This is a genomic window from Streptomyces sp. 1-11 (assembly GCF_007176755.1).
Classification (GTDB): Bacteria; Actinomycetota; Actinomycetes; order Streptomycetales; family Streptomycetaceae; genus Streptomyces.
Map to the genome: position 1 here is coordinate 1 of NZ_BJTV01000021.1, position 56,328 is coordinate 56,328.

Genomic DNA, 56,328 nt, shown 5'->3' on the forward strand with positions numbered 1-56,328 from the left:
ACCACAGTCCCAGCGCCCACGCCGTCGTGGCGCACGGCTCGCTGACCGATCCGGTCACGGCAGAGGTGACCGTCTCGCGCATTCTGGCCCGGCTCGACGACGCCCCCGGGCGGACCGCCAGCGGGGCCGACGGTCGCTGACCGTCGGCCCCCCTCGGAACATCGCCGGTCACCGTGACACAGCGCGAACGCGACCGCCGTCGCGGGCCTGGCCCGCGACGGCGGTCGCGCTGGGGTTCAGCTCAGCCGGGTGGTGGCGTAGACCTCGATGGCATCGCGCTGGTACGCGGCCAGACCCGGCGCGATCGCTTCGTACGCGGCGCGCCAGGCGTCGTTGTCCACGCAGGAGCGGCCCATGGCCCGGTACTCGTCGACGGTCACGGCGCGCAGCGCGGTCAGGGTGCGGTACTGGGCGTCGATCTCGGACTGCACCGGCTCGGCGTCGGCAGGGTGCCCGGCGGCCATGAGCTCGGCCAGCCGGACCATCTGCGCCGTGCGCTCGCGCTGTCCGGCCTCGATGTCCTGCGGGCTCATCCCGGCGACCCGGCGGGCCACCGCCTGGGCGTGCTCGGGGAAGTCGCGCAGGGTCTCCGGGTACTGGGCGGGCGTCACGCCCTCGAACAGGTTCTCCGGTCGGTTGATGGTCACGGGTCTGCCGTCCTTCCTGGACTGTTCCAGTTCGGCGATCGTGCGCGAGACGGTGCCGGCCAGGGCGTCGAGGCGGTCGCGTTCGGCGAGCAGCCGCCGGTGGTGGCCGCGCAGCGCTTCCACCTCGTCGACCTGCTCGGCCAGCACCCGGCCGATCTCGGGCAGCCCCAGGCCCAGGGCCCGCAGGACGAGGATCTGCTGCAGCCGCAGCATCTGGAACTCCTCGTAGTAGCGGTGGCCGTTGGTCCCGATCCGGGCAGGCGGGAGTAGGCCGATCTCGTCGTAGTGCCGCAGGGTTCGGGCGGTCACGCCGGACATCCGCGCGACCTCCGCGATCGGCCAGTCCATCATCGTCTCCCTCGCACACGCGCCGCCGGGCCGGTCTCTCCGGCCCTGTCCAGGACGGTAGAAGCTGCCGCAACGGCAACTTCAACCCCGAGACCGCCCTCCCTCGCAGCCGAACACGTACGGCCCCTTCGGGGGTAGCCGCACGGGTATGACGGAGGGGCGGGGTTCAGGGGGCGTGGGCGGTTGGCTGCGGGAGCGTCCCCGCTGGGTGCGGTTGTCGGTGGCGCTGGCCGGCACGGTGCTCATCTGGGGGTCGGGTGCCGTGGCCTGGCACCTGTTGCTCGGCCACTCCTGGGGGGACTCCGTGTCCTTCGCGGTGGTCATGGGGATGACCCTTACGGGTGGCCAGTGGCTGGCCATGGCGATCAGGCGAAAGCAGACGGACCGCCCGGGCTCCTGAGGGGGATCCCGACGGCATGAACGGGTGCGCCGTCGGCCGGGCGGGCCGGGCTCCGTGTGATCGGTGCCCCGGGGGGCCGGGGTGGGGAAAACCGGTGTCCGGGGGGCGGAGTGCGGTGATAGACAGCCGCTGTGGAAGACGATCTGGAGTTCTCCGGTCTGCTGCGGCTGATCGACGAGCGGTCGGGGGCCTTTCGGGAGGCCGTCGCCGCCGCGCCCGGTCTGGACGCGCGGGTGCCGGGCTGTCCCGGGTGGACGCTGTTCGACCTGGCCGAGCACCTGGGCGGGGGAGACCGCTTCTGGGCCGGGGTCGTCGGCGCGGGCCCCGCCGACGTTCCGCCGGCCGAGGCCGTCGTCGCGCGGGCCGCCGTGGCCGCGCCGCGTGGGGCCGAGGCGCTGACGGCCTGGCTGGCCGAGTCGACGGAGCTGCTGCTGGGCGCGCTGCGCGAGGCGGGCCCCGGGCGCGGCTGCTGGACGTGGTGGGACCGGTCGCAGTCGCCGCGGACCTCCGGCGGCGTCGCCCGGCACCGGGTCCAGGAGAGCGCGGTGCACGCCTACGACGCCCAGCTCGCCCGGGACGCCCCGCGGCCGCTGCCGCGGGAGGTGGCGCTCGACGGTGTCGACGAGTTCCTGTCCACCTGCTGCGCGACCACCGGCGCCTGGCCGCACGAGCCCACCGCCTTCGACTTCCACGCCGCCGAGGGCCGCTCCTGGCGCCTCACCGTAGACGGCGACGGCGCCCGGGCAGCCCGGCTGCCCGCCGACGGCGCCGGTGGGGGTCCGGGCGCGGCCGGTGTCTCCGTCCGGGGCACGGCCGGTGAGCTGGTCCTCTTCCTCTACGACCGCATCCCGGCGGACTCCGTGGCGATCGACGGGGACGCGGGGCTCCTCGACCTGCTCCGCGCCTGGGAACCGGAGGAGTGACCGCAGGGCCGGTGACTGTCGTACGGGGTCAGCAGTTGACGGGCGGGTTGCCGGAGGCGACCCGGCAGAAGTCCGCGCCGGGACCGCCGTCGACGGTGCCGGCGTTCGGGCCGACGAAGAGCGAGTCGCCGCCGTCGCCGCCGAGGATCCTGCCGCTCGCCGTGGTGCCGGCGCCGGCCGTGACGGAGTCCCCGCCGGCGCCGCCGTCGACCGTGCCCGCGACGAGGCCGTTGATCACGATGTAGTCGCTGCCGCCCAGGCCGTTGACGGTGTCGCCCGGGGCGAGGGCGCCGCAGCTTATGTAGTCGGAGCCGGTGGTGCCGTTGACGGTGGTGCCGGACACGGCGCGGCCGTTGACCGTGCACGACGTCACGGCCTGGGCGGGCGTCGCGGTCAGGACGAGGGGAGCGGCCAGGAGGGCGGCGGCGCAGAGCGTGCGCATTGCGTGACTGATCATGTGATGAAGTGGTTCATGCGGATCTGGTGATCGCAATCCGGCGCCCACGGTGGCGCCGCCGTCCGGGTGACCCACGGGACGGGCCGCCGGTGACCGGCGGCCCGTCCCGTGGGTCACCTGGCCCGGGCTCCGGCTCCCTGGGCGGCGCGCTGCCGGTGGCGGGAGATGCGCCGGCGCGGGGGCCGGGTCAGGGTGACCTGCCGGACCAGTTGCTGGAAGCAGGTCAGCGCGGCGAGGGCCGGCAGGACGGCGGCGGCCACCCCGGTGAAGGACCTCTCGGACTCGGCCACGCAGAGGACCATCGCGACGGAGGAGAACAGCAGCACCACGCACCAGGAGTGCAGGGCGCGCCGCCGGTGCAGCGCGGTCCGCAGGATGGAGAGCGAGGCCACCATCCAGGGGCCGTAGACGAGCAGCGGCCACCAGTGCAGCGGACCGCTCTGGGTCCTGGCCGCGATGTGCTGGAGCGGGGCGTAGGCCGCCAGGCCGCCGAAGACGCTCACCATCGCCACGATGACGGCGGCGAGCGCGGCGATCAGGCAACTGACCGTCTCCAGCCAGGTGATGCGCCACTTCCGCGTCCGCACCTTGCGGTGCGCGACGGGATGGCGCCGGATGGGCGGCAGCTCGCTGGTGAGCCGCGCCAGGTTCTCCAGCGGGTCGCCGGGCGCGTGCTCCTCGGCTCCGTACGCCGGTTCCGGACCGTAGGACTTCTCGGCGCCGTACGGCGGTTCGGCCCGGCGCGGGGATTCGGTCGGGTGCGGGGATTCGGCCCGGTACGCGGACTCGGCGCCGTAGGACTCCTCGGTCGCGTACCCCGGCTCGGCCCGGTACGGCGGCTCCGTCCCGTACAACGGCCCGTCCGCGTAAGCCGGTTCGGCTGCGTACAGCGGCCCGGTGCCGTACAACGGCCCGGTGCCGTACAGCGGTCCGGTGCCGTACAGCGCCCCCGTGCCGTACAGCGGCTCGGCCCCGTACGGCGGCTCGCCGCGCGGTGGCGGCACGGCGGCCGCCTGCTGTGCCGCCTGGGCGCTCGCGGCGTCCTGCAGCAGATAGGTGAGTTCCTCGACCGGGTCCCAGCCCTCCTCCAGGGGAGCCGTCGGATAGTAATCCGCGTATTCGTTGTTCACGGAAAAGATTCGCCCCCGTCAGCCGGCCGCGTGGCAGCCGAAGCGTCCCTGGTCGTTCCGGCGCCGGCCGAGGTCCCCCTGGGCCGCTTCGAGCACCCTCAAGCGCCTTGCTTTGGTCATATTCCGCTAACGCGGCCGGAGTCCTCCGGATGCGCGGCATTCGAGTGAGTCCGGTCCGGATACAACATTGACGACTTCATTTGTGATGAAGAGTCGAATACTCCGTTAAAAAGTCGTTCAACGGGGATACGCGGGGGAGACGCCCGCCGTCAGCAGGCGCCGGGCGGCGCCGGTCCCGTCCGCCGGGACCGAGTACAGGTCGGCCCCGTAGTCCCCGGCCAGCGCATACACCACCGTGCGGTCGTCGCGCCACACCGCCTGGTCGTCCACGCTCCGGGTCTCCGCCAGCGGCGTCTCGCGCATCGTGCGCAGGTCCAGCACGTACAGGCGCCAAGGGGCGTCCGCGGGCAGGCCTTTGACCCGTTTCTTGTAGGCGACGCGGGTGCCGTCGGGGGAGAGGGACGGGCACTCGACGTTCCGGTGCACGGTGGTCACCGTGCGGGTGCGCAGATCACCGCGCACCAGGTAGGTGCTGCCCCCGGTCGCCAGCGTCGCGTAGAACGTGCGGTCGTCCCGGGCGAAGGTCACGCCCCAGAAGTTGACGTCGGTCGCCCGGTAGGGGCGCCCGTCCCTGACGATCCGGAAGGACTCCAGGGTCGGGATCAGCCTGCCCGTACGGGTGTCGACGATCGCCGCCCGGGTGGAGAAGTCGGTGCCCGCGTAGGAGTCGCCGCCCACGAACGCCGTCCAGGCGGCGAAGTGCCCGGTGGGGGAGACCCGGGCGCGGGAGGGGATGCCGGGGACGTCGTAGCGCGCCCGTTCCTTCAGGCGGGCGTCCAGGACGAGGGCGCGGTAGGTGTCCGAGACGGGGCCGTGCACCGCCTGCAGGCACACGCCGGTGCCGGCGGCGGCGTAGAAGCGCAGGCACTTGACGCCGGAGGCGGTGCGCGGTCCGGACGGGTCGGCGGCCGGGACCGTGGTCAGCTCGTCACGGTGCGGGCCCCACGCCATGTTGCGGAAGATCATGCGGCCGGGCCCGGTCAGCGTCACCGGGCCCGGAGTGACCCTGGGCCCGCCGGCCTGGGCGCGGTCACGACGGTCGGCGCGCGCCGACGCGTGCAGCACGGACGCCAGGGCGACCGCCGCCAGCACCGCGACGGCGGTGACCAGGACGAGGATGCGGGTGCGTGCGGTCATGCGGTGGCGGTGCCTTCCGGTGTGCGGGGGGCGCGGGGCGGGCGCCCGGGGCGCAGGGTCAGGGAGAACGCCGCGCACCCGGCCAGCGCGACCGTCGCCCCGGCCAGCGCCGCGCGGTCGCCCCACACCGTCCAGGCCGCGCCGAACAGCAGCGAGCAGGCGAACCGGGCCAGCGCCTGCCCGGTCTGCACCACGGCCAGGCCCGAGGAGCGCAGCGCCTCCGGCACGCCGTCCGAGGCCGCCGCCATCAGCACCCCGTCGGTGGCCGCGTAGAAGGCGCCGTGCAGGGCCAGTACGAGGAACGGCAGGGCGGTGCCGTGCCAGGAGGTGAGCAGCAGGACGTAGCCGGCGAGCAGGGCGGCGTGGCCGGCCAGGAACACCGGCCAGCGCCCCGCCCGGTCCGCGAGCCGGCCCAGCGGCATCGCCAGCAGCAGGAACGCGGCGGCCGTGCCGAGCGGCAGCAGCGCGAACCAGCGGTCGGGCACCCCGAGCCGGCGCTGCAGCAGCAGGTAGACGAAGGAGTCGCTGACCGTGGCCAGGCCCAGCAGCAGCGCGCAGACGGCGACGCGGCGCAGACCGCGGCGGCGCAGCAGGCCCAGCGCCGCACGCACCGTGGGCCGTTCGGCGGAGGCGGAGGCGGAGACAGCGCCAGAGGCAGGCGCAGAGACAGCGGCGGGGGCGGGCGCAGGCGCCTCTGCCCCGGACGGGACTCCCGCACGGGACGTGGCCGGCCGCGCGGCCCCGCCGCCCGGCACGAACAGCACCAGCACCAGCACACCGGCCACCGCCACGCAGAAGCTGACGGTGAACACCGCGTCGTAGCCGTCCACCGTGGCCCGCAGGATCAGGAAGGCGGCCAGCGGGCCGAGCAGGGCGCCCGCGGTGTCCATCGCGCGGTGCACCCCGAACGCCCGGCCGCGCGTCTCCGGCGTGCTGGACAGCGAGATCAGCGCGTCCCGGGGAGCCGTGCGCAGCCCCTTGCCGGTCCGGTCGGCGGCCAGGACCAGCCCGATCGGCGTGAGCGAGTGCGCCATCAGCAGCAGGGGCTTGCACAGCGCGGAGACGCCGTAGCCCAGCCCCGCCACCCACTTGTGCCGGCCGCCGCCCCGGTCGGCGAGGTGTCCGCCGACCAGGCGCACCAGGGCCGAGAAGCCGTTGTAGACGCCGTCGAGCACGCCGAAACCGAGCGGGGACAGGCCGAGCCCGGCCACCAGGTACAGCGGCAGCACCGCCGTGACCATCTCGGACGACACGTCGGTGACCAGGCTGACCGTGCCGAGGGCGAGCACCGTCGGGGCGAGCGCGGGACGGCGCCGCCCGGCCGACGGCCGGGCGGCGCCCTCCGCGGACGCCGGCGTGGCGGCGCGGCTGTCCGCTACGTACACGTCAGGACGCCCAGACGCCGGTGATGTCCTTGGCGGAGGCGGCGTTGCCCGCGTGCGTGCTCAGACCCTGGGAGTCCTCCAGGGTGCGCAGCAGGTCGTAGTGGTTGTAGGTGGTGGCGGACGACGAGCCCGGCGTGACCGGCTGGCCGTACAGGACCGTCGGGATGCGGTTGCCGCTGAGCCGGTTGTCCTCGTCGAAGGTGACGACGAGCAGGCTGTTGTGGGTCTTGGCCCACGTCGCGTAGGCGCCCAGGTTGTTCTGCAGCCAGGTGTCACCGGTGGACACCGAGCAGTCGTGCATGTCGCTGCACAGGTTCGGGATCACGAAGGAGAGCTGGGGGAGCGTCGAGTAGTCCGACGGGAACTGGGCGAGGGTCTTCGCGCTCGACGTCGGCACGTTGGAGAAGCCGAACCACGGGTTGTGCTTGCGCGCGTACTTGCCGCTGCTGCAGGTGGTCGAACCCTGGCTGGGCAGCGTCTCGTTGTAGCTGGCCCAGCTGCGGCCGGCCGCGATCATCTCGGAGGCCAGGTTCGGCGCCGAGGAGAACCCCGGCGTGTAGCAGCTGTCGTCCGTGACGCCCTGCGTCGAACCGGAGAACAGCGCGAAGTAGTTGGGCTGGCTCGGGTGGGTCTCGGCGTACGCCTGGCTGAGGTTGGCGCCGCCGGACTTGAGCGAGTTGATGTACGGGGCGCTGGAGGAGCCGATGACCTGGCTGTAGGCGTGGTTCTCGAAGACCACGACGACCACGTGGTCCGGGCTCGGCACGGCGCCCGCGGCGTGCGCGGACTCACCGCCGAGCCCGGTCCACAGACCGACCGCGGCCGCGGCGAGAGCGGTGACCGAGGCCATGAGCGTACGGGCACGGCGGGACACGGGACTGCCGGACACATCAACCTCCGGGAGGGGGTACGGGGCTGGCGGTGCGGACAGAGCATGCACACGCCAATATGCCCGTGGTCCACGGGCCCGAACCCCGCGGATGAAGAGCGGGTGAACTGCTGGGTGCCGGTCCCGCCGGCCCGGGTACCCACGCGCCCATGACGCGGATTCTCGTGGGCACTTGCGGCTGGACCGACCGGGCACTGGTGACGAGCGGCTGGTACCCGCCCGGCCACCGGGACGCCGAGGGCCGGCTGCGCCACTACGCCGGCCGCTTCCCCGTGGTCGAGGCCGACTCGCCGTACTACGCGCTCCCGGCCCCCGCCACCACCCGGCGGTGGGCGGAGCGCACCCCGGCCGGGTTCCGCTTCGACGTCAAGGCGCACTCGCTCCTCACCGGCCACCCCACCCGGCCGGCGGCGCTCCCCGCCGACCTGCGGGGCCGCGCCCGCGACGAGGGACTGCTGGACGAGGTGTGGGCCCGCTACGCCGAGGCGGTCGAGCCGCTGCGCGAGTCCGGCCGCCTGGGCACCCTGCTCTTCCAGTACCCGCCCTCGCTCGCCCCGGGCCCGCGTGCCGAGGCCTTCGTCAGCGGCTGCCGCGAACGGGCCCGCGACTGGCCCTTCGCGGTGGAGTTCCGGCACCCGGACTGGTGGCGGCCGGAGCGGGAACGCGCCACGGCCGCGCTGCTCGCCGGCCTGGACGCCACCGCCGTCGCCGTCGACACGGTGCAGGGCCTGCCCGCCTCCATGCCCCCGGCCGCCCCGGTGACCACCGCGCGCCTGGCGGTCGTCCGCTTCCATGGCCGCAGCCCGCACTGGGGCACCGGCAGCAAGGAGGACCGCTTCCGCCACGACTACACGGAACGCGAACTGGCCGGCTGGCTGCCCCGCGTCCGCGCGCTCGCGGCCCGCACCGACGAGGTGCACCTGCTGTTCAACAACTGCTGCGCGGACGCGGCGGCCAGGGCGGCGGACACCATGCGGCGCCTGCTGGACACCTCGGTGCCCCACCAGACGGACCACCACGCCCCCAGCCCGTCCGGGCGGGCGGTCCGCTGACCCACCCCGGCCGGACCCGCGCCGGGCAGGCTCCCGGCTCCGGGGCCCGCCATGGTCCCGCCCGGTGACCGCGCCGCAGGTGCCGGGCGGGGCCGGGCCCACTGCGGTTAGGCTCGGCGCAGGACGAGGTGGACGGATGGCAGGGGAGGCCGGGCATGACGCCGGGGCGCAGGAGCAGTACCTTCACGCGGCTGCTGCGGCACGGCTTCACCGATCCGTCCGACGCCGAGCGCCTCCTGGACAGCGTCGAGCTGGCGCCGGTGCGGGACGACCCGGTGCTGCTGGAGGCCCTCGGGGCCACCGCCGACCCCGACCTCGCCCTGCACGGACTGGTCCGGCTCCTGGAGGCGCAGCCCGACCCGACCGCGCGCCGTGAGCTGCTGGACACCCTGACCGCCGCGAAACCGCTGCGCGACCGGCTGCTCGGCGTGCTCGGCGCCTCCGCCGCCCTCGGCGACCACCTCGCCCGGCACGCCGGCGACTGGCAGGCCCTGGTCACCTACGAGCCCCGTGACCTGCACCGCGGAGTGGAGGAGTTCGAACGGGGCCTCGCGGAGGCCACCGACCCCGTCTCCCTGCGCGTCGCCTACCGCCGCTGCCTGCTCTCCATCGCCGCCCGGGACGTCTGCGGCACCATCGACGTCGCCGAGACCGCCGCGGAGCTGGCCGACCTCGCCACCGCCACCCTGCGCGCCGCCCTGGCGCTGGCCCGTCAGGCCGCCCCCGAGGACGCCGCCCTCTGCCGCCTGGCGGTGATCGCGATGGGCAAGTGCGGCGGCCATGAGCTGAACTACGTCTCCGACGTGGACGTGATCTTCGTGGCCGAGGCGGCCGACGGCGCGGACGAGGACAAGGCGCTCAGGTCCGCCACCCAACTCGCCTCGCACATGATGCGGATCTGCTCGGAGACCACCGTCGAGGGCTCCATCTGGCCCGTAGACGCCAACCTCCGCCCCGAAGGCCGCAACGGCCCCCTGGTGCGCACCCTCAGCAGCCACCTGGCCTACTACCAGCGCTGGGCCAAGACCTGGGAGTTCCAGGCCCTGCTCAAGGCCCGCCCGGTCGCCGGCGACGCCGAGCTGGGGCAGGCCTACGCCGACGCCCTCGGGCCGCTGGTCTGGCAGGCCGCCGAGCGGGAGAACTTCGTCGCCGACGTGCAGCGGATGCGCCGCCGCGTCATCGAGAACATCCCCGCCGCCGAGGTCGACCGCCAGCTCAAGCTCGGCCCGGGCGGGCTGCGCGACGTCGAGTTCGCCGTACAGCTCCTGCAACTGGTGCACGGCCGCACCGACGCCACCCTGCGCAGCGGCACCACCCTGGACGCGCTGCGGGCCCTCGCGGCCGGCGGCTACGTGGGCCGCGAGGACGCCGCCCGCCTCGACGAGGCCTACCGCTTCCTGCGCTCCATGGAGCACCGCATCCAGCTCTACCGGCTGCGCCGCACCCACCTCGTCCCCGAGGCGGAGACCGACCTGCGCCGCCTCGGCCGCTCCCTGGGCCTGCGCACCGACCCGGTGACCGGCCTGCAGCGCGAGTGGCGACGGCACGCCGGCGTCGTACGGCGGCTGCACGAGAAGCTCTTCTACCGCCCGCTGCTCGACGCGGTCGCCCAGCTCGCGCCCGGCGAGACCCGGCTCAGGGCGGAGGCGGCCCGCGAGCGCCTGGTCGCCCTCGGCTACGCCGACCCGGCCGCCGCCCTGCGCCACCTGGAGGCCCTCGCCTCCGGAGTGACCCGCAAGGCCGCCATCCAGCGCACCCTGCTGCCCGTCCTGCTCGGCTGGTTCGCCGACTCCGCCGACCCGGACGCGGGCCTGCTCAACTTCCGCAAGGTCTCCGACGCCCTCGGCAAGACCCCCTGGTACCTGCGGCTGCTGCGGGACGAGGGCGCGGCCGCCGAGAACCTGGCCCGGGTGCTGTCCGCGGGCCGCCTCGCCCCCGACCTGCTGATGCGCGCCCCCGAGGCGGTGGCGCTGCTCGGCGACGGCGACGCCGGCGGCCTGGAGCCGCGCGAGCGCGGCCAGCTGGAGCAGGAGGTGCTCGCCGCCGTGCGCCGCGCGGAGAACGCCGCCCAGGGCGTCACCGCCGCCCGCGGCGTCCGCCGCCGCGAGCTGTTCCGCACCGCCGCCGCGGACATCATCGGCTCCTACGGCACCGAGGCCAGCGCCGCCGAGGCCGACCAGGGCGCCCTGGTCGACCGGGTCGGCGCCGCCGTCTCCGACCTCACCGCCGCCACCCTCGCCGGCACCCTGCGCGCGGTGGTCCGCGAGGGCTGGGGCGACACCCTGCCGACCCGTTTCGCGATCATCGCCATGGGCCGCTTCGGCGGCAACGAACTGGGCTACGGCTCCGACGCCGACGTGCTGTTCGTGCACGAACCGCAGGACGGCGTCGCCGAGCACGAGGCCGCGGCGGCCGCCAACAAGGTCGTCGCCGAGATGCGCCGGCTGCTGCAGCTCCCCAGCGCCGACCCGCCGCTGCTCATCGACGCCGGCCTGCGCCCCGAGGGCAAGTCGGGGCCGATGGTGCGCACCCTGAAGTCGTACGAGGCCTACTACCGCCGCTGGTCCCTGGTCTGGGAGTCGCAGGCCCTGCTGCGGGCCGAGCCGGTCGCCGGGGACGCCGGCCTCGGCCGCCGCTTCACCGAGCTGATCGACCCGCTGCGCTACCCGCACGCGGGGCTCGGCGAGGACGCGGTCCGCGAGATCCGCCGGCTCAAGGCCCGTATGGAGTCCGAGCGGCTGCCGCGCGGTGCCGACCCCAAACTGCACACCAAGCTGGGCCCGGGCGGCCTCTCCGACGTCGAGTGGACCGTGCAACTGCTCCAGCTGCGGCACGGCGCGCGCGAACCCGGCCTGCGCACCACCCGCACCCGCGCGGCCCTGGCCGCCGCCCGCGCGGCCGGGCTGCTCTCCGCCGAGGACACCGACGTGCTGGACGAGGCGTGGGTGCTGGCCACCCGGGTGCGCAACGCGGTCATGCTGGTGCGCGGCCGGGCCGGCGACACCTTCCCCACCGAGCCGCGCGAGCTGGCCGCCGTCGGCCGCTACCTCGGCTACGGCTCCGGGCACGTCGGCGACATGCTGGACGCGTACCGCCGCACCACCCGCAGGGCGCGCGCGGTGGTGGAGCAGCAGTTCTACGCGGACGGCGCCTGAGCCCGGGCCGCGGCCCGCGCCGGCACCCGCCTCGGCAGCTCGTGCGGCAGGCTGCCGTACCAGAGCCTGGCCGCCGTGACGCCGACGGCCAGGCAGGCGGTGCCGCCCACCGCGTCCAGCCAGAAGTGGTTGGCGGTGGCGACGATCACCAGCAGGGTCGCCACCGGGTACACCAGCCCCAGCACCCGCGCCCAGGGCACCGACGCCAGCGCGAAGACCGTCAGACCGCACCACAGCGACCAGCCGATGTGCATCGACGGCATCGCCGCGTACTGGTTCGACATGTGCTTCAGGTCGCCCGAGGCCATCGAACCCCAGGTGTGGTGCACCATCACCGTGTCGGTGAAACGCCCGCCGTTCATCAGCCGCGGCGGGGCCAGCGGGAACAGGTAGTAGCCGGCCAGGGCCACGCCCGTGGTCGCGAACAGCGCCAGCCGGGCGGCCGAGTAGCGTCCCGGATGCCACCGGTAGAGCCACACCAGCACCCCGATGGTGATCACGAAGTGCAGCGTGGCGTAGTAGTAGTTCATCCCGACGATCAGCCAAGTCACCGAGTCGGCGGCGTGGTTGACGTACTGCTCGACGGCGATGCCCGCCCGGTGCTCGGTCCGCCAGACCCAGTCGGCGTTGCGCAGCGCCTTGGCCCGCTGCTCCGGCACCGCGTTGCGGATCAGGGAGTACGTCCAGTAACTCACCGCGATCAGCAGGATCTCGAACCACAGCCGCGGCCGGCGCGGACCGCGCACGCGGTCCCACGGGCCCTGCCTGCCCTCGCCCGTGACGGCCCGCGGAGCGGCCACCTCCTCGCGACCTTCCGAATCTGTCACGGTCGAGTCACTCATGGTCACAGAGTCTGCCAGAAAAGACTTCTCCGACAGATCATCCCAAGCCCGGTTCCGGGCCGCACCTCCTGCGGCGCGTCCGGGACCCCGGCGGCGGCCCGGACCCGGCCGCCGCGCGTGCCCGTGCCGGCTCAGCCGCGGACGCGGTCCCCCGGCGCGGAGGCGGTCGAGCCGCGCACCACCAGCTCGGGCATGAAAACGAACTCGCTGTGCGGCGCGGGCGTCCCGCCGATGTCCTCCAGCAGCGTGCGCACCGCCGCCTGCCCCATCGCCGGGACCGGCTTGCGGACCGTGGTCAGCGGCGGGTCGGTGAACGCGATCAGCGGGGAATCGTCGAAGCCGACCACCGAGACGTCCCTCGGCACCTCCAGACCGAGCTGCCGGGCGGCCCGTATCGCGCCGAGCGCCATCATGTCGCTCGCGCAGACCACCGCCGTGCAGTCCCGCCCGATCAGCGCGGTCGCGGCCGCCTGACCGCCCTCCAGGGTGTACAGCGAGTGCTGGATCAGCTCGGTCTCCACCGTCTGCGCGGCGAGCCCTAGCTGCTCCTGCACCGCCCGCACGAAGCCCTCGATCTTGCGCTGCACCGGCACGAACCGCTTCGGGCCGAGCGCCAGCCCGATCCGGGTGTGGCCCAGCGACGCCAGGTGCGTCACCGCCAGCGACATCGCGGCCCGGTCGTCCGGCGAGATGAACGGCGCCTGCACCTTCGGCGAGAACCCGTCCACCAGTACGAACGGCACGGCCTGCGCCCGCAGCCGCTCGTAGCGCTGCATGTCGGCGGTGGTGTCCGCGTGCAGCCCCGAGACGTAGATGATCCCCGCCACCCCGCGGTCCACCAGCATCTCGGTCAGCTCGTCCTCCGTCGACCCGCCCGGGGTCTGGGTGGCGAGCACCGGGGTGTAGCCCTGCCGGGTCAGCGCCTGGCCGATGACCTGGGCCAGGGCCGGGAATATCGGGTTCTCCAGCTCGGGGGTGATCAGCCCCACGAGCCCTTCGCTGCGCTGCCGCAGCCGCACCGGACGCTCGTAGCCGAGCACGTCCAGCGCGGCCAGCACGGACTGGCGGGTGGTGGCCGCGACGCCGGGCTTGCCGTTGAGAACGCGGCTGACGGTCGCTTCGCTCACCCCCGCCTGCGCAGCGATGTCCGCAAGCCGTGTGGTCACGGCACCGGACTGTACCGGCCGGACTCCCCCTTGCCCACCGACGGGACGCCGTGCGCGGGCGGCTGAACGGCCTGCCGTGGAATGCTGCGTCATCGCGCTCCTCGTCCTTCGCGGTCCCTTGTGAGGTCCTTGTCGAGCCGGTGTCCGCTCGCAAGGGGATGATCCCGGCGGCGAAGGCGGATGGCAAGGCCTTGCAGAGTCTTGCACAAGTGTCCGTCAACCCGTGTACCCGCGACATCTCTGGGTTTCGACGGGGTCTACCGCAGGTCACGGCGAGGTAACCCCCGTGTTCTCTTGCACTTTTTTGCTGCAAGGTCTTTCGCACGGCTTACATCGCTGTTACGTTCCTGGTCGCCCGGCCGCGGCAACGGCGCAGTCGGCAAGACAGCAGGGCCGGCGGACGGGACCGCCCCTGCATCACACGGGCTTTAACCCTCAAGGAGAACTCATGCGGCGTGGCATAGCGGCCTCCGCGCTGGTGGCGTCCTTCGCCCTGGCGGCGACGGCGTGCGGCGGTGGCGACAGCGACAGCAAGTCGGACGGCCCGGTCACCATCACCTGGTGGGACACCTCCAACGCCACCAACGAGGCGCCGACGTACAAGGCCTTGGTGCAGCAGTTCGAGGCTGCCAACAAGGACGTCAAGGTCAAGTACGTCAACGTGCCCTTCGACCAGGCGCAGAACAAGTTCGACACCGCCGCCGGCTCCAAGGGCGCCCCGGACGTGCTGCGCTCCGAGGTCGGCTGGACCCCGGCCTTCGCCAAGAAGGGCTACTTCCTGGCGCTGGACGGCACCGACGCCCTCGCCGACCAGGCGAAGTTCGAGCCGAACCTGATCAAGCAGGCCCAGTACGAGGGCAAGACCTACGGCGCGCCGCTGGTCACCGACACCCTCGCCCTGGTCTACAACAAGGCCCTGTTCAAGAAGGCCGGCATCACCGAGGCCCCCAAGACCTGGGACGAGCTGAAGTCCGACGCCGCCAAGGTCCAGGCCAAGGCCGGCGTGCCCGGCTACTGGGGCTCCACCCAGGCCTACTACGCCCAGTCCTTCCTGTACGGCGAGGGCACCGACACCGTCGACGCCGCCGCCAAGAAGGTCACCGTGAACTCGGCGGCCGCCAAGAAGGCCTACGGCACCTGGCTGAGCCTGTTCTCCGGCAAGGGCCTGCACAAGGCCGACACCACCGCCGACGCCTACGCCCACATCCAGGACGCGTTCGTCAACGGCAAGGTCGCCGCGATCATCCAGGGTCCCTGGGAGATCACGAACTTCTACAAGGGCAGCGCCTTCAAGGACAAGAACAACCTCGGCATCGCCACCGTCCCGGCCGGCTCGGCCGGCAAGGCGGGCGCCCCGACCGGCGGTCACAACCTCTCGGTCTACGCCGGCTCCGACAAGGCCCACCAGGCCGCGGCGCTGAAGTTCGTGAAGTTCATGACCTCGGCGAAGTCGCAGGAGACCATCGCCCTGAAGAACTCCACCCTGCCGACCCGCGGCGACGCCTACACCGACGCGGTCAAGGCCGACCCCGGCATCGCCGGCTACCAGGGCGTCCTCTCCGCCGCCCAGCCGCGCCCGGCGCTGCCCGAGTACAGCTCCCTGTGGGGTCCGCTGGACACCGAGCTGCCCAAGATCGCGGGTGGCAAGGAGCCGCTGGACAAGGGCCTGAGCAACGCCGAGCTGGCCATCGCCAAGCTGGTGCCCGACTTCAGCAAGTGAGCCCGTGTGGCCGCCGGATCCTCTCCTTGAAGGGGGGGAAGGATCCGGCGGCCACCGCCCTGTGCCCGGCCCACCCCTTGATCTTCCAGAAGGTGTCGAACCATGACAGTCGCCATCGACCGCGCGACCGGCAAGCGCCGCGGTGAACGCGCGCCTCGGCCCGGGCTGGGCCGGCGCTTCAAGAACGGCTACCAGCGTCACTGGTACGCCTACGCGATGATCGCCCCGGTGGTCGTCGTGCTCGGCGTACTGGTGCTCTACCCCCTGGTGTACGGCCTGTACCTGACGCTCACCGACGCCAACAGCCTGAACACCGCCCGCACCATCGGCGTCAACCACATCGACGCCACCTACAAGTTCATCGGGCTCGACAACTACAAGGACATCCTGTTCGGCCCGACGTCGTACGACCGCTTCTGGTCGCACTTCGTCTGGACGATCGTCTGGACCGCCCTGTGCGTCGCGCTCCACTACTGCATCGGCCTCGGCCTCGCCCTGCTGCTCAACCAGAAGCTGCGCGGCCGCACCTTCTACCGGCTGATGCTGGTCCTGCCGTGGGCCGTGCCCACCTTCGTCACCGTCTTCGGCTGGCGCTTCATGCTCGCCGACGGAGGCGTCATCAACACGGCGCTCGACGCGCTGCACCTGCCGGCCCCGCTGTGGCTCGAGGACACCTTCTGGCAGCGGTTCGCCGCCGTCATGGTGAACACGTGGTGCGGTGTGCCCTTCATGATGGTCTCCCTGCTCGGCGGCCTGCAGTCCATCGACTCCTCGCTCTACGAGGCGGCCGAGATGGACGGCGCGAACGCCTGGCAGCGCTTCCGCTACGTCACCCTGCCGGGGCTGAGGTCCGTCAGCTCCACCGTGGTCCTGCTCGGCATCATCTGGACGTTCAACCAGTTCGCGGTGATCTTCCTGCTGTTCGGCAACACCGCCCCCGACGCGCAGATCCTCGTCACCTGGGCCTACTACCTGGGCTTCGGACAGCAGCCGCGTGACTTCGCGCAGTCGGCCGCCTACGGCATCCTGCTGCTGGCCATCCTGATCGTCTTCACCTCGTTCTACCGCCGCTGGCTGAACCGCAACGAGCAGCAGCTCGCGATCTGAGGCAGGAGTCCCCATGAGCACCACGACACCTCCCGAGGCCACCGCGCAGAAGCCGGTGACCCCCCAGGTCCTCGAGGCCCTGAACCGCGGCCCGGCGCCCCGCCGGGGCAGGCGCGGCCTCCTCGCCTCCCTCGCCTCCCACGGCATCCTCATCGTCGCGAGCCTGATCGCGCTCTTCCCGATCGCCTGGCTGGTCTTCCTGTCGCTGGGCCCGGACAAGGACGACTACCTGCACCCGGGCGGCATCTGGCACAAGATGACGTTCAGCAACTACTCGTTCGTCCTGCAGCACACCGGCTTCTTCGACTGGATGAAGAGCTCGCTGATCGTCTCGCTGGGCACCACCGTCATCGGCGTCATGGTGGCCGCGACCACCGGCTACGCCGTCTCCCGGATGCGCTTCCCCGGCTACAGGAAGCTCATGTGGGTGCTGCTGGTCACCCAGATGTTCCCGATCGCCGTGCTCATCGTGCCGATGTACCAGATCCTGTCGGACCTGCAGCTCATCGACAGCTACCTCGGCCTGATCCTGGTCTACTGCTCGACCGCGGTGCCCTACAGCGCCTGGCTGCTCAAGGGCTACTTCGACACGATCCCGTTCGAGATCGACGAGGCGGGACGGGTCGACGGCCTCACCCCGTTCGGCACCTTCTTCCGGCTGATCCTGCCGCTCGCCAAGCCGGGCCTGGCGGTCGCCGCCTTCTACAACTTCATCACCGCGTTCGGCGAGGTCGCCTTCGCCTCGACGTTCATGCTCGACGACAGCAAGTACACCTTCGCCGTCGGCCTGCAGAGCTTCGTCAGCGAGCACGACGCCCAGCGCAACCTGATGGCGGCCACCGCCGTGCTGGTCGCGATACCCGTGTCCGCGTTCTTCTACCTCGTGCAGAAGAACCTCGTCACGGGCCTCACCGCCGGCGGCACCAAGGGCTGACGCCCGCCGGAGAAAAGCTCCCGCGCGCCGCAGTGCGCGCGGGTAGGCGGCCGCGGTGTCCATCCGACCCCGCCGGCACCGCGGCCGCCTCGCAGAGCACCGGTCCCGCCGCCGTACGCACGCCCCTCACCGACCCTTCCCCCGCGCCCGGCCCCGCCCTGGCAGGGGACCCCCACCGCATCAAGGACGCCATGAGCCAGCAGAATTCTGCAGCCCCGGCCACCGACTCCGCCGTCGCCACCGTCGCCGCCAGCCGTGACTGGTGGCGGGACGCGGTCATCTACCAGGTCTACCCGCGCAGCTTCGCCGACAGCAACGGCGACGGCATGGGCGACCTGGAAGGCGTGCGCTCCCGCCTCCCGTACCTGCGCGACCTCGGCGTCGACGCCGTGTGGCTCAGCCCCTTCTACGCCTCCCCGCAGGCGGACGCCGGCTACGACGTCGCGGACTACCGCGCCGTCGACCCCATGTTCGGCAACCTGCTCGACGCCGACGCCCTGATCCGCGACGCCCACCGGCTGGGCCTGCGGGTCATCGTCGACCTGGTCCCCAACCACTCCTCCGACCAGCACGAGTGGTTCAAGCGCGCCCTCGCCGAGGGCCCCGGCTCCCCGCTGCGCGAGCGCTACCACTTCCGCCCCGGCAAGGGGAAGGACGGCGAGCTGCCGCCCAACGACTGGGAGTCCATCTTCGGCGGCCCGGCGTGGACCCGGGTGACCGAGCCGGACGGCACCCCCGGCGAGTGGTACCTCCACCTGTTCGCCCCCGAGCAGCCCGACTTCAACTGGGAGCACCCGGCCGTCGGCGACGAGTTCCGCTCCATCCTGCGCTTCTGGCTGGACATGGGCGTGGACGGCTTCCGCATCGACGTCGCCCACGGTCTGGTGAAGGCCGAGGGCCTGCCCGACCTCGGCTCCCACGACCAGCTCAAGCTGCTGGGCAACGATGTCATGCCGTTCTTCGACCAGGACGGCGTGCACGAGGTCTACCGGCAGTGGCGCACCGTGCTCGACGAATATGCCGGCGAGCGCATTTTCGTCGCCGAGGCGTGGACCCCGACCGTCGAGCGCACCGCCAACTACGTCCGCCCGGACGAGCTGCACCAGGCCTTCAACTTCCAGTACCTGGGCACCGAGTGGGACGCGGCGGAGCTGCGCGCGGTGATCGACCGCACCCTGGAGGCGATGCGCCCGGTCGGCGCCCCCGCCACCTGGGTCCTGTCCAACCACGACGTCACCCGGCACGCCACCCGCTTCGCCAATCCGCCCGGCCTCGGCACCCAGATCCGCACCGCCGGCGACCGCGAGCTGGGCCTGCGCCGGGCCCGCGCGGCCTCCCTGCTGATGCTCGCCCTGCCCGGCTCGGCCTACGTCTACCAGGGCGAGGAACTGGGTCTGCCGGACGTGGTGGACCTGCCCGACGAGGTGCGCCAGGACCCGGCGTACTTCCGGGGCGCCGGCCAGGACGGCTTCCGCGACGGCTGCCGGGTGCCGATCCCGTGGACCCGCGAGGGCTCCAGTTACGGCTTCGGCGACGGCGGGAGCTGGCTGCCGCAGCCGGCGAGCTGGGCCGAGCTGAGCGTCGAGGCGCAGACCGGCGTGGCCGGGTCGACGCTGGAGCTGTACCGCTCCGCGCTGAGCCTGCGCCGCTCCCACCCCGGTCTGGGCGCGGGCGAGTCGGTGGAGTGGCTGCGGGCGCCGGAGGGCGTGGTGGCCTTCCGTCGCGGCGAGTTCGTGTGCGTCGCCAACACCACCGGCGAGTCGGTCACCGTGCCCGCGTACGGCCGGGTCCTGCTCGCCAGCGCGGAGGTGACCGAGGCGGACGGCGAGGCGAAGGTGCCGGCGGACGCCACCGTCTGGTGGACCGCGGCGGACTGACGCCCCCTCTGAAATTTCTTGCATCAACTTCACACCGGCCCGCTGCCTTTCAGGCAGCGGGCCTTTAACATCTGCGTCACCGCAAGTTTGCTGAAACCTTGCAGCAAGCGCCTTCAGCGGTACCCCACACCCTTCGATGAAGAAGGAACCCCACATGGCACGCAGAATCCTCGCCGGGGCGGTCGCCCTCACGGCAGCCGCCTTTGTCATGGCCCCGACGAACGTGCAGGCCTCCCCGCCCGGCACGAAGGACGTCACCGCCGTGCTCTTCGAGTGGAACTACGCCTCGGTGGCCCGCGAGTGCACCAGCACCCTCGGCCCGGCCGGCTACGGCTACGTCCAGGTCTCCCCGCCCGCCGAGCACATACAGGGCTCGCAGTGGTGGACGTCCTACCAGCCGGTCAGCTACAAGATCGCCGGCCGCCTCGGCGACCGCACGGCCTTCCAGAACATGGTGAACACCTGCCACTCGGCGGGCGTGAAGGTCGTCGTCGACACGGTGATCAACCACATGTCCGCGGGCAGCGGCACCGGCACCGGCGGCTCGTCGTACACGAAGTACAACTACCCGGGCCTGTACTCGTCCTACGACTTCGACGACTGCACCTCCCAGGTCAGCAACTACCAGGACCGCTGGAACGTCCAGCACTGCGAACTGGTCGGCCTGGCCGACCTCGACACCGGCGAGGAGTACGTCCGCAAGACCATCGCCGGCTACCTGAACGACCTGCTCTCCCTCGGCGTCGACGGCTTCCGCATCGACGCGGCCAAGCACATCGACAGCGCCGACCTCGCCAACATCAAGTCGCGGCTGACCAACCCGGGCGCGTACTGGAAGCAGGAGGTCATCTACGGCGCGGGCGAGGCAGTCCAGCCCACCGAGTACACCGGCAACGGGGACGTCCAGGAGTTCCGCTACGCCTACGACCTCAAGCGGGTCTTCAACAACGAGAAGCTGGCCTACCTCAGCAACTACGGCGAGGGCTGGGGCTACCTGAGCAGTTCGAAGGCGGGCGTCTTCGTCGACAACCACGACACCGAGCGCAACGGCTCCACCCTCAACTACAAGAGCGGCGCCAACTACACCCTGGCCAACGTCTTCATGCTGGCCTGGCCCTACGGCGCGCCGGACATCAACTCCGGCTACGAGTGGTCCGACGCGGACGCCGGCCCGCCCAACGGCGGCCAGATGAACGCCTGCTGGCAGGACGGCTGGAAGTGCCAGCACAAGTGGCCCGAGATCATCGGCATGGTCGGCTTCCGCAACGCCACCCGGGGCCAGGCCGTCGCCAACTGGTGGGACAACGGCAACAACGCGATCGCGTTCGGCCGGGGCAGCAAGGGCTACGTGGCCATCAACCACGAGTCCTCCTCGCTGACCCGCACCTACCAGACCTCGCTGCCCGCGGGCACGTACTGCAACGTGCAGAACAACACCACCGTGACGGTGAACTCCAGCGGCCAGTTCTCGGCCACCCTCGGCTCGAACACGGCGCTGGCCATCTACGCCGGCAAGTCGAGCTGCTGACGCGATGAGGCCCGTGCCGCCGCCCCCACGGCGGCACGGGCCAACTCGGTTGAAATTGCTTACCGATGCTTTCAAGCCTCTTGCTGCAACCCTTTCGTGGGCGGTACGGTCGCGCGGGCGCCCGGCATCGGAGCCGAGCCGCGGCGTGGGGTCGGACCCAGAAGAGCCGTAATCGCTAGGAGTTCCCGCCTGTGATACCGAGATGGCCGGCGCCCTCGAAGCGCCGCACCCCGTACCGCCGGAGGGCCGCGGTCGTGACCGCGGCCGCTCTCGCCGCAGTCCTCGTGCAGCCCGTGTCCGCCCACGCGGACACGCCGCCCGCGCCCCCCTCGGACGCCGCGCTCGCCGCCCAGCCCGCCCGGCACGACGACACGCGCGAGCAGTTCTACTTCGTCATGCCGGACCGTTTCGCCAACGGCGACACCTCCAACGACAGGGGCGGCCTGACCGGTTCGCGCCTGAGCACCGGGTACGACCCCACCGACAAGGGGTTCTACCAGGGCGGTGACCTCAAGGGCCTGACCAAGCGGCTCGACTACATCAAGGGGCTGGGCACCACCGCCATCTGGATGGCGCCCATCTTCAAGAACCGCCCCGTCCAGGGCACCGGTGACAACGCCTCGGCGGGCTACCACGGTTACTGGATCACCGACTTCACCCAGGTCGACCCGCACTTCGGGACCAACGCGGACCTGTCCGCCCTCATCGCCAAGGCGCACGCCAAGGGCATGAAGGTCTTCTTCGACGTCATCACCAACCACACCGCCGACGTCGTCGACTACCAGGAGAAGTCCTACGGCTACCTGTCCAAGGGCGCCTTCCCGTACCTGACGAAGGACGGCCGGCCCTTCGACGACGCCGACTACGCCGACGGCAGGAGGAGGTTCCCGGCCACCGACGCCGGCTCCTTCCCCTACACCCCGAAGGTCACCAGCGCGAGCAAGGTCCCGGCCTGGCTCAACGACCCGACGATGTACCACAACCGGGGCGACTCGACGTACGCCGGCGAGTCCACCACCTACGGCGACTTCTCCGGCCTCGACGACCTGTGGACCGAACGTCCCGAGGTCGTGAGCGGCATGGAGAAGATCTACCAGCGGTGGGTCAGGGACTACGACATCGACGGTTTCCGCATCGACACCGTCAAGCACGTCGACATGGACTTCTGGACCCAGTGGGCGACCGCGCTGGACGCCTACGCGGCAGCGCACGGCCGGAAGAACTTCTTCATGTTCGGCGAGGTCTACTCCGCCGACACCTCCCTCACCTCCCCGTACGTCACCCAGGGCCGGCTGGACGCCACCCTCGACTTCCCCTTCCAGGACGCCGCCCGCGCCTACGCCTCCCAGGGCGGCAGCGCGCGGAAGCTGGCGGGCGTCTTCGGTGACGACTACAAGTACACGACCGACAAGGCGAACGCGTACGAGCAGGTCACCTTCCTCGGCAACCACGACATGGGCCGCATCGGGTACTTCCTGAAGCAGGACAACCCCAAGGCCACCGACGCCGAGATCCTGAAGAAGGACGAGCTCGCCAACGAGCTGATGTTCCTCAGCCGCGGCAACCCGGTCGTCTACTACGGCGACGAGCAGGGCTTCACCGGCGCCGGCGGCGACAAGGACGCCCGCCAGACGATGTTCGCCTCGAAGGTCGCCGACTACCTCGACGACGACGAGATCGGCACCGACCGCACCCACGCGAGCGACGCCTACGACACCCGCGCCCCGCTGTACCGGCAGATCGCCGCACTCGCCAAGCTCCGCAAGGCCAACCCGGCGCTCACCGACGGGGTCCAGACCGAGCGCTACGCCGCCGACGGCGCCGGGATCTACGCGTTCACCCGTACCGACGCGAAGACCGGCCAGGAGTACGTCGTCGCCCTCAACAACGCCGACGAGGCGAAGACGGCGACCTTCACCACCGGTTCGGCCGGCATGTCCTACCGCGGTGTCCACGGCGCCGACGACACCCGCGCCTCCGACGCCGACCGCCGGCTCACCGTCACCGTCCCGGCCGGCGCCGCGGTCGTCTACAAGGCCGCGGGCACCCTCGCCAAGCCCGCCACGAAGCCGGCGATCACCCTGACCGCACCGGCAGCCGGCGCGACCGGGACCGTCGAGCCGAGCGCGGACGTCGAGGGCGGCGGGCTCGACCGCGTCGTCTTCGCCGCCCAGGTCGGCAACGGCAAGTGGCGCACGCTGGGCTCCGCCGACCACGCCCCGTACAAGGTCACCCAGGTCATCGGCGACGACGTGCCGGCCGGCACCGCCCTGCGCTACAAGGCGGTCGTGATCGACTCGGCCGGACACACCGCGAGCGCCACCGCGAGCACCACCACCGGCGCCCCGGCCGCCCCCGAGGTCCCCACGGCCTCCTCCCGCGACTACGCGGTCGTCCACTACAAGCGCACCGACGGCGACTACGCCGACTGGGGCCTGTACGCCTGGGGCGACCTCGCCGACGGCGAGGCGACGAACTGGCCCGCCAGCCACCCCTTCGTCGGCCGCGACGCCTACGGCGCCTTCGCCTACGTCAAGCTCAAGCCCGGCGCCTCCAACGTCGGCTTCCTGGTCATCGACAAGGACGGCAACAAGGACGTCTCCGCCGACCGGTCCATCGACGTCACCAGGACGGGTGAGGTCTGGATCGAGCAGGGCAAGGACGGCGTGCTCACCCAGAAGCCGGACTACCCGGCCCAGGACACGAGCAAGGCGGTCGTCCACTACCACCGCGCCGACGGCGACTACGACGGCTGGGGCCTGCACGTCTGGACGGGCGCCGCGAACCCGACCGACTGGTCGAACCCCCTGAAGCCGGTGAAGACTGACGCCTATGGCGCGGTCTTCGAGGTTCCCCTCGCCGAGGGTGCCACCAGCCTCAGCTACATCATCCACAAGGGCGACGACAAGGACCTGCCCACCGACCAGTCCCTCGACCTCAAGGCCGACGGGCACGAGGTGTGGCTCTTGAACGGCCAGGAGAAGCACCTGCTGCCGCAGCCCGCGGGCAGCGCCGCCGCCCTCGACCTCACCACCTCCAAGGCGGTCTGGATCGACCGGGACACCGTCGCCTGGAACGGCGCCGAAGGCGCCGCCTCCACCCAGCTCCTGTACTCCCCGCACGGCTCCATCGCCGTCAAGGACGGCACGCTGACCAGCGACGACGAGCACTGGCTGCGTCTGACCAAGACGGCGCTCAGCGACGCCCAGAAGGCGAAGTTCCCGCACCTGAAGGACTACACCGCCTGGTCCGTCGACCCGCGTGACCGGGACCGGGTGCGCGCTGCCCTGAAGGGGCAGCTCGTGGCCTCGCAGCGGGCGGCCAACGGCGCCGTGCTGGCCGCGACCGGCGTGCAGATCGCCGGGGTGCTGGACGATCTGTACCCCGGCGCGACGAAGGCCGCCCTCGGGCCGACCTTCCGCGACGGCAGGCCGACCCTCGCCGTCTGGGCGCCGACCGCGCAGAGCGTCCACCTCGACCTCGACGGCAAGGCCGTGAAGATGCGCCGCGACGCCTCCACCGGCGTCTGGTCCGTCACCGGCCCGGCGTCCTGGAAGGGCAAGCCCTACCGGTACGTGGTGAAGGTGTGGGCGCCCAGCGTCCGCAAGCTGGTCACCAACAAGGTCACCGACCCCTACTCGGTCGCCCTCACCGCCGACTCCGAGCGCAGCCTCGTCGTCGACCTGAACGACCGCAAGCTCGCTCCGGGCGGCTGGTCGGGCCTGCACAAGCCCAAGGCCGTGCCGCTGAAGGACGCGCAGATCCAGGAGCTGCACATCCGGGACTACTCGGTCGCCGACAAGACCGTCCCGGCCGGGGACCAGGGCACCTACCTGGCCTTCACCGACAAGAACAGCGACGGCTCCAGGCACCTGCGCGCGCTCGCGAAGTCCGGCACCTCCTACGTGCACCTGCTGCCGGCCTTCGACATCGCCACCATCCCCGAGAAGAAGGCCGACCAGGCGCGCATCGACTGCGACCTGGCCTCCTACCCGGCCGACTCCGACAAGCAGCAGGAGTGCGTGGCGAAGACGGCCGCCAAGGACGCCTACAACTGGGGCTACGACCCGTACCACTACACGGTCCCCGAGGGCTCGTACGCCACCGACCCCGACGGCACCGCCCGCACCGTCCAGTTCCGCAAGATGGTCCAGGCCCTCAACCAGGACGGCCTGCGGGTCGTCATGGACGTCGTCTACAACCACACGGCCGCCAGCGGCCAGGCCGGCACCAGCGTGCTGGACCGGATCGTGCCCGGCTACTACCAGCGGCTCCTCGCCGACGGCTCGGTGGCCAACAGCACCTGCTGCGCCAACACCGCGACCGAGAACGCGATGATGGGCAAGCTGGTCGTGGACTCGATCGTCACCTGGGCCAAGGAGTACAAGGTCGACGGCTTCCGCTTCGACCTCATGGGCCACCACCCGAAGGCCAACATCCTCGCGGTCCGCAAGGCCCTCGACGCGCTCACCCTCAAGAAGGACGGCGTCGACGGCAAGAAGATCATCCTGTACGGGGAGGGCTGGAACTTCGGCGAGGTCGCGGACGACGCGCGCTTCGTGCAGGCCACGCAGAAGAACATGGCCGGCACCGGCATCGCCACCTTCTCCGACCGGGCCCGTGACGCCGTGCGCGGCGGCAGCCCCTTCGACTCCGACCCCGGCGTCCAGGGATTCGCCTCCGGGCTGTACACCGACCCCAACTCCTCCACCGCCAACGGCACCGAGGAGGAGCAGAAGGCCCGGCTGCTGCACTACCAGGACCTGATCAAGGTCGGCCTGAGCGGCAACCTCGCCGGGTACCGGTTCACCGACTCGGCCGGCAAGGAGGTCACCGGCGCCGGGGTCGACTACAACGGCGCCCCGGCCGGCTACGCGCAAGCGCCCGGCGACGCCCTCGCCTACGTGGACGCGCACGACAACGAGTCGCTGTTCGACGCCCTGACCTACAAGCTCCCCAAGGACACCTCGGCGTCCGACCGGGCCCGCATGCAGGTCCTGGCGATGGCCACGGCCGCCCTCTCGCAGGGCCCGGCGCTCTCCCAGGCGGGCACCGACCTGCTCCGCTCGAAGTCGCTGGACCGCAACTCCTTCGACAGCGGCGACTGGTTCAACGCCATCCACTGGAACTGCGCGGACGGCAACGGCTTCGGGCGCGGACTGCCCATGGCCGCCGACAACGAGTCCAAGTGGCCGTACGCCAAGCCGCTGCTCGGCACGGTGAAGGTGGGCTGCCCGCAGATCACCGGCGCCTCGGCCGCCTACCAGGACCTGCTGCGCATCCGCACCTCGGAGCAGGCCTTCTCCCTCGGCACGGCCGCGCAGGTGCAGGACCGGCTCTCCTTCCCGCTGTCGGGCAAGGACGAGACGCCCGGCGTGATCACCATGCGCCTCGGTGACCTGGTCGTCGTCTTCAACGCCACCCCCGAGCGGCAGGAGCAGCGCGTCGGCGCCCTCGCCGGCACGCACTTCCGGCTGCACCCGGTGCAGGCGAAGGGCGCCGACCCGGTGGTGAGGACCGCCTCCTACGCGACCGGATCGGGCACGTTCAGCGTCCCGGCGCGGACCGTCGCGGTGTTCAGCCGGTCGGCCCAGTAGGGTCGGCCCGACGCCGAGAACAGGAGTGCTCATGCCGCAGATCACCGTCGACTACTCCCGCACGCTGGAGGACGCCTTCGACCGACCCGGGTTCGCCCGGGCGCTGCACGAGGCGACCGTCGACATCGCGGCGGCCAAGCCGGCGGCCTGCAAGACGCAGTTCCGGCCGAGCGCGGAGACGGCGTACGGGTACGAGGACCCGGCGGAACACGGGCACGCCGTCGTGCACGTGACCATCGGGCTCCTCGCCGGCCGCAGCGAGGAGACGAAGGCGCGGCTCACCGAGGCCGTGCTGGAGCTGCTGCGCGAGCACATCGGCGAAGGGGGCCCGAGCGTGCACGGGTCCGCCGAGGTCCGCGACCTGGACGCCTCCTACCGGAAGTTCGACCGGTAAGGGTCTGGACCGGACCCGGCCCAGGAGGCCGACCCGGCCTAGGAGGCCAGGGCGACGAGCCGGCCGACGAGCTCCGCGAAGGGGCCGTCGGCCGGCTCGTTCCGCACCATCGTGCGCAGCAGCAGCGCCATGTCCTTGTCGTGGGCGGCGCTGACGGCGGCCAGCGCGGCGAAGTCGTGCACGAGCTGGACCTCCAGTTCGGCACGCGGGACACGCCGGCCGTCCAGCCAGATCAGCGCCGTCGACTCGGCGAGCGAGATCCAGCTGCGCACCACCAGTTCCAGGCGCGGGGGAGCGTCGGTGACGCCCAGGTGCGCCAGCATCTGCTCGTAGGCGGCCTGCCGCACCGAGTCGATGAGCGCGTTGGTCGTGGAGGAGCCGACCGCCGGGCCGCCGCGCATCAGCGCGGAGAAACCGGGGCCGTGCTCGTCCACGAAGTCGAAGTAGCGGCACATCACCCGTAGCAGCCGGGCCCCGAGCGGGCCCTCGTGCGGCTCGGCGAAGCGGCTCGCCAGGTCCTCCGACGCACGCTTCAACGCCGCCTCGTACAGGCTGAGTTTGCCGGGGAAGTAGTGGTAGACCAGCGGGCGCGAGATGCCCGCCGCGGACGCTATCTCGTCGATGGAGACCTCGTCGGGCGAGCGCCTGCTGAACAGCTCCAGGGCGACGCCGATCAGTTGCTGCCGTCGCTCCTCGACGCCCATCCTGCGGCGCACCCCGGTACCCATGCGAACACCTTACCGATCGAAATCGGCCGCAGGCGTTCACATGTCGAGCACCAGCCGGTCGCTCCTGGCCCGCGACACGCAGATCAGCATCGAGTCGGCACGCTCCGCGTCCGTCAGCAGTTCGTCCCGGTGGTCGACCTCGCCCTCCAGGACCCGCTGTTGACAGGTCCCGCAGAAGCCCTGCTCGCAGGAGTAGGCGGTGTCCGGCAGCTCACCGCGCACCGCGGCCAGCACCGAGGAGCCGGCCGGAACCGTCAGCGTCCGCCCGCTGCGCCGCAGCTCCAGCTCGAACCCCGCGTCCCCTGAAGCGGCGGCACGGGGGGCGAACCGCTCCAGGTGCAGCGTGGCCCCCTCGGGCAGCCGCTCCGCCACGGCCGCCATCAGCCCCTCGGGCCCGCAGCAGTACACGGCCGCGCCCTCGGGCAGCGAGGCGAACAGCGCGTCCAGATCCGGGCGGCCGTCCTCGTCCTCGGCGACGAGGGTCAGCCGGTCCCCGGCCAGTTCCCGCACCTGCTCCAGGTACGGCATCGAGGCCCGCGTGCGCCCGCAGTACAGCAGCCGCCACTCGGCGCCGTCCGGCAGGGCGCGCAGCATCGGCAGGATCGGGGTGACGCCGATGCCGCCCGCGACGAACACGTACGAGGACGCGGCGAGCAGCGGGAAACGGTTCCGGGGCCCGCGCACCTCGAGTTCCATCCCCTCGGCGAGCTGCTCGTGCACCTCCCGCGAGCCGCCCCGCCCGTCCTCCACCAGCCGGGTGGCCAGCGTGTACGAGGAGGTGTCGGCCGGGTCGTCGCACAGCGAGTACTGCCGCACCAGCCCCGAGGGCAGCACCAGGTCCAGGTGCGCGCCGGGCTCCCAGCGCGGCAGGTCGCGCCCCTCCAGGCGCAGCTGGACGACCCCGTCGGCGATCGTCTCCAGCCTGGTGAGCAGCGTCCGCCGGGTCCGGGCGCGGGGGCGGCCGGAGACCGGCGGGTCCAGGGCGGGCAGGGGCCACAGCGGCGAGGTCCGCACCCGGCGGCGCAGCGCCCGCCGGGTCAGCACGGCGGCGCCCGCGACCAGCGCGACGGTGAGCGGCCTGGGCATCACGACCCGCCCTGCTGCGCGGCCAGCGCGGCGGGGGAGACGGCCAGGTAGGCGAGGGCCTGGGCCGTGGAACCCTCCTGCGAGGGATGGTAGGAGCGGCTGAGGTAGCGCGGGACGGACCGCAGCACGGCGCCGGTGGTGGGCAGCGTGCCGCGCCGGCCGCTGCGGTGGAACTCCCCGAAGGAGGCCCTGCCGTTCGTCACGGTGGGGTCGTTCTCCATGAAGAAGCGGGCCCCGCGCTGCCAGAGAAACACCAGCGCGCCGAACGCGGCCGCCCAGGTGCGCACCCGGCGCCGGTAGCCGCCGTCGAGGTGCTGGAAGAGGTCGAAGGCCACCGAGCGGTGCTCGACCTCCTCGGCGCCGTGCCAGCGCAGCAGGTCCAGCATGGTCGGATCGGCGCCGCGCCGGTCCAGTTCACCGGCGTTGAGCACCCAGTCGCCGAGGAAGGCGGTGTAGTGCTCGATGGCCGCGATCAGCGCGACCCGCTCCAGCAGCCACCAGCGGCGGGCCCGGCCCGGCGGCAGGGTGCGGTCGCCGAGCAGCTTCTCGAAGAACCAGTCGACCTGCGCGGTGTACGGCGTCGGGTCCAGCCCCTGCTCCCTGAGGTGCGGCAGTACCCCGTCGTGGGCCTGGGAGTGCACGGCCTCCTGCCCGATGAAGCCGATGACGTCCGCCCGGAGCCGGTCGTCCCGGATCAGCGGCAGCGCCTGCTTGTACACGTGCACGAACCACCGCTCGCCGGCGGGCAGCAGCAGGTGCAGCACATTGATGGTGTGCGTGGTGAACGGGTCGCCGGGCACCCAGTGCAGCGGTGTGTCCTCCCAGGAGAAGGACACGTCGCGGGCCTTGAGCGGTATCCGCCCGTGCTCCACCGGCCGGGCCTGCTTATTGGACATGGCGTCAATGTACTGACGGGTAGGGCGTCTGAGAACCCCTCCGCACCGCCTTGTTGACGCCACTGTCAACTAGGATCGGCGACAGACCCTAGCGTAGTCCGCCGATCGTCCGGCCGTCCTTCAGGGACCCCGACAGATCGGCCCGCGCCCCCTGCCCGGCCTTGACCGCCAGCAGCGGCCCCTGACCGGCCGCGGTGATCCCGCCGCTCGCCCGGATCCCGGTGACGTCCGGGCCGCCCGCGGCCAGCAGGTACCAGTCCCCGGTCCTGGCCTTCCACAGCACCCCGGCCAGCACCTGCGGATCGCGCGGACCGCAGGCCGCGACATCGGCGCCCTTGGCGACCACCGCACCGGAGGTCCGGCCCGGCGTCCGGAACTGCGCCAGCACCGCCGTGCCGCCGCCGCGCCAGGTCTCCGCCCTGGTGCACGCCCAGCGGCCCGCACCGCTCCCGTCGGGCAGCGACTGCTCGGCGAACGCCCAGGCGTTGACGCCGCGCACCCCCGCCGAACGCTCCGTCGCCAGCGAGCAGGCGAACGGCGCCCAGGCCTGCAGCCCCTCCGCCCCGGCCGCCTCTGCGGTGGCCCCCGGGCGCCCGGCGGTGAGATGGGCGGGCACCAGCTCGCCGAGATCGGTGTGGAGCTGGTCGCCCGAGGCGCCGGTCAGCTGGAGCACGTTCCACGAGGTGCAGTCGCCGGTCCGCAGGGCGGGGCTGGCCAGCGGCGCGGTGACGCCGTCGGTGAGGGGCAGCGGCGTCGGGGACGCGTCCGGTTTCATCAGGTCGCGCTGAGCGGCCGCGCTCACCCAAGGGGCCGTCAGGTAACGCACGTTGCCGTCGGAGCGGCCCAGCACCAGCGCGCTCGCCTCGGTGCCGGTCGCGCCGTCGACCCGGGCGAAGTCCAGCGCCGCGCCCGCCGTGCCGTCCCTCGGCTCGGCGTACCGGGTGATGCGCAGACCGTCGTAGAGGATCACCACACGGGCGCTGTCCACGTCGCCCGCGTAGAGGAGCTGGGGCGGGCCCGCCGGTCCGCCGGTCTGGGTCCCCGGCGTCGCCGAGACGCGGACCGTGTCGCCGGGCCGGGCCCAGACGGCGAGGGCCCGGCGCAGCAGCGCCCGGTCGCCGGTGAGCGTGCCGCGCGCCGGCCACACCGAGAAGTCGGTGCGGGCGGAGGACTTCCACGCGGCCGGGGCGATCCGGACCAGCCTGCCGGGGTCCAGCGCGGCTCGGGCGGCCGGGTTCTGGGCGTAGCTGGGCGCGGCGGCGCCGTCCGGGCCCCAGCCGTCACCCGGCAGGGTGACCAGCGCCCCGCACACCGCGAGCGCGGCCGCCGCGGCGAGCGCCGCCTTGGCGTGCTGGCGGCGGCGCACCAGGTCGGTGGGCCTGGCCTGCAGCGAGCAGGGGTCGAACTCCGGGGAGCGGAGCAGGGCGTCCTGCACGGGCACCCCGTTGGCCTCGGCCAGCGCGGCCTCGGGCCGGACGACCCCGGCGGACGTGAGGATCCCGCGGACACCGGAGTCCGGCAGCCGCTCGAGGCCGCGCAGCACGTAGGCGGCGCGGGCCGGCGCGGACAGGGCGGACAGCCGCTGGTCCAGGGCGAGTTCGTCGGCCCCGCCGGAGCGCGGGAACAGCCGCAGCCCCCACACCCGGGGGAGCAGCGGCGGGAGCTGCGCCCGGCGCGGCCGGCCCCGGCGGGTCCGGGTCGCCGCCAGCGCGGTGCGCACGACCTCCTGCCGGACGAACGCGTACCCCGGGTCGCCGTCCCGGCCCGCGGACTGGGCCGGGATCACGGACTTCCGCCGGCGGCCGCGGGGCAGGGCGCGCTGGGCGAGGGAGTGTGCCGTCAGCACCCGGCGGCCGCGGTGCAGGTCGGGCGGCAGGATCAGGTAGGCGAGCCGGACCAGCCGCGGGTAGTGCTCGACCAGAGCGGCCTCGGCCTGGTCCACGCCGATGCCGGGACCGGCGGCGGTGGTTGTGTGACGCTGGGCTACATCCTGTGACTGCACATCCCGGTGAACGACTGAGCCTTCGCCAGGTCACCGCCGGGCGGGCGGCTCAGTCCTCCGGTTCGACCAGCAGGCGGGCGTAGCGGGCCATCGACCGCTGGTAGCGGGGCAGATGCGGGGCGAGGGCGCCGAGCACCAGGGCAAGGCCCTCGCGGTCCCGGCCCAGGCTGGACAGGCACAGCGCCAGACAGGCCCGTACCGCGTCGTCCAACTCGTCCGACGGGGCGTCCAGTTCGGGGGTGAGCAGGGCGACGCCCTCCTCCGCCCGGCCGACGTTGCGCAGGGAGCTGGAGAGCTGGATCCGCGCCCGGCGGCCCTTGTAGCCGTCCAGGCCGCGCGCCAGCGCCTCCCGGTACAGCGGCACCGCGCGGTCCGAGTGGCCGGTGGAGTCCCAGGCGCAGGCCTGCTCGAACGGGCCCAGCGCGCTGCCCTCGGGCAGCTCGGCGACCAGCTTGCCGATCAGGTCGCGGAACTCCTGCGCGCGCTCCTCCGGGTAGTCGTCGAAGGAGGCCCAGGCGGCGGTCACACGGTCTTCCCAGTCTTGGTCCACCGGGTCACCCTCGCACACCCGTGCCCGTCGCCACACGGAATTGAGCGCACCGGGCCCCGTGGCCGTATCCGTTGGGCGGGGTCCCGTACCGGTGCCCCCGCGCGGCATGCTGGGGCGTACCAGGACCGGAGGAACGATGAGGGTGACACGTGCGGTGCTCGGCGCCGCGGCCGTACTGGCGCTGGCGGGCTGCGGCGCGGACGGCGAGGGCGGCGAGAAGGTGCCGCCCACCGCGACCGGCAGCCTGGAGAGCCTGGCCGCGGAGGTGCGGTGCAAGCCGAACATGCAGACCGACGCCGACGAGATCCGCCAGGCCATCTGCCGCAACGGCGACGGCAGGTTCGTCCTCGCCACCTTCGCCACCGACCGCGGCCAGCGCGAGTGGATCAACGACGCCAAGGACTACGGCGGTTACTACCTCGTCGGGCGCAAGTGGGTCGCCGTCGGCGACGACGGCGTGGTCGAGGCGCTGCGCGGCACGCTCGGCGGCGACGTGGAGATCGGCACGGACCACCACGCGCACAGCGGCTGATCCGCGGTCGCGGACACGGCGAAGGCCGGTGGCGGGAGGGACCCGCCACCGGCCTTCTTCCGTCCGCGCGTCTCAGCGGATCACGCGCAGTTCTGGCCGCGGTTGACGCAGTTCGCGATCTTGTTGGCCAGCCCGCCGGTCGTGACGCTGATGAAGTCGTCGTGGTCGGTGGCCGGCTTGTGCAGCTGCTCGGGGAAGCCGTCCACCGCGTAGGCGTTCTTCACCTGGCCGTTCTGCACGGTCGGCGGGGTGATGTTGTACACCAGGCGCATCGTGAGCTGCGGAATGGCCTTGAAGCCGTTCTGGCAGTTGCCGTTCGCGTCGGCGAAGGCCACGTGCGTGCGGTGGTTGGCGCTGTCGACGTTCTGCCCGTCCCAGCAGCTCTGGAAGGCGAACGTGCGCACCACCTTGCTGCCCTGCGGGCAGATCGGGTACTGCGTGGTGAGCTGCACCTTGTTCTCGAAGCCGGTGCAGCTCCAGTGCGCGTTGGCGTTGGCCAGGCCGTTGGTGGTGGTCTTGGCGTCACCGGTGATGATCCGCAGGAACTGCGGCATCGCGACGACCTTGCCGGTGGGGCTGCCCACGTACTTGATCTGGGCCTGGGCCGGCACCAGGATCTTGCCGACGTTGCCCTCCTTGCCGCCGCCGTCCGCGTTCTGGTCGAAATCCTGCGAACCGTCCTGGACGCGGACCACCGGCCAGTAGTACGACGACAGGTCGTTCTTGTTCTGGCAGCTCGTGCCGCCCTGCAGGAAGGTGTTGTTGCTGGAGAACGCGTTGACCTTCTGGTTGCCGACGTAGTCGTGCAGGTGGTGGGCGCCGTTGGTCACGCCGGGCGCCACGATCACGTTGTCGGTGTTGTGGTTCTTGTTGGCGTTCACGCCGCAGCGCGTGGTGAACGTGCCGGTCGACGCGTTGCGGGACTTGCGGGGCTTGGCCTGCACGTTCGCCTGGACCTTGGTGATGTCGACGAAGTCGGCCGCGGCCGGGCCGTTGCCGGCCTGCCCGCCGTTGTTCTGCTGCTGGCCGCCGTTCTGCTGGCCGCCCTGTTGCTGCCCGCCCTGCTGCTGACCACCCTGTTGTTGGCCGCCGTTCTGCTGACCGCCCTGCTGTTGGCCGCCCTGCTGCTGACCGCCTTGCTGCTGGCCGCCGTTCTGCTGCTGCCCGCCGGTGGTCTGGTCGGCGTTCTGCGCCGTGCAGTTGGCCAGGGTGTCCAGGTCGCCGGGCGCGGTGCCGCCGACCCGGGTGATCTCCAGCCTGATCCGGTCCAGGATCGCCTTCCGCCGGTCCTTGAGCGGCTGCAGGATGGAGTTCTGGACGAAGCTCGCGTCCTGGGCCTGCGCGTCCCGCGTGGTCGCCAGACGCTGGTAGGCGTCGGTGATCTGGCGGTCGAGGTTGGACAGCTCCCCGGCCACCTCGCCCCGGGCCTGGTTCGGCACGTTGGTCAGTCTCTGGCCCACGTCCGGACACGAGATCGTCGAGACCTGCGCCGTGGCTGCCTTGGTCCGGTTGCCTCCCCACGACTGGTTGCCCGACTCGTGCGCCGAGGCGTAGAAGTTCGCCCAGATCAGCCCGCCCCCACCGAGCGCTAGGGCCGCCGATGCGGCAATGGCCTTGGTGGCCAGCGGCGTACGGCGTTTTCGTGTGTTGCGTCCCATGGAACTCCTCTGACTTCCTTGCGGGGCAGCATCGAGGCGCCCGACAGGAGTGAAGCGGCGCCCTTCCATACGGACGCCGCTCCCGAGGTGTTCAGCCGTCTCACGAATCAGTCGCGGGAACGCCTGCCGCCAGGGGCCTCAAATGCCCCTTGAACAGCGGTAGTTGAATTTCGCTTCAGCGGCCGCGGTCGAGGTACGCCAGCACCGCCAGCACGCGCCGATTGTCGTCGTCCGACACCTCGAGGCCCAGTTTGGTGAAGATGTTGGAGGTGTGCTTGGCGATGGCCCGTTCCGTCACCACGAGCTGCCCGGCGATCGCCGCGTTCGAGCGGCCCTGCGCCATCAGCTCCAGCACCTCCAGCTCGCGCGGGGTCAGACGACCGAGCGGCCGGTCGTCCGCCGCCCGCCGTGACAGCAGCTGCTGGATCACCTGCGGGTCCATCGCGGTGCCCCCGGCCGCCACCCGCCGTACCGCGTCCACGAACTGGTCGGCGTCGAACACCCGGTCCTTCAGCAGATAGCCCACCGCGCCGCTGCCGTCGGCCAGCAGCTCCCGCGCGTACAACTGCTCGACGTGCTGGGACAGGACCAGCACCGGCAGCCCGGGCCGCTGCCGCCGGGCCCGCAGCGCGCACTGCAGGCCCTCGTCGGTGTGCGTGGGCGGCAGCCGGACGTCCACGACGGCCACGTCCGGCTTCAGCTCCGTCAGCGCGCGGTCGAGTTCGGGGCCGGACTCGACGGCCGCCACGATCTCGAAGTCGTAGGCCTCCAGCAGCCGGACCAGCCCGTCGCGCAGCAGGAAGAGGTCTTCGGCTAGGACAACGCGCACGGAAGCTCCATGGTCACCAGGGTGGGACCGCCGGCGGGGCTGCTGACGGCCAGGACGCCGTCGAATGTACCGAGCCGCCGTTCCACCCCGGCCAGACCGGAGCCCGCGCCGATCACCGCGCCGCCCCCGCCGTTGTCGGTGACCGTGATCCGCAGCATCCCGTCGGCGTGGTGCAGGTCCACCCACAGCCGGTCGGCGCCGGAGTGCTTGACGGCGTTGGTGAGCACCTCGCTGACCGCGAAGTAGGCGGCCGACTCCACCGGCGCGTCCGCCCGGCCGGGCAGCTCCACGCTCACCTCGCCCGGCAGCGGCAGCCGCAGCACCAGCGCCCGTACCGCGTCCCCGAGTCCGCGCTCGGCCAGCACCGGCGGGTGGATGCCCCGGACCAGGTCGCGCAGCTCCTCCAGGGCGTCCGCGGAGTTGCGGCGGGCCTGGGACAGCAGCCGCCTGGCCTGCGCCGGGTCCTTGTCGAGCAGCATCTCGACGGTCCCCAGGTCCATGCCCATGGCGACCAGCCGCGCCTGGGCGCCGTCGTGCAGGTCCCGTTCGATGCGCCGCAGTTCGGCGGCGGAGGTGTCCACGGCGTCGCGCCGGGTCGCGGTCAGCACCCTTACCCGCTCGGCGAGTTCGCCCCGGTCCGCGCCGAGGACGGCGCGGGTGAGACGGAAGTGCGCGGTCAGCAGGCGCGGCGGGAAGCGGAGGGCTGCGACCAGCAGGACCGCGGCGACGGCCGCGGCGCCGAGCGCGGTCGGCCCGCCGGTGACCGGCACGAAGCCGTACCAGTACGTCCCGCCGTCCGCCAGCACCCGCCACAGCCCCGCGGCCACCGCGAAGCCCTCCAGCGGGTAGAAGCACAGCACCGCGGGCAGCAGCGCCGTGACGAAGCCCGCCGTCATGTCCACCGGCAGCCACAGCAGGTCCCGCCGCACCTGCCGGTCGCCGAGCATCGTGAAGGTGCGCGTCCACGGCTTGGCGCCGGCGGGCACGCTCCGGTACGCCGAAGGGATGCAGACCCCGCCCCACTCGGCCGCGAGCCTGCGCCTGACGTCCGCCACGTCCCGCACCCCGCCGAGGATCCAGGGGGTGGTGACGAGGCCGACGCCGATCGGTATGAGCGCGAGGGAGACAAGGGTCAGCGTGAGGCACAGCACCGTGACGGGCAGGGCCGCCACGGCCAGGACGAAGCCCCGTACGGCGGCGAGTGCAGCGTCGCGTGCCCGCGCGCGCACCGTGCCGCCCTTCGTGTCGGTAGTCATGCGGTCAGTCTGGCCGACCCCCGCGCGGCGGTCACTGGCCCGAAGCCCCCGGTCAGGGGGTGGTGCCAGGTACACCCCGGGCCGCGGCGAGCACCCGGGCCTCCACCTCGGGAGCGACGCCCTTGAAGCTCCGGTCGGGCCGCTGCGGCGCCGTGCCCCCGATCGAGGTCAGCCACCGCCAGGTGTCCGCGACGGTCTCGCCCACGGGCCGGCACTCCAGCCCCGTGGCCAGGGCCCGGGAGACGTCCGAGCGGTGCACGGCGTCGTACATCTCGCTGTCCGGCGGCACCCACACCGGCAGCCCGGTCCACGGCTCGACGCCGGCGTCCAGGATCGGCCGCGGGTCCGTCCAGCACAGTTCCGCGTCCGCGCCGGTCGCCCGGACGCAGGCCTCGAGCAGCTCGCCCATGGTGGTCGTACCCGGCGGCCCGACCAGGTCGTACGGGCCGCTCAGCCCCCGCTCCAGCGCGCCGAGCAGCCAGCCGGCGAGGTCGCGCGCGTCGATGTACTGCACGGTCAGGCCGCGCGGCCCCGGCGCCAGGACCTGCCCGCCGCGGGCGATCCGGTTCAGCCACCAGGGCAGCCGGCCCACGTTCTCGTACGGGCCGAGGATCAGCCCGGCCCGGACCAGCAGCGAGTCACCGGCGCCGAAGGCCGCCACGGCCGCGAGTTCGCCGCCCCGCTTGTCCCGGGCGTAGTCCGCCGTCCCCGCGTCGGCGGCGGCGCCCTCGACCAGCGGGGCGTCCTCACGGGCCCCCGGCGGCCAGGGCCAGGCGTACACGGACCGGCTGGAGACGTACGCGTACCGGCCGGCGCGGCCGCGCAGCAGACGCGCCGCCTCCAGGACCGCGCGGGGCGCCGCCGACCAGGTGTCGACCACCGCGTCCCAGGAGCCGTCGTCCCCGGCGAGGGTGTCGAGCCCGCCGGGCGCGGTGCGGTCGCCGTGCAGCGACCGCACCCCCTGCGGCGGCGCGTGCCGCCCCCGGTGGAAGACGGTCACCTCCCAGCCGCGGGCGAGCGCGGCCTCCACGACGGTCCTGCCCACGAACTCCGTACCGCCCAGCACCAGAAGTCTCATACCGGTGAGCGTGACCGGTGCGGCCCGGGGAGGGAAGGGCCGTCTGCCGAGGGCAGAGGGCCCGGCTCAGTCCCCGGTCGGCGGGGTGTACTTGTAGCCGACCCGGCGCACCGTCTGGATCGCGCGGCGGTGCCGTTCGCCCAGCTTGCGGCGGAGCCGGGCGATGTGGACGTCGACGGTCCGGCCGTCGCCGACGTGGCCGTAGCCCCAGACGGTGGTCACGAGCTGGTCGCGGGTGTGCACCCGGTTCGGGTTGGCCACGAGGTGGGCGAGCAGCTCGAACTCCAGGTAGGTGAGGTCGAGTTCGCGGCCGTCGACGCTGACGGTGCGCTGCACCGGGTCGATCCGCACCAGCGGGTCGCCGTCCGCTCCGGCCGCCGCGCCGGGGCCGCCCGGCACCGCGGCCGGCAGGAAGGGCGGCCGCTGGTCGGCCGGGACCAGCACCAGGTAGCCGACCATCGGGGGCTGCCCGGGGAGGGCGGGCACGGTGTGCTGCGGCGCGGGCAGCCAGGTGGCGCCCGGCGGCAGGAAGTCCGCGACGTCCACCACCTCGTCCCGGTCGACGGCCCGCAAACGGTGGCGGGAGCCGCTCTGGGCGGGGGCGGGGGCGGGGAGGGTGGCGGTGGAGAGGGAACGAGTGGTCGCCATGAGAGGTCAGCTCTTTCGCGCGAGGAGTTCGTCGGAAGGTGCGGCGGCCGCGATTCGTGGTCGGGCGCGCCGGGACGTACGTCGTTCCGCGCTGGCCGAAGGCCGGGGTGTACGGCTTTAGAGGGCCCGCGCGTTCGCCGCGCGGCAACACACCCGGTCGAAGTCGTGGTGCTGACGGGAGGGCCAGAACGGCTCGAGGTCGTGGCGACCCGTCGCGGTGCGGTTCTGGAAGCTGGCCATGGGCCCATTGAAGCAGATACGTGCCCCCGGCAGGACCCTTCTCTCACAGCTTGGACGCCCGCCCGCCCCCGGGACGCCGCAGGGGCGCCCGCCGTCCTGGCGGGCGCCCCCCGGGCGAGCGGCGCGGATCAGACCTGGCCGGCCTTCTCCAGCGCGGAGCAGCAGGTGTCCACCAGCAGACGGGTCACCACGTACGGGTCGACGTTGGCGTTCGGGCGGCGGTCCTCGATGTAGCCCTTGCCGTCCTTCTCGACCTGCCACGGGATGCGCACCGAGGCGCCGCGGTCCGAGACGCCGTAGGAGTACTCGTTCCACGGGGCGGTCTCGTGCAGGCCGGTGAGGCGGTCGTCGATGCCGGCGCCGTAGTTCTTCACGTGGTCCAGCGGCTTGGAGCCCTCGCCGAGCGACTCGCAGGCGGTGATGATCGCGTCGTAGCCCTCGCGCATCGCCCTGGTGGAGAAGTTGGTGTGCGCGCCGGCGCCGTTCCAGTCGCCCTTGACCGGCTTGGGGTCAAGGGTCGCGGAGACGCCGAAGTCCTCGGCGGTGCGGTACAGCAGCCAGCGGGCCACCCACAGCTGGTCGGAGACCTCCAGCGGGGCGAGCGGGCCGACCTGGAACTCCCACTGGCCCGGCATGACCTCGGCGTTGATGCCGGAGATGCCCAGGCCCGCCTTCAGGCAGTTGTCCAGGTGGGCCTCGACGACGTCACGGCCGAAGATCTCGTCGGCGCCGACACCGCAGTAGTAGCCGCCCTGCGGGGCCGGGAAGCCGTTCTCGGGGAAGCCGAGCGGGCGGGTGCCGTCGAAGAAGGTGTACTCCTGCTCGATGCCGAAGATCGGTTCCTGTGCGGCGAACCGCCCGGCGACCTCGGCCAGCGCGGCACGGGTGTTGGACCTGTGCGGGGTGAGGTCGATGTTCAGGACCTCGCACAGCACGAGGATGTCGTCGCCGCCGCGGATCGGGTCGGGGCAGCAGAAGACCGGCTTGAGCACGAGGTCCGAGGCGTGGCCCTCGGCCTGGTTGGTGGAGGAGCCGTCGAAGCCCCAGACCGGCAGCGCCCCGAGGCCGGCGGGAGCACCCGTGATGATCTTCGTCTTGGAACGCAGCTTGGCCGTCGGCTCGGTGCCGTCGATCCAGATGTACTCAGCCTTGAAGGTCACGGGGCCACATCCTCCGGGGTGGTCGGTCGCACTCGCGGGTGCCGGCGGCGCTGCGGCACCGGTGCGCCGCCTCGATCTGCCCGGCAGCCTGTCAACAGGCGATTTCCCGGCCGTTGCCCGTATGTGAACCGCGTGTTACCTGGCCGTTCTGTGTCCGGACTCACGCGGTGGCGCGGCGCGCGGTTGCGTACGACGGCCGCCGGCGCAACGGGCGGCGGACCGCGCGGCACCGGGGCCGGGCCGGGTACGCCGCCTGTTCCTCCTGCACCCGGCCGGCTGTCGCGCCGGGTACGAGGCGGCGTACCTGTTCCCTGCCCGGCCGGTGCCGTCGCGGCCCGCGCCCCGCCGGCCGGCGTCTCACCGGCCGGGGCTCACCCCACCTTCTCGATCACCGCGCGGCGGATGAGGAACTTGCCCGGCTCCCGCACCTGTTCGAAGGCGGCGTTGTTCAGCAGCGCGCAACTCCCGGACACCGAGGTGACCTTGACGGTCGTGGACTTGTTGTTGTCCAGGTTGGTGACCTTCAGGGTCGTGCCGGCCGGGAACTGGTTGCTGGAAGCGGCCGGGGCGCCGCCCTCGCCGGAGAGCGTCACGGTCGAGCCCGCGCAGACCTGCCGGCCGGCGGCCGCGCCGCCGGCGGCCCCGTTCCCGCCGGCCGCCGGGGGCGAGGGCTGCGCGGACTGCTGCGCCCCGCCGGCCTGGGCGCCGGCGCCCTGCTGGGCGTTGCCCTGCGAAGCGTTGCCCTGCGAAGCGTTGCCCTGCTGGCCGCCCTGCGCCGCCTGGGAGCCCTGAGCCGACTCCCCAACGGTGCATCCGGCGGCCTTCTGCTGGACCTCGATCTGTCTGACGACCGCCTCGCGGTTGGCGATCCGGGCCGTCGACTGCGCGTCCGGGTTGGCCTTCTGGTCCGCGATGAACCGGTCGTTGTTGCCGTGGGCCGTGGCCAGCCCCTGGCACACCGTGGAGTCCCCGGCGGACAGCGTCCGGGCGTTCTGCGGACTCTGTGCGGCGTTCGAGGTGGACGCCAGCGCGAAGGCCCCGCCGCCCGCCACCGCCGCGGCGCCGGCGAGCAGCGCGAGCTTCTTCTTCGTGCTGAGAGTTCTCCTGCGCGACATGCGCGCCTCCTGAAGAGGTAGGGGAGCGTACGCCGCTATGTACGAGATCCCGAACAGGGTTGCTCAGCGGTCACCGGTGTTCGTCCGGGTAACCTGCGTCACAGCACGGTCGGGCGCCGCTCAGCCCTTGCCCCGGGACACCGCCTCGCGCACGGCCTCCTCGGTGCGGGCCACCAGGGCGGTGCCGTCGTCCGCCGTGATGATCGGGCGCTGGATCAGCTTCGGGTGCTCGGCGAGGGCGGTGATCCACCGGTCCCGCGTGCTCCCGTCCCGCGCCCAGTCCTTGAGGCCCAGCTCCTTCGCGGCGGCCTCCTGGGTGCGGGTGATGTCCCACGGCTCGAGCCCGAGCCGGCCGAGCACGGCCCTGATCTCGTCCTCGCTCGGCACGTCCTCCAGGTAGCGGCGGACGGTGTAGTCGGCCCCCTCGGCGTCGAGCAGGCCGAGGGCGCCGCGGCACTTCGAACAGGCCGGGTTGATCCAGATCTCCATGCGGCACACCGTACGCGCAACCCGCCCCGCGCCCGCGTCACGGCCGGGCCCGGGCGACCGGTCTGTTCGATTTTCCCGAGCCCCGTCCGCCTCATCCGGAACTGCCGTGACTGACCGCCAACTACACCTTCCACCTGGGAGTTTGACGGATACTCGGGCCGCCCGAATGTCAGTGCCCGGCGGTAGACTGGAAGCAGTGTTCGAGGGAATCGCCGGAGGCCTTCCGGCGGACGCCCCGACCGCGACAGGAGGATGCCCGTGCCCGCTGCCGCCCTGAAGTCCAAGCCGCTGCCGACCCAGTCCACCGCCAAGCGCGCCGTCCGGCTCGACTCGCCCTACGTGCCGATGGAGAAGCGTCCGCTGCCGGCCGGGCGGCCGCGCGAGTGGTACGTCACCCACAACCGGCGCCTGAAGGCCATGCGCCTCGCCATAGCCCTGCTCGACACCGGCGTCTACCTGCCCGGCCAGGCCCACGACGAGACGATCCGCAGCACCGCCGAGCGGATCGGCGTGCACCCGCCGTCGGCCACCACGTGCCACATGGTGCGGGCGCTGATGCGTTACACCCGGTGAGAACCGGCGCCGGGTGCCCCGGGCCCGCCCGGGGCACCCGGACCGTCAGGCCGACAGCTCCCGCTCCAGCGGGGTGCGGAACCTCGGGGTGACCCGCGTCGCCCCCAGCCATCCCCGCAGCCGCTCCGCCTCGGCCGCCACCGCCGGCTCCGCCTCCCGGCGCACGCCCGCGTCCGGGATCCGCCAGACGACCGAGCCGTCCGCGCGCTGGGCCCAGCCGCCCACCACCCGGCCGTTCCACCACACCGTCGGACCCACGTTGCCGCTGCGGTCGAACAGCTCCGGGCGCAGCCCCTCGGGCAGGTACCAGTCGCGCCGCTGCCAGGCCATGGCCGTCGGGTCCAGCGCCGGCAGCAGGGCCGCCCAGAGCCGGCCGGGAGCCGCCACCGGGTCCGCGTCACCGGCCGCCACGAACCCCGTGCCCTCCTCCAGGATGACCTCGTGCGCGCCGGTCGCGGCCAGGGCGCGGCGCACCTCCGTCACCCGCCAGCCCGTCCACCACTTCAGGTCCGCCTCCGTCGCAGGCCCGCAGGCCCGCAGCCAGCGCTCCAGCAGGGCGGCCTGGGCCCGCGCCGGATCCAGCTCCGGGTGCGGCGGCGCCGGCGCCCAGCGGAACTGGCCGGACGTCCAGGAGCCGAGCGGGCGGCCTCTGACCACCTTGCCCTCCACCCCGAGCACGCGCAGCAGGCGCGAGGACACCGTGTGGACGCCCTCGTAGCTCTTGCCCGCCGCGTACACGAACCGCTCGCGCAGCCGGGGCTCGTCCGCCGTCAGCTCCGCCGCCGTCGCCTGGCCGCGCCGGGCCAGCGCCGCCAGCGTGGACGCCTCGACCGCCGCCAGCCAGGCCGCGTCCGGCGCGCCCGCCCCGGCCATGTCCTTGACCAGCGAGGCGCGTTCCCGCGCGGCCACGGTGAGACCCGTGGAGGCGTGCACGACGGCGGTCAGCTCCGTGGGGAACACGAACACGGTGTGCCGCATGCCGTGCATACGGACGAGCGTGCGGTCGTCGTACAGCGCGCGTTCCGTCTCCGGCACCGCCTTCGCCGCGTCGGCGAGCCGCGCCGCCACCGCCAGGTACACCGTCGCCGGGTCCGAGCCGTGCAGGGCCACCAGGGCGTCGGCCACCTCCTCGGGCGCCGCCGCCCGCGCCGTGCCCGCGAGACGGTGACGCAGCGCCAGCCGCGCCCGCCGCTCCTGCGTACCGATGCGCCGCCGTACGCCACCCATGCCGACCTCCCCGTCGCTCACCGTGCCCCAAGCATCGCCGACACCACCGACAGCCGGGGGCCGGCGCCCCGGATTCAGCCGTACCGCTCCATCAGCCCGCCCACGTACGCCGTCAGCCGCTCGCCCAGCACCCCGGGCGTCAGGTCCGTGCGCCCCAGCTCGCGCCAGGGTCCGGCCAGCTTCGCCGCGTCGGGGGAGCCGGCCAGCGCGTCGAGCAGCCGCCAGTACAGGTGGTCCGGACCGTCCGCCAGGCCGTGGCCGCCGTGCCGCTCGTACCGGTCCCGAAAGGCCAGCCCGTGCCGGGGGCCGTGCAGCAGGGCCAGTGCCGTGGAGCAGTGGGCGACGTCCAGGTCGGCCGGGCCCCAGGAGGTCTCCACCCAGTCCACCACTCCGCCCACCCGGAGCCCGTCCCCCGTCCCGGTGAACAGCACATTGCCGGGGTGGTAGTCCCGGTGCAGGAACCGCCCGCTGTACGCCGGCGGCTCGCGCCGGATCACGTCGACCGCCCGCTCCCACAGCGCGCCGCCCGGCGTGCGGACCCGCTCCGGCGAGGTCCACGCCTGGTAGGGGCGCGGGCGCTCGGCCGGCTCGACCGCGTGGATGCGGACCAGTTGGGCGGCGAGCAGGTCCAGCCGCCGGTCCAGCGGCTCCCCGTCCTCGTCGTCCACCCGCACCGTGCCGGGCACCCGGGTCATCAACAGGCTGGGGTGGTCGCAGTGCTCGGCGGCGGCGTCGACGGCGACCAGGGCCGGAGCCGGGACGCCCTCCTGCCCGGCGAGCAGACCGAGCACCGCCGCCTCCCGGGTGAGCAGCCCCGGTGCGTGCCGCCGGAAGAACGGTCTCACGAACGTGCGGAGCACCAGCTCATCCCCGTCGTCGAGGGTGAGCTCCCGCATCTGCGCCGACCAGCCACCGGACAGTCGGCGGGAGCCCACGACCTTGCGGTCCCGGGGCAACTGTCCGGCCACCCAGCCGCGGGTCGCCGCCCAGCCTTGTTCCTCGAGCCCCTCCAGCAGCGCGGACACCAGCGCGCGCCGGTCCTCGGGGTGGTCCCGGAACCACAGGCCCAGCCGGTGCCCGGCGTCCGGGAGGTCGAGCCGGGTGTACTGGGCGCGTGCCGACAGCGCGTCCTGTACGGCCTCCGTGACCTCCGGCGGGATCACCGCGTCCGTGCCCGGCACCGCCAGCACCGCCCGTCCCCCGAAGGCGCTCAGCGCCGCCGGCGCCGGGGAGTTCCGCCAGCTCCCGGGTGTGCGGATGATCGTGCTGAACCGCCCGCCGCCGTCGCCGAAGGGCTCCTCCCAGGCCTCCTGCGCGTACACGGCGGGCGCGCACAGGCCCACCGCCGCCACCCGGCGCCCGTAGTGCCGGACCAGATCCGCGACCGTGTGCCCGCTCATGCTGAACCCGACCAGCACCAGCGGATCGTCCGCCGGTGCGTGCGCGTCGATCACCGCGGCAGCCTGCGCGAACCGCCGCCGCAGGCTCGAATCAGCGAGCGCGCCGCTGCTCTCGCCGTGACCGGAGTAGTCGAAGGCCAGGGCGTGCGCGCCGTGGGCGGCGAACTCGGCGAGCAGCGGCAGCAGCCGCTCCTTGCCGCCTTTGCCCGCGCCGTGCAGGAGCACGGCCGTCGCCCGCCCGGGCGGACCGGCGCTCACCCCGCGAACGCGCTCGCCTTCGGACACGCACACGAAGTCGTCGAACTCATCTGTGGGTGAAGGGAGTCGGCTCATGCGGGACATTCACTCACGGCCCCCGGGCCGCGCGGAAAACCAGGTGCGCATCCGGAATCGGACTCCCTACCCTGAACAAACGCCGCGAAGCCGACAACACGTCCCCGCTCACCTCATGGAGGAGGTCCGTCATGCGTGGCATCGTCAGCACCGGGACCGTCGTCCTGGTGATCCTCGGATTCGGCAACCACACCTGGTGGCTCGCCGCCGGCGCGCTGGTGTACCTGTACGCGAGGTACGGCCGGGGCGCACCCGCCACGCCCCCGCCGGGCGGTACGGGCGCCGTGCCCGACTCCTACCGGGCGTACCGCGAGCGCCGTGACCGCCAGGCCAGGTGGGAGCGCCGCTACCGCCGCGAGCGCCCCTTCGAGACCCGGCGCCAGGCGCGCGAGAAGAGCAGGTGAGCCGGGCGCCCCGGTCGTCACAGACCGGGCGCGCCCCACACCGGGAACCACCGGCCGAGATCCGGCTCGATCCGCAGGTCGCTCGCGAGCGCCGCCTTCACCTGGAGCTCCAGGGCGCTGTCCCGGCGCTCGGAGCCGCCGGGCAGCGGGGCGAAGGGGAAGAACGAACCGCGCTTGTACAGATAGACGAGGGCCAGCCTGCGGCCGGCCGGGTCGGTGAAGGCGGCCAGGGAGCACAGGAGCTGGGGGCCGAAGCCGTTGGCCTCGAGGGAGGTGTTCACCGCGTGCAGGTCGTTCACGAGCTGGATCAGCTCGTCGGGGGGCCGGCGGGAGACCAGCCAGGAGTAGCCGTAGTCGTCCCGGCTGAGCTCCACCGGGCTCCCCGCCCGGTCGGCGTCCGCGTCGAGCAGCTCCTGGATCTCGCGGTACGTCTGCTCGAAGGCCGGGCCCTCGACCGTCGCGAAGCACACCGCGCCGACGCCGGCCGGGGTGAACCCGGCCGCCGCCTGCAGGGTGATCGCCGCCGAGGGCAGCGCGAAGAGCTGGTCCAGATCGGGTGCGACCGGTTTCGTACGGCCGAGCAGGATGTCCAGCAGCCCCATCCTCAGCCAGCCTTCCCGGGAGCGGCCGCCTCGCCCAGCTCCGCGGAGATCCGCCCGAGCTGGTCGAGCCGCTGCTGCAGGGTCGGGTGGGTGGAGAAGAACCGCTCGACGCCGGGCTCCCGGCCGGTCGCCGGAGTGAAGTAGAAGGCGTTGAAGGCCTGGGCCGTGCGCAGGTCCTCGGTCGGGATCCGGGCGATGTCCCCGGAGACCTTGGTGAGCGCCGACGCCAGCGCCGAGGGCCGTCCGGTCAGGTGCGCGGCGGCCCGGTCGGCCGCCAGCTCCCGGTACCGGGACAGCGCCCGGATCAGCAGGAAGCTGATCGCGTACACGGCCGCCGAGACGGCCATGACGGCGGCGAAGACGGCGGCGGTGTTCTGGTCCCTGCGGCCGCCGCCGAGGATCTGGGAGTAGAAGGCGAACCGCACGATCAGCCCCGCGATCACCCCGAGGAACGACGCGATGGTGATCACCGCGACGTCCTTGTGCGCCACGTGCGACAGCTCGTGCGCGAGCACGCCCTCCAGCTCGGCGGGCTCCAGACGGCGCAGCAGCCCGGTGGTCACGCAGACCACGGCGTTGTCGGGGTTGCGCCCGGTCGCGAACGCGTTCGGCATGCCCATGTCCGAGACGGCGACCACCGGCTTCGGCATGTCCGCGATCGCGCACAGCCGGTCGACCACGGCGTGCAGTTCGGGATACTCCTCCCGCTCCACGACCCGCCCGCGCATGGCGAACATCGCGATCCGGTCGGAGAACCAGAACTGCGCCACGAACATCGCCCCGACCACCACGACGACCAGCAGCCAGGACTTGAGAAAGACGATCAACGCGGCGACGAAGGCCACGTACAGCAGTCCGAGCAGGAACAGCGTGACCGACATCCGTACGGTCAGCCGCCGATCGCTCCGGAAGCGGCTCTGCATCTTGCACCACCCCACGGTCAGGCACTCGTCCCGTAGTCCAGTGTGCACCCGCGGAAACCGCTGCGGGGGTCCTCGGCGGGCCCGTTCACCCCGGGTGACGGATCAGTACGGCGAGTGGAGCTGCGCGTAGCCGAGCAGGACTATCACCGCGGCCACGCAGCCGAGGACCACGACCGTCGACACCCACGAGGAGCGGCGCGGTGCCGTCCGCTCCGGGTCGGCGCGGAAGGGCGCCGGGTCCGGGGGGTTCTCCTTCCAGCGGGCGGCGAGCATCCGGGCGCGAGCCGAAGGCTCTTTGTGCTCCGCGGAGTTCGCCCACCTGTGATCGAACTCCTTCTCCCACTCGTCCTGTTCGGACATCCCCGTTCAACCTCTCTCGTCGGACAGAGCCAGGGGGTGATGATCCCCCGGGAATATGAGCGCTGGGAAGCGGCAAAGGTTGCCCCAGGATGCTGGGTGACCTGCGCGCGGCTAGCATCGATGGGAGAAGCCGCACTGCGGGGTGCCTCATGGTGACGCCCTGCCACGACCTTCGTGCGGCGCCCCCTACGACCGCGCCGGACTCTCGCTCCGAGGTCGCGGCCATCCGACTCGTGCCCGGAAAGCCGCACGAGGGGTGGAAGGAAGGTGGATCCATGAACGCACATCGCGCGAGGCGTCTCGCCGCAGTGTCCGCCGTCGGCGTCCTGATGGCCGGCGGAGCCGTCGTCGGTACGGCGACCGCCGCGTCGGCGGCCACCCACAGCCAGGTCACGCGGGTCAGCACCGACCGGGGCTGCGGCGGCTGGGGCGGCTGGGGCGGCTGCTACGGCCGCGGCGGCTTCGGCTTCCGTAACGGCTACGGCTTCAACAACGGCTTCGGCTTCTACAACGGCTACGGCTACAACACCCCCGTGGTGGTCGTCGTGGCGGGCTGACGGCCCCACGGCCGAGGGCCGCCGCCCGGAACACGTCCGGGTGGCGGCCCTCGTCACGCAAGTCCCCGGGACCCGCAGGTCCCGGGGCGCCTGTCACACGTCGAAGTACATCTCGAACTCGTGCGGGTGCGGACGCAGCTGCAGCGGCGCGATCTCGTTGGTGCGCTTGTAGTCGATCCACGTCTCGATCAGGTCAGGCGTGAAGACGTCGCCCTGGAGGAGGAACTCGTGGTCGGCCTCGAGGCGGTCGAGGACGGCGCCGAGCGAGGTGGGGACCTGCGCCACGTTGGCGTGCTCCTCCGGAGCCAGCTCGTAGAGGTCCTTGTCGATCGGCTCGGCCGGCTCGATCTTGTTCTTGATGCCGTCCAGGCCCGCGAGCAGCAGCGCGGAGAAGGCCAGGTACGGGTTGCCGGAGGAGTCCGGGGCGCGGAACTCGACGCGCTTGGCCTTCGGGTTCGAGCCGGTGATCGGGATGCGCATCGCGGCGGAGCGGTTGCGCTGCGAGTACACCAGGTTGATCGGCGCCTCGAAGCCCGGCACCAGGCGGTGGTAGGAGTTCACCGTCGGGTTGGTGAAGGCCAGCAGCGACGGGGCGTGCTTGAGGATGCCGCCGATGTAGTAGCGGGCGGTGTCCGACAGGCCCGCGTAACCGGCCTCGTCGTAGAACAGCGGGTCGCCGTTGCTCCACAGCGACTGGTGCACGTGCATGCCCGAGCCGTTGTCACCGAAGATCGGCTTCGGCATGAAGGTCGCGGTCTTGCCGTTCTTCCAGGCCACGTTCTTCACGATGTACTTGAAGAGCATGAGGTCGTCGGCGGCGGCGAGCAGCGTGTTGAACTTGTAGTTGATCTCGGCCTGGCCGGCGGTGCCCACCTCGTGGTGCTGGCGCTCGACCTTCAGGCCGGACCGCTCCAGCTCCAGGGAGATCTCGGCGCGCAGGTCGGCGAAGTGGTCGACCGGCGGGACCGGGAAGTAGCCGCCCTTGTAGCGGACCTTGTAACCGCGGTTGTTCTCCAGGGCGCCGGTGTTCCAGGCGCCCGCCTCGGAGTCGATGTGGTAGAAGGACTCGTTCGCGCCGGTCGCGAAGCGGACGGAGTCGAAGACGTAGAACTCGGCCTCGGGGCCGAAGTACGCGGTGTCCGCGATACCGGTGGAGGCGAGGTAGGCCTCGGCCTTCTTCGCCACGTTGCGCGGGTCACGGGAGTACTGCTCGCCGGTGATCGGGTCGTGGATGAAGAAGTTGATGTTGAGCGTCTTGTCCCGGCGGAACGGGTCGACACGCGCGGTGGACAGGTCGGGACGCAGGGACATGTCCGACTCGTGGATGGCCTGGAAACCGCGGATCGACGACCCGTCGAAGGCCTGCTCGTCGTCGGGGTCGAACGCCTCGGCGGGCAACGTGAAGTGCTGCATGACGCCCGGCAGGTCGCAGAAGCGGACGTCGACGAACTTGACCTCCTCGTCCGCGATGAACTTCTTGGCCTCGTCGGCGTTCTGGAACATCCAGCTCCTCCTACTCCCGACCGTCCCGCCGGGGTGGTAGATCGTTCGTGCGGCCGGTGCGGTGGCACACGCTGCCCTCGACCCTAAGGACGGGTGATTTCTCGGGCGTGACCCGTTTGTTTCGCAGAAGTTAACCGGTCACGCCTCCACCGTAGCTCCGACACACCCCTGTGCGCCCGGCTCCGGACCGGGCACAGTACCGTGGACGGGTGGACAACAGGCAAGCAATGGGGTCGTGGCTCTCCGGGCCGCGCGCGGCGCTGGAAGAAGCCGGCGCCGACTTCGGATACCGGGGCGAGCAGCTCGGTCTGCCCGAGCGGGGCCCGAACTCGATCGCGCGGCCTGGCAGGCGTCTGGGCGCGCTCGCCGTGGACTGGGGTCTGTGCGTCCTGATCGCATACGGTCTGATCACGCACGGCTACAGCCCCGCCACCAGCAACTGGGCGCTGCTCCTGTTCTTCGTGATGAGCGTCCTGACCGTCGGCACGATCGGCTTCAGCCCCGGCAAGCGCCTCTTCGGCATCCGGGTCGTGGCGCTGGAGACCGGCACGGTGAACCCGGCGCGCGCGCTGCTGCGCACGGTTCTGCTCTGCCTGGCGATCCCCGCGCTGATCTGGGACCGCGACGGCCGCGGCCTGCACGACCGGCTCGCGAAGACCGTCGAGGTCCGCCTGTAGCGCCCGGAGCACGACGACGAAGGGGGCGCCCGGACCTGGTCCGGGCGCCCCCTTCGCCGTACGAGGAGTCCTAGCGGGTCTTCGGGCCGCCCCTCGGCATCCGCATGCCCTTCGGCATCGGGCCCTTGGGCAGCGGCATGTTGGTCATCAGGTCGCCGAGGGCGCGCAGCCGGTCGTTGGTGACGGTGACCTGCGGGCCGGTCAGCACGCGCGGGTACTTCAGCAGGGTCGTGCGGAGCTTCTTCAGCTCGACCTGGCCCTCGCCGGTGCCGACGATCACGTCGTGCACGGGGACGTCCGCCACGATGCGGTTCATCTTCTTCTTCTCGGCGGCCAGCAGGCTCTTCACCCGGTTCGGGTTGCCCTCCGCGACCAGCACGATGCCCGCCTTGCCGACCGCCCGGTGCACCACGTCCTGGCTGCGGTTCATCGCCACGGCCGGAGTCGTCGTCCAGCCCCGGCCGATGTTGTCCAGCACGGCCGCTGCGGCGCCCGGCTGGCCCTCCATCTGCCCGAAGGCGGCCCGCTCGGCCCGGCGGCCGAAGACGATCGCCGTGGCCAGGAACCCGAGCAGCAGGCCCAGGACGCCCAGGTAGTACGGGTGGCCGATCAAGAAGCCGATCGCGAGGAAGACACCGAAGGTGCCGATACCGACAGCCGCGAGTACAAGGCCGATCTTCGTGTCGACCTTGCGGGTCATCTTGTACGTGAGGGCGATCTGCTTCAGTCGCCCTGCGTTCGCGGCGTCCGCCGCGTTTTCCTTCCTCGCCATGCCACGAAGTCTACGTGGCCCCGGGAGCGCCCACGACGGCAGTGCCCGCGGGGGAGGAGGTTCAGGAGCGGGCGGCGACCTGTTCGAGCACGCGCTGCGCCTCGACCCGGTCCTTGGCGCGGCGGCGGTCCTCCAGGACGCAGTTCCAGGCGTTGCGGCGGGCGGTGCGCTGCCCACCGCTCATGAGCAGGGACTCGACGGCGCGGAGCGCGTCGGTGACGGACGGGATCGCTGTGGCGCGGACGTGCGCGGCCTGCATGATCGGGCTCCCCCTCGTTACGGGTGGGATACGGGGTGTGATTCCAGGGTCACTGTTCGGTGTTACCAGGGCGTGACCGGCCGGTCAAACGCCAGTGAAGCCTTGATACGGAGCCCCGGAACGACGGCGCGGCCCCGGCAGCGCCCTCATCAGCGAGGACGGCCGGGACCGCGTCGACTCGGCCATTACTGGCCAGTAGTGCCTTGTGCGTGAATTCACACGCTCGGCTCACACCGCCTGTACGGCGATGAAGGAGCCCCGCTTCTCGACGGCCATCTGGTAGAGGCGTCCCGCGCGGTACGACGACCGCACCAGCGGGCCGGACATCACGCCGGAGAAGCCGATCTGCTCGGCCTCCTCCTTCAGCTCCACGAACTCGTGCGGCTTCACCCAGCGCTCAACCGGGTGGTGGCGCACGGAGGGGCGCAGGTACTGGGTGATGGTGACCAGCTCGCAGCCGGCGTCGTGCAGCTGCTTCAGCGCCTCGCTGACCTCCTCGCGGGTCTCGCCCATGCCGAGGATCAGGTTGGACTTGGTGACCAGGCCGAAGTCGCGGGCCTCGGTGATGACCTTCAGGGAGCGCTCGTAGCGGAAGCCGGGGCGGATGCGCTTGAAGATCCGCGGCACCGTCTCCACGTTGTGCGCGAAGACCTCGGGACGGGACTCGAACACCTCGGCGAGCTGCTCGGGGACCGCGTTGAAGTCGGGGGCGAGCAGCTCGACCTTGGTCCGGCCGGCCGCGCGGTCCGCGGTCTGGGCGTGGATCTGGCGGACGGTCTCCGCGTACAGCCAGGCGCCGCCGTCCTCCAGGTCGTCGCGGGCGACGCCGGTGATGGTGGCGTAGTTCAGGTCCATGGTGACCACGGACTCGCCCACGCGGCGCGGCTCGTCCCGGTCGAGGGCCTCGGGCTTGCCGGTGTCGATCTGGCAGAAGTCGCAGCGCCGGGTGCACTGGTCGCCGCCGATGAGGAAGGTGGCCTCGCGGTCCTCCCAGCACTCGTAGATGTTCGGGCAGCCGGCTTCCTGGCAGACCGTGTGCAGGCCCTCGCTCTTCACGAGGTTCTGCATCTTCGTGTACTCGGGACCCATTTTCGCCCGGGTCTTGATCCACTCGGGCTTGCGCTCGATGGGGGTCTGGCTGTTGCGGACCTCCAGGCGCAGCATCTTGCGTCCGTCGGGTGCGACTGCGGACACGACCGGCTCCCTGTGACTTCGATTCCTCGGCGTACACCAGGGTACGCCCGTATTAACTGAGCCCTGCCGCTGAGGCCGACCCCCGGGCCGCAGGGCGTATCCGGATCAGGCGGAGGCCTTCTCCACGGCACGCGGCCTGAGGTCCGCGTTCTGCAGCACGTCACGCAGGTGCCGCTCGACGACCGGCAGGACGTCCTCGACGGTGATGTCCCGGCCCAGCTCGGCGGCGAGCGAGGCGACGCCCGCGTCCCGGATGCCGCAGGGGATGATCCGGTCGAACCACTTGTTGTCCGGGTTCACGTTCAGCGCGAACCCGTGCATCGTGACGCCCTTGGCCACGCGGATGCCGATGGCGGCGATCTTGCGGTCCTCGCGGCGCTGGCCGGCGTTGGAGGGCGCGTACTCGGGGCCGTTGAGCCGGGGGTCGAACTCGTCGTCCGTGAGCCGGGGGTCGAAGTCGAGGGAGAGACCGCCGAGCGCCGGCCGCTGTTCGACCGGGTCGCCGAGCACCCACACCCCGCTGCGGCCCTCGACCCGGGTGGTCTCCAGGCCGAACTCGGCGCAGGTGCGGATCAGGGCCTCCTCGAGGCGGCGCACATGGGCGACGACGTCCACCGGGCGGGGCAGCTTCTGGATCGGGTAGCCCACGAGCTGGCCGGGACCGTGCCAGGTGATCTTGCCGCCGCGGTCCACGTCGATGACCGGGGTGCCGTCCAGCGGGCGCTCGCTGTCCTCGGTGCGGCGGCCCGCCGTGTAGACCGGGGGGTGCTCCAGCAGCAGGACGGTGTCCGGGACCTCGTCGGCGAACCGGGCCGCGTGCACCCGGCGCTGCTCGTCCCACGCCTCCTGGTACTCGACGGCGTCCGCGCCGAACCCCATACGGACGAACCGCAACTCACTCACGGCAAGCGCCTCCCTCAGCGAACCGGTGCCAGGCGCATGGCGCGCCCACGCCACTGTACGACCGTCCGGCATACGTCAGCCCTGAGGGCAATCCTCACACGATCGGATGAATGAACGGGGAACTGTGCGATCGTCTGCTCACTCTCCGCTACATTCGCGCCGTCCACGAGGCCATAAGGGCTGCTCACCGGCAGTCCGGGTACTTCCGCAGTGCCGCAAGGCAGGAGAACGCACCCCAGATGACGGACCGACCCGCGCAGCGCACCCCCAACCGCCAGCTCGCCGCGCTCATCGCAGAAGCGGGGTTCTCCAACGCCGGTCTGGCCCGTCGCGTCGACCAGCTCGGCCTGGAGCACGGACTCGACCTCAGATACGACAAGACCTCCGTCACCCGCTGGCTGCGCGGCCAGCAGCCCCGGGGGACGACGCCCGCGCTGATCGCCGAGGTGTTCACCCGCCGGCTCGGGCGCCGGCTCACGGCCCAGGATCTCGGCCTGGACGCGTGCGCGCCGGTGTACGCCGGGCTCGAGTTCGCGGCCACCCCGGAGGAGGCCGTGGACATCGTCAGCGGGCTGTGGCGCAAGGACTCCGGCAGCCACGCCGAGCTGCGCAGGATCGCCTTCACCCCGGCCGGTCTCGTCGTGCCCAGCCGGGACTGGCTGATCGGCAAGGCCGACGACCGGGTGGCCCGAGACCCGGCGCCCCGGGTGCCCGCCCAGGGCCGCCCGGCCGCCGTCAGGAACCGGCTGGAGGCGGTGACCGCCCCGGCCCGGCCGCGCGGCCAGGCCGAACGGGCGCCCGGCCACCGGGTCACCGGCGGCGACGTCGCCGCTCTGCGCTCGGTCGCCGACCTGTTCCGCACCCTCGACGACGCCTACGGCGGCGGCCACGCCCGGCAGGCGCTCGTGCGCTACCTGGAGCACGAGTGCGAGCCGCTGCTGCGCGGCGCCTACGACGAGCAGACCGGGCGGCGCCTGTTCGGGGCGGCCGCCGACCTCACCCGGCTCGCCGGGTGGACCTCCTACGACATCGCCGCGCACGGGCTCGCCCAGCGCTACTTCGTGCAGGCGCTGCGGCTCGCCCAGGCGTCCGGCGACCGGGCCTACGGCTCCTACGTGCTCGTCACCATGAGCCGCCAGGCCGTCTACCTGGGGCACGGCCGGGAGGCGGTGCAACTGGCCCGGGTGGCGCAGCAGGGCGTCGGGACCGGCGCCCCGCCGGTCGTACAGGCGCTGCTGCACGCCGCCGAGGCCCGCGCCCACGGGGTGCTCGGCGAGGTACGGGCGTGCACCGGCGCGCTGGTGCGGGCCGAACGCGCCCTGGAGGCGGCCCGGCTCGGTGACGAGGTGCCGCACTGGGCCCGGTTCTTCGACGAGGCGCAGCTCGCCGACGAGTTCGGGCACTGCCACCGCGATCTCCAGCAGTTCCGGGCGGCTGCGCAGCACGCCGAGCGCTCCCTGCAGCTGCGCGCCCCCGCCTACGCCCGCAGCCGCCTGTTCTGCCGGGTGGTGCTGGCCAGCGCCCGGCTGGGTCTCGGCGAGCTGGACCAGGCGTGCGCGCTGGCGGCGGAGGCCGCCGGGCAGGCGGCCCAGATGCGGTCCGTGCGCGCCGTCGAGTACGTCAGGGACTTCGAGCGGCGCCTGGAGCCGTACAAGGACGCCGCTCCCGCGCGCGGCTACCGCGAGAAGGTCGCCGCGCTCGGTTAGGGCCTGTCCGACGATTCGCGTCGCGGGCCCGGCGGGCTGGTCGGGCAGGCCCCAGGGCCCCTGCGGCGGACCGGGCCGGGCGGGCCCGGTCCGCGGCGGCTCAGGCGGCTCTCGGCAGGGTGGGCGCGGGTTCGGACCGGTTCACCGACCCCGCGGCCCCGAGGTCCGCGAGGACGGCCGCCGCCGCCCGGTGGGCCGAGTGCAGGGCGCCCTGCACGGTGCTGGTGTCCCGGTGGTCGCCGCAGACGTACAGGCCGGCCAGCAGCCGTACCGGGCGGCGCAGGTCGTGCGGGGGACGCATGGCGGGCACCGCCTCCGGGGTGTGGTGCACGGCCAGCGTCTCCCAGCGCCGCGTCGAGGTGCCGTACAGCCGGGACAGGTGGATGCGCACGGCCGTGTCGATCCCGTCGGGCGGGGCGCCCAGCACGGTCGAGGAGATCAGCACCCGGCCGGCCGGCGCCCGGCACGGGTCGACGTTGCTGAGCACCGCCGTGTGCGCGACCGGTCCGCCGCGATCGGCGTCCAGCAGCAGCGAGGCGCCCGTCGCGAGGGCCGGCGCCGGGTCGTCCGTGGTGTGGTGCACGACCGTCACCGGGTGGAAGTCCGGCACCCTGAGGCCCGGCAGCAGCTCCGCCGCGGCCCGCGCGTCGGTCGCCAGCAGCACCGCGCGGCAGCGGATCTCGCCGTGTTCGGCGGTGGTCACCGAGGTGGTGGAGACCGAGGTGACCCGCACCCCGGTGTGCACGGTGCCGGGCGGCAGCGTCCCGGCCAGCAGCTCGGGCAGCGCCTCGGCGCCGCCCTCCGGCACGCACAGCCGGCCGCTCGCGAAGGCGCGCAGCGCCAGGTCCGCGCACCGGCTGGACGTGGTCAGCTCCGGGTCGCACAGCAGCGCGGCGAGCAGCGGACGCAGGAAGCCCTCGATCGTGCGGGCCGGCACGCCGCGGGCCGCGAGCGCCTGCGCGGCGGGCAGCTCGGGCCGGGACAGCAGGCGTTCGACCGGGGTGGCGGCGATCCGGCCCAGCGCGGTGCCGAGCCGGGCCTGGTCGACGGCGCCGCCGACCGGCGCGCCGGCCCGGCCGGGTGAGGCCGCCGGGCCACGGGGGGCGCTTGCCAGGGCGCGCACCACATGAAGTGCGCCCCTTGCGCTCCCCGCGGCCGCCGGGGCGCCCGCGCGGTGCGTGCGCCCGTCACGATGCAGCAGCACGCCCGGCGCGAACCGGCGCAGGGCGAGCGCGCCGAGCCCCGGGGTCAGGCGGAGTTCGGGGTACGACGTGGACAGCAGCTGTCCGACGCGGTCGAGCCGGAAGCCGTCGACCTTCTCGGTCGACATACGGCCGCCCGCACAAGGGGCGGCCTCCAGGACTGCGGTGGTCACTCCTGCGCTGGTGAGCCGGTGAGCCGCCGAGAGTCCGGCGATCCCGGCTCCCACGACGACGACGTCCACCTGGTACGCGGGCTCAAGCACGAGGCCCCTCCTGTGGTTGCGCGGCCGGTGGAGACGTCATGCCCCCAACAGGCTCCGGGGATACCCGAGTTCGGCTTGAGGTTAGGTCCCCGACCGGTCGGCGGTGGTCCGCGCATCGACAGGGCACGGTCGCACGGCGGTCGCATTCGGTCACAAGAGAACTCAACAGATCACAGGAGGACACAGGAGATGTCGGCGGGAGCCCCGGGAACCGGTCAGGCCGCGCGGATCGCGTCCTCGATGCCCGGGAACGCGAACGTGAACCCCGACTCCAGCAGCCGCTTCGGCAGCACCCGCTGACTGCCCAGGACGTCGCCGGCCATCTCGCCGAGCGCCGCCCGCAGCACCGGCTCCGGCACCGCGAACAGCGTCGGCCGGTGCAGCACCCGGCCCAT

The 56,328-nt window shown here is 72.6% G+C and carries 51 protein-coding genes (1 of these 51 only partly in view); 17 read left to right on the forward strand and 34 right to left on the reverse strand.

Going from position 1 to position 56,328, the window contains the following annotated elements:
- Positions 1-236 precede the first annotated feature (236 nt).
- The gene (locus TNCT1_RS31750) at positions 237-995 is read right to left on the reverse strand and encodes a MerR family transcriptional regulator (protein WP_143639044.1); all 759 of its coding nucleotides are present in this window, start codon (positions 993-995) and stop codon (positions 237-239) included.
- A gap of 175 nt (positions 996-1,170) precedes the next feature.
- On the opposite strand from TNCT1_RS31750, the gene TNCT1_RS31755 reads away from it, so the two are divergent.
- Together TNCT1_RS31755 and TNCT1_RS31760 are read left to right on the forward strand one after the other, a co-directional pair.
- A complete protein-coding gene (locus tag TNCT1_RS31755) occupies positions 1,171-1,395 on the forward strand; it encodes a hypothetical protein (protein WP_143639047.1) in 225 nt (74 codons plus the stop codon).
- Positions 1,396-1,526: 131 nt separating this feature from the next.
- Positions 1,527-2,318 (forward strand): maleylpyruvate isomerase family mycothiol-dependent enzyme, encoded by a 792-nt coding sequence (locus tag TNCT1_RS31760; protein ID WP_143639049.1) that lies wholly within the window; start codon positions 1,527-1,529, stop codon positions 2,316-2,318.
- Positions 2,319-2,346: 28 nt separating this feature from the next.
- Here the strand turns inward: TNCT1_RS31760 and TNCT1_RS31765 are convergent, their stop codons facing one another.
- The 5 genes from TNCT1_RS31765 to TNCT1_RS31790 all read right to left on the reverse strand — a co-directional run bounded on the left by TNCT1_RS31765 (position 2,347) and on the right by TNCT1_RS31790 (position 7,397).
- On the reverse strand, positions 2,347-2,775 hold the full coding sequence (locus TNCT1_RS31765) for a hypothetical protein (RefSeq protein WP_143639051.1): 429 nt from the start codon (positions 2,773-2,775) through the stop codon (positions 2,347-2,349).
- A 113-nt stretch (positions 2,776-2,888) separates the two neighbouring features.
- Positions 2,889-3,905, reverse strand: a complete 1,017-nt coding sequence (locus TNCT1_RS36505; RefSeq protein ID WP_235903011.1) for a DUF2637 domain-containing protein — start codon at positions 3,903-3,905, stop codon at positions 2,889-2,891.
- A 237-nt stretch (positions 3,906-4,142) separates the two neighbouring features.
- Entirely contained in the window at positions 4,143-5,162 is a 1,020-nt protein-coding gene (locus TNCT1_RS31780; protein WP_143639053.1) for a TolB-like translocation protein, read from the reverse strand.
- Positions 5,159-6,547, reverse strand: a complete 1,389-nt coding sequence (locus tag TNCT1_RS31785; protein ID WP_174266517.1) for an MFS transporter — start codon at positions 6,545-6,547, stop codon at positions 5,159-5,161. The genes TNCT1_RS31780 and TNCT1_RS31785 overlap by 4 nt, the downstream gene beginning before the upstream one ends.
- A 1-nt stretch (position 6,548) precedes the next feature.
- Positions 6,549-7,397 (reverse strand): alkaline phosphatase family protein, encoded by an 849-nt coding sequence (locus tag TNCT1_RS31790; protein ID WP_174266518.1) that lies wholly within the window; start codon positions 7,395-7,397, stop codon positions 6,549-6,551.
- A 188-nt stretch (positions 7,398-7,585) separates the two neighbouring features.
- Between TNCT1_RS31790 and TNCT1_RS31795 the strand changes: the two genes are divergently transcribed.
- Positions 7,586-8,488, forward strand: a complete 903-nt coding sequence (locus TNCT1_RS31795; protein WP_143639058.1) for a DUF72 domain-containing protein — start codon at positions 7,586-7,588, stop codon at positions 8,486-8,488.
- Between the two features lie 155 nt (positions 8,489-8,643).
- The gene (locus tag TNCT1_RS31800; RefSeq protein WP_143639060.1) at positions 8,644-11,643 is read left to right on the forward strand and encodes a bifunctional [glutamine synthetase] adenylyltransferase/[glutamine synthetase]-adenylyl-L-tyrosine phosphorylase; all 3,000 of its coding nucleotides are present in this window, start codon (positions 8,644-8,646) and stop codon (positions 11,641-11,643) included.
- Here TNCT1_RS31800 and TNCT1_RS31805 read toward each other — a convergent pair.
- Together TNCT1_RS31805 and TNCT1_RS31810 are read right to left on the reverse strand one after the other, a co-directional pair.
- Entirely contained in the window at positions 11,625-12,485 is an 861-nt protein-coding gene (locus tag TNCT1_RS31805) for a phosphatase PAP2 family protein (RefSeq protein ID WP_174266519.1), read from the reverse strand. The two genes, TNCT1_RS31800 and TNCT1_RS31805, sit on opposite strands and share 19 nt — an antisense overlap.
- 131 nt (positions 12,486-12,616) lie before the next feature.
- Positions 12,617-13,651 carry a LacI family DNA-binding transcriptional regulator gene (locus tag TNCT1_RS31810; RefSeq protein ID WP_143639062.1) on the reverse strand — a complete coding sequence of 345 codons (1,035 nt, stop codon included), beginning with the start codon at positions 13,649-13,651 and terminating at the stop codon, positions 12,617-12,619.
- 448 nt (positions 13,652-14,099) lie between these two features.
- Here TNCT1_RS31810 and TNCT1_RS31815 point away from each other — a divergent pair, with 448 nt between their 5' ends.
- From TNCT1_RS31815 to TNCT1_RS31845, 7 genes are all read left to right on the forward strand, one after another.
- On the forward strand, positions 14,100-15,371 hold the full coding sequence (locus TNCT1_RS31815; RefSeq protein WP_143639064.1) for an extracellular solute-binding protein: 1,272 nt from the start codon (positions 14,100-14,102) through the stop codon (positions 15,369-15,371).
- A 102-nt stretch (positions 15,372-15,473) separates the two neighbouring features.
- Positions 15,474-16,478, forward strand: a complete 1,005-nt coding sequence (locus TNCT1_RS31820) for a carbohydrate ABC transporter permease (protein WP_143639066.1) — start codon at positions 15,474-15,476, stop codon at positions 16,476-16,478.
- 13 nt (positions 16,479-16,491) lie between these two features.
- On the forward strand, positions 16,492-17,412 hold the full coding sequence (locus tag TNCT1_RS31825; RefSeq protein WP_143639068.1) for a sugar ABC transporter permease: 921 nt from the start codon (positions 16,492-16,494) through the stop codon (positions 17,410-17,412).
- A 191-nt stretch (positions 17,413-17,603) separates the two neighbouring features.
- Positions 17,604-19,289, forward strand: a complete 1,686-nt coding sequence (locus TNCT1_RS31830; protein WP_143639070.1) for a glycoside hydrolase family 13 protein — start codon at positions 17,604-17,606, stop codon at positions 19,287-19,289.
- 154 nt (positions 19,290-19,443) lie between these two features.
- Positions 19,444-20,817, forward strand: coding sequence for an alpha-amylase family protein (locus TNCT1_RS31835; protein WP_174266520.1), 1,374 nt, complete (start codon positions 19,444-19,446; stop codon positions 20,815-20,817).
- Between the two features lie 191 nt (positions 20,818-21,008).
- Positions 21,009-26,414, forward strand: coding sequence for a pullulanase-type alpha-1,6-glucosidase (gene pulA, locus TNCT1_RS31840; protein WP_143639072.1), 5,406 nt, complete (start codon positions 21,009-21,011; stop codon positions 26,412-26,414).
- Between the two features lie 31 nt (positions 26,415-26,445).
- On the forward strand, positions 26,446-26,808 hold the full coding sequence (locus TNCT1_RS31845) for a 5-carboxymethyl-2-hydroxymuconate Delta-isomerase (RefSeq protein WP_143639074.1): 363 nt from the start codon (positions 26,446-26,448) through the stop codon (positions 26,806-26,808).
- Positions 26,809-26,846: 38 nt separating this feature from the next.
- Here the strand turns inward: TNCT1_RS31845 and TNCT1_RS31850 are convergent, their stop codons facing one another.
- The 5 genes from TNCT1_RS31850 to TNCT1_RS31870 form a co-directional block, all read right to left on the reverse strand.
- Positions 26,847-27,536 carry a TetR/AcrR family transcriptional regulator gene (locus tag TNCT1_RS31850; RefSeq protein WP_143639076.1) on the reverse strand — a complete coding sequence of 230 codons (690 nt, stop codon included), beginning with the start codon at positions 27,534-27,536 and terminating at the stop codon, positions 26,847-26,849.
- Positions 27,537-27,572: 36 nt separating this feature from the next.
- A complete protein-coding gene (locus TNCT1_RS31855) occupies positions 27,573-28,622 on the reverse strand; it encodes a PDR/VanB family oxidoreductase (RefSeq protein ID WP_143639078.1) in 1,050 nt (349 codons plus the stop codon).
- Positions 28,622-29,518, reverse strand: a complete 897-nt coding sequence (locus tag TNCT1_RS31860) for a metal-dependent hydrolase (protein WP_143639080.1) — start codon at positions 29,516-29,518, stop codon at positions 28,622-28,624. Before TNCT1_RS31860 ends, TNCT1_RS31855 begins: the two co-directional genes overlap by 1 nt.
- Before the next feature lie 88 nt (positions 29,519-29,606).
- Positions 29,607-31,520: a hypothetical protein gene (locus TNCT1_RS31865; RefSeq protein WP_143639082.1), complete on the reverse strand. Its 1,914-nt coding sequence runs from the start codon at positions 31,518-31,520 to the stop codon at positions 29,607-29,609.
- Between the two features lie 49 nt (positions 31,521-31,569).
- Positions 31,570-32,088, reverse strand: a complete 519-nt coding sequence (locus TNCT1_RS31870) for a tetratricopeptide repeat protein (RefSeq protein ID WP_235903014.1) — start codon at positions 32,086-32,088, stop codon at positions 31,570-31,572.
- Between the two features lie 118 nt (positions 32,089-32,206).
- On the opposite strand from TNCT1_RS31870, the gene TNCT1_RS31875 reads away from it, so the two are divergent.
- Positions 32,207-32,602, forward strand: a complete 396-nt coding sequence (locus TNCT1_RS31875; protein ID WP_174266521.1) for a hypothetical protein — start codon at positions 32,207-32,209, stop codon at positions 32,600-32,602.
- A gap of 80 nt (positions 32,603-32,682) precedes the next feature.
- Here TNCT1_RS31875 and TNCT1_RS31880 read toward each other — a convergent pair whose 3' ends face one another.
- The 9 genes from TNCT1_RS31880 to TNCT1_RS31915 all read right to left on the reverse strand — a co-directional run bounded on the left by TNCT1_RS31880 (position 32,683) and on the right by TNCT1_RS31915 (position 41,075).
- Complete coding sequence (locus TNCT1_RS31880) at positions 32,683-34,260, reverse strand: DUF1996 domain-containing protein (protein WP_143639086.1); 1,578 nt, start codon at positions 34,258-34,260, stop codon at positions 32,683-32,685.
- 175 nt (positions 34,261-34,435) lie between these two features.
- Positions 34,436-35,089: a response regulator transcription factor gene (locus TNCT1_RS31885; protein WP_143639088.1), complete on the reverse strand. Its 654-nt coding sequence runs from the start codon at positions 35,087-35,089 to the stop codon at positions 34,436-34,438.
- Positions 35,074-36,345 carry a sensor histidine kinase gene (locus TNCT1_RS31890; protein ID WP_143639090.1) on the reverse strand — a complete coding sequence of 424 codons (1,272 nt, stop codon included), beginning with the start codon at positions 36,343-36,345 and terminating at the stop codon, positions 35,074-35,076. The genes TNCT1_RS31885 and TNCT1_RS31890 overlap by 16 nt, the downstream gene beginning before the upstream one ends.
- Positions 36,346-36,397: 52 nt before the next feature.
- The gene (locus TNCT1_RS31895; protein WP_174266522.1) at positions 36,398-37,423 is read right to left on the reverse strand and encodes an NAD-dependent epimerase/dehydratase family protein; all 1,026 of its coding nucleotides are present in this window, start codon (positions 37,421-37,423) and stop codon (positions 36,398-36,400) included.
- A 66-nt stretch (positions 37,424-37,489) separates the two neighbouring features.
- Positions 37,490-38,071 (reverse strand): winged helix-turn-helix domain-containing protein, encoded by a 582-nt coding sequence (locus TNCT1_RS31900; RefSeq protein ID WP_143639092.1) that lies wholly within the window; start codon positions 38,069-38,071, stop codon positions 37,490-37,492.
- A 117-nt stretch (positions 38,072-38,188) separates the two neighbouring features.
- Entirely contained in the window at positions 38,189-38,311 is a 123-nt protein-coding gene (locus TNCT1_RS36750) for a hypothetical protein (RefSeq protein WP_268894189.1), read from the reverse strand.
- A 128-nt stretch (positions 38,312-38,439) separates the two neighbouring features.
- Positions 38,440-39,471 (reverse strand): glutamine synthetase, encoded by a 1,032-nt coding sequence (gene glnII / locus TNCT1_RS31905; RefSeq protein ID WP_143639094.1) that lies wholly within the window; start codon positions 39,469-39,471, stop codon positions 38,440-38,442.
- Between the two features lie 371 nt (positions 39,472-39,842).
- Positions 39,843-40,586: a hypothetical protein gene (locus TNCT1_RS31910; RefSeq protein ID WP_143639096.1), complete on the reverse strand. Its 744-nt coding sequence runs from the start codon at positions 40,584-40,586 to the stop codon at positions 39,843-39,845.
- A gap of 120 nt (positions 40,587-40,706) precedes the next feature.
- Positions 40,707-41,075 (reverse strand): arsenate reductase family protein, encoded by a 369-nt coding sequence (locus tag TNCT1_RS31915; protein ID WP_143639098.1) that lies wholly within the window; start codon positions 41,073-41,075, stop codon positions 40,707-40,709.
- A 258-nt stretch (positions 41,076-41,333) separates the two neighbouring features.
- Between TNCT1_RS31915 and TNCT1_RS31920 the strand changes: the two genes are divergently transcribed.
- Positions 41,334-41,648, forward strand: coding sequence for a hypothetical protein (locus tag TNCT1_RS31920; protein WP_143639100.1), 315 nt, complete (start codon positions 41,334-41,336; stop codon positions 41,646-41,648).
- A 45-nt stretch (positions 41,649-41,693) separates the two neighbouring features.
- Here TNCT1_RS31920 and TNCT1_RS31925 read toward each other — a convergent pair whose 3' ends face one another.
- Entirely contained in the window at positions 41,694-42,875 is a 1,182-nt protein-coding gene (locus TNCT1_RS31925) for a winged helix DNA-binding domain-containing protein (RefSeq protein WP_143639207.1), read from the reverse strand.
- 74 nt (positions 42,876-42,949) lie between these two features.
- Entirely contained in the window at positions 42,950-44,608 is a 1,659-nt protein-coding gene (locus TNCT1_RS31930) for an alpha/beta fold hydrolase (protein ID WP_143639103.1), read from the reverse strand.
- Positions 44,609-44,739: 131 nt separating this feature from the next.
- On the opposite strand from TNCT1_RS31930, the gene TNCT1_RS31935 reads away from it, so the two are divergent.
- Complete coding sequence (locus TNCT1_RS31935; RefSeq protein WP_143639105.1) at positions 44,740-45,012, forward strand: hypothetical protein; 273 nt, start codon at positions 44,740-44,742, stop codon at positions 45,010-45,012.
- A 17-nt stretch (positions 45,013-45,029) separates the two neighbouring features.
- Here TNCT1_RS31935 and TNCT1_RS31940 read toward each other — a convergent pair whose 3' ends face one another.
- From TNCT1_RS31940 to TNCT1_RS31950, 3 genes are all read right to left on the reverse strand, one after another.
- Positions 45,030-45,614 (reverse strand): hypothetical protein, encoded by a 585-nt coding sequence (locus tag TNCT1_RS31940; protein WP_143639107.1) that lies wholly within the window; start codon positions 45,612-45,614, stop codon positions 45,030-45,032.
- Between the two features lie 2 nt (positions 45,615-45,616).
- The gene (gene htpX, locus TNCT1_RS31945; RefSeq protein ID WP_143639109.1) at positions 45,617-46,537 is read right to left on the reverse strand and encodes a zinc metalloprotease HtpX; all 921 of its coding nucleotides are present in this window, start codon (positions 46,535-46,537) and stop codon (positions 45,617-45,619) included.
- A gap of 102 nt (positions 46,538-46,639) precedes the next feature.
- Positions 46,640-46,897 (reverse strand): hypothetical protein, encoded by a 258-nt coding sequence (locus TNCT1_RS31950; protein WP_143639111.1) that lies wholly within the window; start codon positions 46,895-46,897, stop codon positions 46,640-46,642.
- Positions 46,898-47,172: 275 nt separating this feature from the next.
- Here TNCT1_RS31950 and TNCT1_RS31955 point away from each other — a divergent pair, with 275 nt between their 5' ends.
- The gene (locus tag TNCT1_RS31955; protein ID WP_143639113.1) at positions 47,173-47,454 is read left to right on the forward strand and encodes a hypothetical protein; all 282 of its coding nucleotides are present in this window, start codon (positions 47,173-47,175) and stop codon (positions 47,452-47,454) included.
- A 93-nt stretch (positions 47,455-47,547) separates the two neighbouring features.
- Here TNCT1_RS31955 and glnA read toward each other — a convergent pair whose 3' ends face one another.
- Positions 47,548-48,957: a type I glutamate--ammonia ligase gene (glnA, locus tag TNCT1_RS31960; RefSeq protein WP_143639115.1), complete on the reverse strand. Its 1,410-nt coding sequence runs from the start codon at positions 48,955-48,957 to the stop codon at positions 47,548-47,550.
- A gap of 209 nt (positions 48,958-49,166) precedes the next feature.
- Here glnA and TNCT1_RS31965 point away from each other — a divergent pair, with 209 nt between their 5' ends.
- A complete protein-coding gene (locus tag TNCT1_RS31965) occupies positions 49,167-49,634 on the forward strand; it encodes an RDD family protein (RefSeq protein WP_143639117.1) in 468 nt (155 codons plus the stop codon).
- Between the two features lie 70 nt (positions 49,635-49,704).
- On the opposite strand, the gene TNCT1_RS31970 is transcribed toward TNCT1_RS31965, so the two are convergent.
- From TNCT1_RS31970 to lipB, 4 genes are all read right to left on the reverse strand, one after another.
- Positions 49,705-50,406, reverse strand: a complete 702-nt coding sequence (locus tag TNCT1_RS31970; RefSeq protein WP_143639120.1) for a DUF4191 domain-containing protein — start codon at positions 50,404-50,406, stop codon at positions 49,705-49,707.
- A 61-nt stretch (positions 50,407-50,467) separates the two neighbouring features.
- A complete protein-coding gene (locus TNCT1_RS31975; RefSeq protein ID WP_143639122.1) occupies positions 50,468-50,665 on the reverse strand; it encodes a hypothetical protein in 198 nt (65 codons plus the stop codon).
- 228 nt (positions 50,666-50,893) lie between these two features.
- Positions 50,894-51,859 (reverse strand): lipoyl synthase, encoded by a 966-nt coding sequence (gene lipA, locus TNCT1_RS31980; protein WP_143639124.1) that lies wholly within the window; start codon positions 51,857-51,859, stop codon positions 50,894-50,896.
- A 105-nt stretch (positions 51,860-51,964) separates the two neighbouring features.
- Positions 51,965-52,762, reverse strand: coding sequence for a lipoyl(octanoyl) transferase LipB (gene lipB, locus TNCT1_RS31985; RefSeq protein WP_143639126.1), 798 nt, complete (start codon positions 52,760-52,762; stop codon positions 51,965-51,967).
- Positions 52,763-53,001: 239 nt separating this feature from the next.
- On the opposite strand from lipB, the gene TNCT1_RS31990 reads away from it, so the two are divergent.
- Positions 53,002-54,468, forward strand: coding sequence for a regulator (locus tag TNCT1_RS31990; RefSeq protein WP_143639129.1), 1,467 nt, complete (start codon positions 53,002-53,004; stop codon positions 54,466-54,468).
- 100 nt (positions 54,469-54,568) lie between these two features.
- On the opposite strand, the gene TNCT1_RS31995 is transcribed toward TNCT1_RS31990, so the two are convergent.
- Both TNCT1_RS31995 and TNCT1_RS32000 read right to left on the reverse strand, forming a co-directional pair.
- Positions 54,569-55,933, reverse strand: coding sequence for an NAD(P)/FAD-dependent oxidoreductase (locus tag TNCT1_RS31995; protein ID WP_143639131.1), 1,365 nt, complete (start codon positions 55,931-55,933; stop codon positions 54,569-54,571).
- Positions 55,934-56,148: 215 nt separating this feature from the next.
- Positions 56,149-56,328 carry the 3' portion of a TIGR01777 family oxidoreductase gene (locus TNCT1_RS32000; RefSeq protein WP_143639133.1) on the reverse strand. 714 nt of this gene lie beyond the right edge of the window, so 180 of the gene's 894 nt are visible here — the last part of the coding sequence; its start codon lies beyond the right edge, outside the window; the stop codon is at positions 56,149-56,151.

Coding starts and splice junctions, on each gene's coding strand:
- TNCT1_RS31875 (WP_174266521.1), top strand. CDS start 32,207: ATGAGGGTGACACGTGCGGTGCTCGGCGCCGCGGCCGTACTGGCGCTG.
- TNCT1_RS31850 (WP_143639076.1), bottom strand. CDS start 27,536: ATGGGTACCGGGGTGCGCCGCAGGATGGGCGTCGAGGAGCGACGGCAG.
- TNCT1_RS31820 (WP_143639066.1), top strand. CDS start 15,474: ATGACAGTCGCCATCGACCGCGCGACCGGCAAGCGCCGCGGTGAACGC.
- glnA (WP_143639115.1), bottom strand. CDS start 48,957: ATGTTCCAGAACGCCGACGAGGCCAAGAAGTTCATCGCGGACGAGGAG.
- TNCT1_RS31765 (WP_143639051.1), bottom strand. CDS start 2,775: ATGATCAGTCACGCAATGCGCACGCTCTGCGCCGCCGCCCTCCTGGCC.
- TNCT1_RS31895 (WP_174266522.1), bottom strand. CDS start 37,423: ATGAGACTTCTGGTGCTGGGCGGTACGGAGTTCGTGGGCAGGACCGTC.
- TNCT1_RS31880 (WP_143639086.1), bottom strand. CDS start 34,260: ATGGGACGCAACACACGAAAACGCCGTACGCCGCTGGCCACCAAGGCC.
- TNCT1_RS31825 (WP_143639068.1), top strand. CDS start 16,492: ATGAGCACCACGACACCTCCCGAGGCCACCGCGCAGAAGCCGGTGACC.
- TNCT1_RS31935 (WP_143639105.1), top strand. CDS start 44,740: ATGCGTGGCATCGTCAGCACCGGGACCGTCGTCCTGGTGATCCTCGGA.
- TNCT1_RS31975 (WP_143639122.1), bottom strand. CDS start 50,665: ATGCAGGCCGCGCACGTCCGCGCCACAGCGATCCCGTCCGTCACCGAC.
- TNCT1_RS31835 (WP_174266520.1), top strand. CDS start 19,444: ATGGCACGCAGAATCCTCGCCGGGGCGGTCGCCCTCACGGCAGCCGCC.
- TNCT1_RS31970 (WP_143639120.1), bottom strand. CDS start 50,406: ATGGCGAGGAAGGAAAACGCGGCGGACGCCGCGAACGCAGGGCGACTG.
- TNCT1_RS31900 (WP_143639092.1), bottom strand. CDS start 38,071: ATGGCGACCACTCGTTCCCTCTCCACCGCCACCCTCCCCGCCCCCGCC.
- TNCT1_RS31855 (WP_143639078.1), bottom strand. CDS start 28,622: ATGCCCAGGCCGCTCACCGTCGCGCTGGTCGCGGGCGCCGCCGTGCTG.
- htpX (WP_143639109.1), bottom strand. CDS start 46,537: ATGCAGAGCCGCTTCCGGAGCGATCGGCGGCTGACCGTACGGATGTCG.
- TNCT1_RS31800 (WP_143639060.1), top strand. CDS start 8,644: ATGACGCCGGGGCGCAGGAGCAGTACCTTCACGCGGCTGCTGCGGCAC.
- TNCT1_RS31845 (WP_143639074.1), top strand. CDS start 26,446: ATGCCGCAGATCACCGTCGACTACTCCCGCACGCTGGAGGACGCCTTC.
- TNCT1_RS31910 (WP_143639096.1), bottom strand. CDS start 40,586: ATGTCGCGCAGGAGAACTCTCAGCACGAAGAAGAAGCTCGCGCTGCTC.
- TNCT1_RS36750 (WP_268894189.1), bottom strand. CDS start 38,311: ATGGCCAGCTTCCAGAACCGCACCGCGACGGGTCGCCACGACCTCGAG.
- TNCT1_RS31940 (WP_143639107.1), bottom strand. CDS start 45,614: ATGGGGCTGCTGGACATCCTGCTCGGCCGTACGAAACCGGTCGCACCC.
- TNCT1_RS31955 (WP_143639113.1), top strand. CDS start 47,173: ATGAACGCACATCGCGCGAGGCGTCTCGCCGCAGTGTCCGCCGTCGGC.
- TNCT1_RS31815 (WP_143639064.1), top strand. CDS start 14,100: ATGCGGCGTGGCATAGCGGCCTCCGCGCTGGTGGCGTCCTTCGCCCTG.
- TNCT1_RS31990 (WP_143639129.1), top strand. CDS start 53,002: ATGACGGACCGACCCGCGCAGCGCACCCCCAACCGCCAGCTCGCCGCG.
- TNCT1_RS31915 (WP_143639098.1), bottom strand. CDS start 41,075: ATGGAGATCTGGATCAACCCGGCCTGTTCGAAGTGCCGCGGCGCCCTC.
- TNCT1_RS31805 (WP_174266519.1), bottom strand. CDS start 12,485: ATGAGTGACTCGACCGTGACAGATTCGGAAGGTCGCGAGGAGGTGGCC.
- TNCT1_RS31930 (WP_143639103.1), bottom strand. CDS start 44,608: ATGAGCCGACTCCCTTCACCCACAGATGAGTTCGACGACTTCGTGTGC.
- TNCT1_RS31780 (WP_143639053.1), bottom strand. CDS start 5,162: ATGACCGCACGCACCCGCATCCTCGTCCTGGTCACCGCCGTCGCGGTG.
- TNCT1_RS31750 (WP_143639044.1), bottom strand. CDS start 995: ATGGACTGGCCGATCGCGGAGGTCGCGCGGATGTCCGGCGTGACCGCC.
- TNCT1_RS31795 (WP_143639058.1), top strand. CDS start 7,586: ATGACGCGGATTCTCGTGGGCACTTGCGGCTGGACCGACCGGGCACTG.
- TNCT1_RS31890 (WP_143639090.1), bottom strand. CDS start 36,345: ATGACTACCGACACGAAGGGCGGCACGGTGCGCGCGCGGGCACGCGAC.
- TNCT1_RS31925 (WP_143639207.1), bottom strand. CDS start 42,875: ATGGGTGGCGTACGGCGGCGCATCGGTACGCAGGAGCGGCGGGCGCGG.
- TNCT1_RS31790 (WP_174266518.1), bottom strand. CDS start 7,397: ATGGCCTCGGTCACCGCTCTCGCCGCGGCCGCGGTCGGTCTGTGGACC.
- TNCT1_RS31830 (WP_143639070.1), top strand. CDS start 17,604: ATGAGCCAGCAGAATTCTGCAGCCCCGGCCACCGACTCCGCCGTCGCC.
- TNCT1_RS31950 (WP_143639111.1), bottom strand. CDS start 46,897: ATGTCCGAACAGGACGAGTGGGAGAAGGAGTTCGATCACAGGTGGGCG.
- TNCT1_RS31860 (WP_143639080.1), bottom strand. CDS start 29,518: ATGTCCAATAAGCAGGCCCGGCCGGTGGAGCACGGGCGGATACCGCTC.